The sequence below is a fragment of the Streptomyces sp. SAS_272 genome (assembly GCF_052543235.1).
On record NZ_JBMNDR010000008.1, the window covers coordinates 53,899 to 110,202 of the forward strand.

Here is a 56,304-nt window from a genome sequence, read left to right on the forward strand (position 1 = left end):
CCGACGGCGCCGATGTACGCCGATGTACGCCGATGAACGCCGACGAATGGGGACCCATGAGCAAGCGTGCAGTTCTGGAGGTGATCGCCCTCGACGTCGAGGACGCGGTCGCCGCCCAGGCCGGAGGCGCGGACCGCCTCGAGCTGGTCACCGAGATGGCCGCCGACGGGCTCACCCCGCCGGTCGCGGTGTTCGCCGCCGTCCGAGCCGCCGTGGACCTCTCCCTGCGCGTCATGCTGCGGCTGTCCGACGGCTTCGCGGCCGGGGACGTCGACCGCCTCGTGCGCGCCGCAGCCGACCTGCGGGCGGCCGGCGCGCAGGAGTTCGTGCTCGGCTTCCTCGACGCGGAGGGCGCGGTGGACCTTCCCGCGGTCGAGCGGATCGTCGCCGAGCTGGACGGCTGCCGCTGGACCTTCCACCGCGCCCTCGACCACGCCGCCGACCGCGACGCCCTGCGCAAACAGCTGGACGGCCTGCCCGGACTGGACGCCTACCTCACCGCCGGCTCCCCGGCCGGGGTCGACGCGGGCCTGCCCACCCTGCTCGCCGAAGCCGCCCGGCACGGCGAACAGGGCTATGAACAGCGCCTCCTCGTCGGCGGCGGCCTGCGCCTCGACCACCTTCCACGGCTGCGGACCGCCGGGATCGACGCGTTCCACATCGGCGGCGCGGCCCGCCCGCACGGCTGGTCCGGCCCGGTGTCGGCACACGCCGTCCGCGAGTGGCGCAGTGCCGTGGACGGCGGGCGCCCCGAGCCGGCGGCCCACCCCGAGCCGGCGGCTCGCGCAGGGCAGGGCCAGGGCGGGTAGGGCGGGGCAGACCGGGCCGGGCGACCCGCACGCAGCCCTGGCCCTGGTGCCGGGGCTGCGCGCGGTGCGCTCCCCGACGCGGCGTCCGCGACGTCGCCGCGCCTTGCGAGGCCCGGGCGGGACGGGGCTCCGGTCAGGCGAGTTGTCGGGGCAGCGGGGCGGTGTGGGTGACGAGGAGGCCGGAGACCGCTCGGGTCAGGGTCACGTACAGCCGGCGCAGGCCCGTCCGTTCGTCGGGCTCCCCGTCGACCACGGCCTGCGGTTCGTCCAGGACGACGTAGTCGTACTCCAGACCCTTGGCCAGCGACGCCGGGACCAGGGTGAGGCGGGTCTCGGCCGTCGTCTCCTCACCCGGGGACAGCCACCCGACGCCCGCCGCAGCCAGCGCCTCGGCCAGCGCCGGGACCCGGGCGTCGGCCGCGATCAGGCCCGTCGAGCCCTCGTTGCGCAGCATCTCCTCGCAGGCCGCGACGACATCCGCGGTGTCCGCGACCTCCCGGAGGTCGAAGAAGCCGGGGTTCTCACGGACCGACGCGACGGGGGCGAGGCCCGGCGCGATGTGCGGCAGCAGCCGGGAGGCGTAGACGATCACGTCCGTCGGCACGCGGAATCCGGCCGTCAGCTCCTCGACCACCGCGTCCGCCTTGCCGAGGTGCCCGAGAGCCTCCTCCCAGCTCCGGGTCGCCCACGGGGTGGTGCCCTGCGCCAGATCGCCCAGCACGGTCGCCGACCCCGTCGAGCAACGGCGGCCGACCGCCCGGTACTGCATCGGCGACAGGTCCTGCGCCTCGTCGAGGACCACATGGCCCAGCGAGTGCGTGCGCTCCACCAGGTCCCTCGCCTCGTCGATCAGCACCGCGTCCGCCGCCGACCACCTGGCCGCCTTCACCGACCGCGCCGGCTTCGCCGCCAGGATCGTCTTCTGCTCCTGCTCGCTCAGCACGCCGTCCGCGTGCTCGGCGAGGAACTCCGCGTCCGTCAGCAGCCGCAGCACCAGCTTCGCCGGGTCGACGGCCGGCCAGACCTCCTTCACGGCCGCCTTCACCGCGCTGTTGCGGGCCACGGCGTCCTGCACCCGGTCGTCCGGGGCCTCGCCCGAGCGCTCCATCTGCACCAGCACCGCGTGCGCGATGCGCTGTGGCAGGGCCTCGCGGGCGGCCCCGTACCGGATGTCCCGGCCGAGCAGCTCCCGCACCATCTCCTCCAGTTCGTACGCCGGAACCCGCCAGCGCCGCGACCCGCGCACCACGACGACCGGTTCGGCCGGCATCCGCACCTGCGCGTAGACGGCCCGCCGCAGCACCTGAGCCATCCTCGCGTCGCCCTTGACGAGCGCCGCCGCCGCGTCGTCCGCGCCCCGCACCTCCACATGGGCCACCAGGTCGTCCACCGTGCCCTGGCGGACCGTCAGCTCGCCCAGCGCCGGCAGCACCTGCTCGATGTAGTGGAGGAAGGACTTGTTCGGCCCGATGACCAGCGTGCCGGTGCGCGCGAGCCGCTCACGGTGGGCGTACAGCAGATACGCCACCCGGTGCAGACCGACCGCCGTCTTCCCGGTCCCCGGCCCTCCCTGCACGCACACCGTGCCGCCCAGCCCGCTGCGCACGATCTCGTCCTGCTCGGGCTGGATGGTGGCGACGATGTCCCGCATCGGGCCCACACGCGGCCGCTCGATCTCCTGCTGGAGCAGCTTGCTGGTGGCGGCGGCCTCGGTGGGGTCGGACAGGTGCTCGTCCTCGTACGCCGTGATGTCCCCGCGGGTGTAGCCGAAGCGGCGGCGCAGCCCGACGTCCAGCGGATCCTTCTTCGACGCCCGGTAGAACGGCTGCGAGACCGGCGCACGCCAGTCGATGACCATCGGGTCGCCGTCGCCGTCGTGCACATGGCGACGCCCGATGTAGAACTTCTCCCCCTCCGCGCCCTCCGCCCGGTCCGCGCCGGGAGCGTGCAGATAGTCGAGACGGCCGAAGAACAGCGGGGTGTCGCTCAGATCGGCCAGCGCCTTGATCCGTTCCCCGATCTGCCGCTCCAGGATCTGCGCGTTGACCCAATTCGCGGTGACGTCGCTGATGTCGAGGGACTCGACGTCCTCCCGCATCGCGCGCAGGGCCGCCCGGGAGGAGGCGAGATGGCCGCGTTCGCGGGCGAGGGGATCGTCGACGGACGTGCGGGACGAGGGCGGCGTGGACAAGGGGGTGCCTCCGGGCCGGCTGGGGGTGGGCTACGGCGATTGCCGTCCGGTTTCCGTCCGGACGGCGGCGCTCCGAGGGGAGGCGGGCAAGAGCGGAGATTCTAGGTGAGCCGCCGAACGCGCGCCAACGCATTTACCCGGCACCCCTGAGGGACGCGCCTCCGTCCCGTAGGGGACACCCCCGCTCACAGGTGTACCCAGGGAGTACGCCGAATGGGGACCTGGGACCGATGCCCCCCTTATGCCCCCGCGCGCACCATGGAGACATGAGTGCAGCGACCATCACCCCGGCCCCCGGTCGCCCGTCCGGCGCGACCCCCCTGTCCGACCACCACCGCCACCGCCTCGGCGACGCCCTGCGCGCGGTGAAGGTGTTCGTCGGCGCCGCCTTCGACGTGATCGTCCTCGGCGAGTACCGCGAGGAGGCCGGCGTCCGCCGCAGGTGAGACGCCGTGTCCCGGACCCGGCCCGACCACCCGCGGGCGCACCGCATCGGTACCCGAGCCGATGCCCGATGCCCGCCGCTCAATGCCCGCCGCTCAATGCCCGCCGTCGGCCGCCGTGCTGTCCCTGGTGCTCACACTGCCCCGGCCCCAGGGCGGACACGACCTTCCGGTCGCGTGCGGCGCCGGGACCCTCAGGCCTCCTCCGCCAGCAGCTCGTCCGCGTCCATGATCCGGTAGGCGTAGCCCTGCTCCGCCAGGAACCGCTGGCGGTGCGCCGCGAAGTCCTGGTCGATGGTGTCCCGCGCCACCACCGAGTAGAAGTGGGCCTGATGCCCGTCCGCCTTGGGACGCAGCACCCGGCCGAGACGCTGCGCCTCCTCCTGCCGGGACCCGAAGGTGCCCGACACCTGGATGGCCACCGTCGCCTCCGGCAGGTCGATCGAGAAGTTCGCGACCTTCGACACCACCAGCACGCTGATCTCGCCCTCCCGGAAGGCGTCGAAGAGCTTCTCGCGCTGCGCGTTCGACGTCTCGCCCTTGATGACCGGCGCGTTCAGATGCTCGCCGAGTTCGTCGAGCTGGTCGATGTACTGCCCGATGACGAGGATCTGCTGCCCGGCGAACCGCCGCACCAGCGCCTCCGTCACCTTCCGCTTCGTCGCCGTCGTCGCGCAGAAGCGGTACTTCTCCTCCGCCTCGGCCGTCGCGTACGCGAGGCGCTCCGAGTCCGTGAGATTGACCCGGACCTCCACACAGTCGGCGGGCGCGATGTAGCCCTGCGCCTCGATCTCCTTCCACGGCGCGTCGAACCGCTTCGGCCCGATGAGCGAGAACACGTCCGACTCACGGCCGTCCTCGCGGACCAGCGTCGCCGTCAGACCGAGCCGCCGCCGCGCCTGCAGGTCGGCGGTGAACTTGAAGACGGGTGCCGGCAGCAGATGCACCTCGTCGTAGACGATCAGGCCCCAGTCCCGGGAGTCGAACAGCTCCAGATGCGGGTAGACGCCCTTCCGCCGGGTCGTCAGCACCTGGTAGGTGGCGATGGTGACCGGGCGGATCTCCTTCCGCGTCCCGCTGTACTCGCCGATCTCTTCCTCGGTCAGCGAGGTCCGCTTCACCAGCTCGTGCTTCCACTGCCGGGCCGACACCGTGTTCGTGACGAGGATCAGCGTCGTGGACTTCGCCTGCGCCATCGACCCGGCCCCGACCAGGGTCTTGCCCGCACCGCAGGGCAGGACCACGACCCCGCTGCCGCCGTGCCAGAAGTTCTCCACCGCCTGCTTCTGGTACGGGCGCAGCGCCCACCCGTCCTCGGCGAGCTCGATGGGATGCGCCTCGCCGTCGACGTACCCCGCGAGGTCCTCGGCCGGCCAGCCCAGCTTCAGCAGCGTCTGCTTGATCTGTCCCCGCTCGGAGGGGTGCACGACGACCGTGTCCGGATCGAGCCGGGCCCCGACCAGCGGCGCGACGCGCTTCGAGCGCAGGATCTCCTCCAGCACCGGCCGGTCAGTGGTGGTCAGCACCAGCCCGTGCGCCGGATGCTTGCTCAGCGTCAGCCGCCCGTACCGGTCCATCGTCTCCGCGACGTCGACGAGCAGCGCGTGCGGCACGGGGTAGCGGCTGTACTGCACGAGCGCGTCCACGACCTGCTCGGCGTCGTGCCCGGCCGCCCGCGCGTTCCACAGGCCCAGCGGGGTCACCCGGTAGGTGTGGATGTGCTCCGGCGCCCGCTCCAGCTCGGCGAAGGGCGCGATCGCGCGACGGCAGTCGTCCGCCTGCTCGTGGTCGACCTCCAGGAGCAGAGTCTTGTCCGACTGGACGATCAGCGGTCCGTTCACGTACGCCATCCCTTCCGCACCGGCCAAACCTCCAGTGTGCCGTACGACGTGCCGCGACGGAGTGCCGCGGAGGCGGCAGCTGTGCCCGCGGACGTCCGGCCGGTCCCGGGGCGCGGGCAACCCTGCGCGCCCTCCGTGGGTCTGACCGGGCGAGCAGGCGCGGCGGGCGCGACGCGGTGAGGAGAATCACGGTATGTCGGTCCTGTCGTTCCGCAGAGGAGCGGTCGGCGTCGGAGCCGCGGCGGTGCTGGCCGCCACCGGCACCTGGGTGATGTGGCCGGCCGGGGTCGACGAGGCGCTGTGGGCGGAGGTGCGGCCGGTGATCGAGGCCCGCGTGGCGGCGGACTCGCGGGGGAACGGATACGGCGAGACCGTGCCCGCGTGGAGGGCACGCTGGTTCTGCCGGGCGGAGGCCCTCGAACTGGAGGAACACGCGGGCGAGATACGGGCCGGCGTCAACACGCTGTGCATCGAGTACGGAGTCCACGACCGGAGCCTCGTGGAGTGCGGCGCCGGGCAGTACCCGCAGGTCGTACGGCTCCAGCGGGACGCCGCGGCCGACGGCGGCTACCGGGTCGTCTCCCGGGAGGAGCCGCCGGACGGAGAGGGTTACGGCCGGTGGACGAAGGCCCATTTCGGCGTCCTCGCCCGGTCCTCCCTCCACGAGCCGATGCCGTCCGCCGCGTTGGAGTCCGCGGCCCGCGCCCACTTCGGCCTGCCGCCGGACGCCTCCGTCGGAGACTGCTGAGCGCGACGCCCGCGGGAGACTGCCGAGCGCGACGGCCGTCGGAGTGCTGAGCCGCGACGCCCGCCGGGACTGCTGCGCCGCGACAGGCCGCCGGGACCGCTGCGCCGCGACGGATGCGTCCGGCGGCGGTTGCGCTGCGACGGTCGTCGCTCGCCGGATGGGAGGCCGTCCGCGACGGACTGCGAGCCGCCGTCGAAACCGCGGATCAGTCGTCCGCCAGCTCCGCCACCCCGGTGATCCGGTGCAGCGGGTACGTGCGGACCTCGTCCGCCGTGTGGTCGTACCCCGTCACGAAGCCGCCCTCCACCCGCACCGGGGCGATGACTCGCTGACTGGCCGAACCCTCCGCGTTGACGTAACCGATCCACAGTGCCCCGCCCGTGAGAACGGCAGCCTGCATGGTGGCCAGCGTCTCGGCGGAACTGGTGCGGGGCAGCTCGCCCGGCGCGAGCGGGGCGGCGTCCTCCGTCGCCTTGCGCGGTGCGGTCGCGGCCGCGTCACCCGCCCGGACGGCCCGGATCGCCGCCGTGAGCAGCGTGCCGTCGGGAACCGGCGGCCCCTCCGGCACCGGCTCGGGTGCCGTCCGGGGCGGCGTGCGGTGGGCGAGCGCGCGGGTGATCAGGACGTCCCCCTCGGCGGACTCGGCTGCGGGCGCGAAGCCCAGCGCGCGCAGCCCGTCCAGAAGGGTCGCCGGGTCGGCCTGCGCCGCCAGCACCGTCGGAGCCAGGCGGCGCAGCCGCAGTCCGGCGGCACGCTTGTCGGCGAGGATCTCGTTCAGGATCGTCTCGTCGTCGCAGCGGACGTACGCCGAGGCCGCGCCCACCCGTAGATGGCCGTGCCGGCGCGCCACGTCGTCGATCAGATAGGTCAGCGGCTGCGGCACCGGCGTACGGGAGTGCTCGGCGAGGAACGCGTGCAGGTCGGAGGCGCTGCGCCCGGCGTCCAGGGCGCGCCGGACGGACCCGGGGGTGAACCGGTAGACGGTCGCGCCGCCCTTGGACTCGACGTCCGCGAGGACGCTCAGCACGTCGGCCAGCGGCCTTCGCAGCGGGCCCGGGGCGACCGCCGTCAGGTCCGCCTGGAGCAGGACGTGGTCCAGCGGCTCCGGCAGCAGCGGGGCGAGCAGCCGGGCGGCGGCCGCCGCGGCCACGGCCTGCTCGGGCGGCGAGAGCGGGGCCGCGACGGCGGTGGCGGTCCGGTGATGGGCGGGCAGTTTGTCGCCGGGGCCGGCCGGAGCGGCGGCCCCGCCGGCCCGCGCGGCGCGGACGGCGGGCGGCGTGCCGCCGAGCAGGGCGCGCCCGTGCGCCGACAGCGCACCCCGGCCGGTCACCCCCAGCAGCTCGGCCTCGGCCAGAGCCCAGCGGGCGAGCCGGGAGCGGAGGTCCTCGTCACCCTGCGCGGCAGGCTGCGCGGCCCCTGAGTACCCCGTCGTCCCCGGCGCCGTCTGCGCGCCGTGCGAACCCGGCGTCCCCGCTGCGCCGCCCTGTGCGCCGCGCAGCGGGCGCTCCCAGCGCAGCCGGGCCAGCACCGCCTCCGCGTTCGGCGCGCCGCCCTCGGGCAGCCCGGCCAGCAGCGTCAGCACCCGATGACGTACCTCGGGCGCGGCGGACCGGTCGAGACCCGGGCCCAGCGCCGACAGCGCCCGCTCCTTCATGTCCCGGCCGCCGACGACCCCCGAGGTCCGGGTCGCCGCCAGCCAGGCCTCGGCGAGCCGCGACCATCGCTCGGCCGGCGGCCGCTCCACCCACTCGTCGTACTCCGGGGTCGCCGCATACCGCTCGTCGGCCTCGCCGTCCGAGGCGAGCAGCCCCGCCGCGTACGCCAGCTCGACCCAGAACGCGGCCACCGGCTCGGCCACGTCCAGCGCGACGGCCGTCCGCTTGAGGTCGCGGACGCTGATCCCGCCGGCCCGCAGCACCGTGGGCCCGCCCTCGTCCCAGTCCTTCAGCAGCTCCTCGACCGTCGCCAGCGCCGTGTACGCCTGACCGGCCGCCGTCGCGTCCACCACCTGCGGCGCGTGCACCACGAGCGGCTCCACGGCCGGCGGCGCCGGTTCGGGCGCCCGGTGCGCGCGGCCCTTGCGCAGATGCAGGGCGACCTCACGCGGCAGGACGACGGTCCCGGGCGCCGTCGGCAGCAGCAGTGCGCGGTCGAGCAGCCAGCGCAGCCGCGCCGCCGGCTCGGCCGTGACCTGACCGTACGGCGGCCCCCACACCAGCCGCTCCAGCACCTCGAGGGACTCGGCGGGCGCCCCGGCCAGCAGTGCGGCCATCTTCCGGCGATGGGTGAACAGAGCGGTGAGCGCGCCCACGGCGGAGACCGAGTCGTGCGTCGACGGCAGTCCGACCGTCGCCACGAACTCCTGGATCCGGCCCGGCGACATGCCCGCCGTCGCCTCCCGCACACTCGGCCCGAGCCCCGTAGGCGACGGGTGCTGCGGGGACGGCGCCAGCAGCTCACGGGCGGTGCGCACCAACCGCAGACGGTCGTCCGCGCCCCACACCAGTGCCTGCTCGCGCAAGGCGGCCAACGCCGCCGGGAGGGCCGCGACCACGGCCGGATCGCCGGCGTCCCCCGCCATCAGACCGAACAGCTCCTCGCGGGTCGCCGGATCGCCGGCCACGGCCAGCGCCTCCGCCGTCTGCAGCACGAACCGGTCGAGCCGCTCCAGCGCGCGGACGACGGAGGCACGGGTGCCGGCGCGGGTGGCGAGCTGCGTGAGGTCGGTGGGGACCGGAGTGATGAGGTCGGGGCGGGCGCGCAGCAGCGCGGCCAGGGAAGCGTCGTCCCGGGCGCGGAGCGCTTCCGCGAGGGACCGGGGGGCCGACTGGTCCTCGGTGCTCATTCTGCCCACGGTAGCGGTTGACGCTCTCGGGAGCCGCCGTCCCCGGGTCCGCGGGCCCCGATGCACTAGCGTCTTCGGCGTGGGGATCGAGAGCGACCAAGTCGTCTACGAGTATCTGAGCCGCGTCGGCGACGTCGCACAGCAGCGCCAGTTGTCGTCGGCCACCCGGATGCGGCTCGTCTCCGAGCTGCGCAACGAGATCGAACGGCGCCGTGCGAAGGCGCCCGTCGACTCGCCCGCCGCCGTCCGTCGCATCATCGACCGTCTCGGCAGCCCCGACGATCTCGTGGCCGCCGCGGCCGAGGGCGGCGGCGTGCCGCAGACGCCGACGCCCTCCGTGCCCGTCCAGCGGGACGGCGACGCGCAGCGGGACCGAGCGAGGCAAGAGAGACAGGCGAGGCAGCAGAAACAACAGAGACGGCCGAGGCAGGAGAAACAGCCGGAACCCATGGGGCAGCCGGAGCAGTCGGAGCAGGCCGGCCGGCCTGAGCGGCCGAAGGGGATCCGGCGGATCGTGCCACGCCCGCGCACCGGCGCTCCGTCGCCCGCCGACGTCCCCTCCGACGCGGCGTCCCCGCCGCACCGCGCGCCCGCGCACGAACTGGGCGACGGCGGCTCAGCCCCCGACTGGTGGCTGAACGAGCCGACCCCGTTCGGTCCCGGCGAGGACATTCCCGGGTTCGTCGGCGGAGTCGAGATCCCCGACCTGCTCAAGCCGCCGCCGCGCCGAAAGCCCGAGGACGACGCCGACGACGAGTCCGATGCCGTCGAGGAAGACGCCGCGCTCGACGGCGACACCCCCGCCGCCCCCGCCCGCCGCCGTCGGCTGCGCCTCCCCCGGGCCGCCGGCGCACCGGCCCGCCGCTGGAGCAACCCGCTGCTCCTGATCGCCGCCGGCTGCCTGGTCGCGGGCGCGGCGCTCGGGAACTGGTTCGTGCTGATCCTGGGGTGGCTCATCGCGTACGCCTCACGCCGGCTGACCGAGCGGGAGACGAAGGCGGCGGTCTTCTGGCTGCCCGGCCTCGCGCTCACCGCCGGACTCGTCTGGCTGTGGGGCCGCTCCGAGGGACGCTGGGGCGCACCCGTCGCCGAGGGGCACATGAGCGACGCGATCGCCGACACCTGGCCCTGGGTCATCCGGGGGGCCGCCGTCGCCTCCGCCCTCTTCCTGGCCTGGCGCTCACAGCGGCAGCGGTGACGAGCGCGCGGAGAGACCCGGCACCGCCCCGGTCAGCGGAAGTCGTGCGGGGCCGGGCAGGTCGAGGCCGCTCGGGCCCACCGGCACAATGGCCCCCATGACCGTCTCTCCCGCCCTCACCGTCGGCTTCGACCTCGACATGACCCTGATCGACTCCCGGCCCGGCATCCGGGCCTGCTGGGCGGAGCTGTCGACGAGAACGGGCACGTACGTCGACGCCGACCTGGTGGTGACGCGACTGGGGCCGCCGCTGGAGGAGGAGATCGGGAACTGGTTCCCCGCGGGGGAGATACCCGCCGTGGCCGCTCTCTACCGTGAGCTCTACCCGGCGTTCGCGGTCGGCGGCAGCCTCGAGATGCCCGGCGCCCGCGAGGCCGTCGCGGCGGTCCAGGCGGTAGGCGGGCGGGCGATCGTCGTCACCGCGAAGTGGGAGCCGAACGCCAGGCTGCACATGGACCACCTGGACCTGCGGCCCGACGCGGTGATCGGCAACCTGTGGGCCGAGCAGAAGGCCCGGGCTCTGCGCGAGCACGGGGCGAGCGTCTATGTCGGCGACCACATCGGGGACGTCCTCGGCGCGCGCGCCGCAGGGGCCCTGTCCGTGACCGTGCCGACCGGCCCGATCAGCGCGCAGGAGCTGCGGACGGCCGGCGCGGACGTCGTGCTCGCCGACCTCACCGAGTTCCCCGCCTGGCTGGCAGGCCACCTCGGCGAGGCGGACTCCTAACCGGCAGCGCTGCGCGCCTGACGCCGGCCCGCGGCGACGGACCGCAGAACTCCCGCGCCCGCGATCAGGAATCCGACGCCCATGAGCATGCTCAGCCCGAACATGTACGTCGGAAAGGGCGTCGAGCCGAGAAACAGCGGGGCGACCGTGACAAGGGTGGCCACGGCGCCGACGAAGAAGACGATGGCCCCGGCACGGATCAGTCGGTCACCGGGAGCGGCGGAATTGGTCTGGGTTTTGTCACGCACCCGACCAGGGTAGTTCCCCGCCCGAAGGAACGACCGGGGGGCGCGTCCGGCGCCGGCGCACGGCTCGGCGGCCGTGACGGGGGCCCCGCTCGGCGGTCTGGCCCAGCCGTCGGGCGGCGCAGAGGGGCTCAGGCGGTTTCGGACCGGAGAAACGCGTCGGCATTACGCGCGCACCGGCCGGCGAAAAGGCCGAAAGGGCATTGACGGTGTGTCAGCAGCTCCCGGCGCTCGCCGCAGGCGGATACGCGTAGACCCGTCGGAGACGGGTCGGTCGACCACGTGATCGAACCGGCCTCCGCTGTCAACGGCGGTGAGCACGACCGTCTCTGAGCGAGGGCTGAACCTCTGCAACCACTTTTGGTCTCTGCCGGCACAGGTGGCGGCTCAGTCTCGTTTACGGGCGTGATTAAGCCCGTGTTGCGCTGGGGAGAGCCCCGGTAGGCTGTCTCGACGGCAGTTCAAAGGGGTCCGGTGTCAGTCCGGCAGCTATCGAGGGAGCGTGTGCTTTGCCGACTGGCAAGGTCAAATGGTTCAACAGTGAGAAGGGCTTCGGCTTTCTCTCCCGCGACGACGGCGGTGACGTCTTCGTGCATTCCTCGGTCCTCCCCACCGGTGTCGAGGCACTGAAGCCGGGCCAGCGCGTGGAGTTCGGCGTCGTCGCAGGCCAGCGTGGCGACCAGGCGCTCTCCGTCGTCATCCTCGACCCGACTCCCTCGGTCGCCGCGGCGCAGCGCAAGAAGCCCGACGAACTGGCCTCCATCGTCCAGGACCTGACCACCCTTCTCGAGAACATCACGCCGATGCTCGAAAAGGGCCGATACCCGGAGAAGACCTCCGGCAAGAAGATCGCCGGTCTGCTGCGCGCCGTCGCCGACCAGCTGGACGTCTGAGCCGGCAACCGCCGGTCCCTCAGGGGAAGTCGAGCGCATTCGGGCCGAGGGGCGGAAGCAGTCCCTCGGCCGCCGCGCGGGTCAGCAGTCCGCGTACCGCCGCGTAACCGTCCTCGCCCAGCCCGGCCGTGAACTCGTTGACGTACAGACCGATGTGCTGGTCGGCGACGGACGGATCCATCTCCTGGGCGTGTTCCATGACGTACGGCCGGGAGACCTCCGGGTCGTCCCAGGCGGCGCGCACGGACGCGCGGATCGAGCCGGCGAGCCGGTCGAGGGTCTCCGCGCCCAGGGACCGCTTGGCGATGATCGCGCCGAGCGGGATCGGCAGACCGGTCGTGGCCTCCCAGTGCTCGCCCATGTCCGCGAGCTTGTGCAGCCCGTAGTCCCGGTACGTGAAGCGGGCCTCGTGGATCACCAGGCCCGCGTCGACCTTCCCGTCCCGCACGGCCGGCATGATCTCGTGGAACGGCATGACGAGGATCTCGCCGACGCCCCCCGGGACCTGCTCCGCCGCCCACAGACGGAACAGCAGGTACGCCGTCGACCGCTCGCTCGGCACGGCGACCGTGCGGCCGCTGAGTCCGGCGCCGCCGGAAGGCCGCACGGCGTCCCCCGCTCCCGCCCCGGTCCCCGCCCCAAGGTCCTCGCGGGTCAGCACCAGCGGCCCGCAGCCCCGGCCCAGCGCGCCCCCGCACGGCAGCAGCGCATAGGTGTCGAGGACGTACGGCAGCACCGCGTACGACACCTTCAGCACGTCCGACTCGCCGCGCTCGGCCATGCCGTTGGTGACGTCGATGTCCGCGAACGTCACGTCGAGCGCGGGCGCGTCCGGGACACGTCCGTGGGCCAGGGCGTCGAAGACGAAGGTGTCGTTCGGGCAGGGGGAGTACACGATCCGCAGGGGCCGCTCACTGGTCGTCATGCCGGTTCCAACTCTCGAGGACGGGTGCCAGCTTCCCGAACGCCGTCGTCAGCGCGGTCAGCGCGTCGCCGATGCGCCAGGCGGCCCGGTCACGGGGGCCGACGGGGTTGGACACCGCGCGGATCTCCACGACGGCGACGCCGTGCGCGTCGGCCGCCTCGGCGACCCCGAAGCCCTCCATGGCCTCGGCCAGGGCACGGGGGTGGCGCGCGCGCAGGGCCGCGGCCCGGGACGCGGTGCCGGTGACCGTGGAGACGGTCAGGATCGTGCCGACGCCGGCTCCTGTGGCGTCCGCGGCCGCCCGGACGAGGGACGGGGGCGGGACGTGGGTGACCCTGCCGAAGCCCAGCTCGGTGACCGGCAGGAAGCCGTCCGCGGTCTCCGCGCCCAGGTCGGCGGCGGTGATCCGGTCCGCGACGACGAGGGAGGCGACGGGCGCTCCGGGCACGAAGCCGCCCGCGATGCCGGCCGAGACGACCAGGTCGTACGGGGCTTCCTCGTACCGTGCGGCGGTCAGCGCGGCGGAGACGGACGCGGCGGCGAGCGCGGGGCCCACCCCGGCCGCGAGCAGGTCACAGGTCCCGCCCGGGCCCTGCAGGCGGTGCAGGGTGACGCCGGGCAGGTGCAGCTCACGGCCGGGCTCGGGGCATGCCCGGGCCACCGCGTCCCGCTCGGCGGGTACCGCGGTGGCCACGAGGACGCGTACGGGGGACGTGACTAGTCGTCCTTCTTGAGCTTGAAGGACCACAGGCCGGTCGCCGCCTGGCTCTGCTTCTTGCCGTCGCCCGCCTTGATGGTGACGAGCGTGGAGTCGCCCTGGGCGCCGTACTGGGCGTTGAAGAACACGCTGCCCGGGATCGTGCGGTAGGTCTTGTCGCTGTCCTCGGTGAGCGGCTGACCGTTCATCAGGATCGTCCAGCGCTTGTCGGCCACGTCGGGGTCGACGCCGAAGCGGACGGTCTCGTCAGGGTCGACGCTGATGGACTTGATGTCCTTGTCCGCGAGGCACTTCGCCAGATCGGGGGCCTTGAGGGCCTTGCCCTCTCCGCCGCAGGTGGCCTCGGCGCTGACCGAGTCACGGCCGACGGTGATCGTGGACAGCGGCGTCGGCTTGTCGCAGGCCGACAGGACGAGGAGTCCGGCACAAACGGCGCCGGCGGCGGCGACGACGCGGCGGCGTCGCACAGCGCCAGGTACATCAGCGGCTCCGCCGCGGGTCATCGTGGTCATGGCGGAAGGCTATCGGGCGCGCCCGGGCGTCCCCTTACGTGGGGTGCGGCGTGGCTGTGTGTCACGCCGCGCGGTTACGCCACGCGTGGCTTCGCGCCGCCGCCGTGCCGCGCCGAGGACAGCAGGCCGCGGACGGTGGTCACCCAGCCCAGAGCCACGACCACGGCGGCCACCGACAGGCCCAGCGCGCCGTTCAGCGGCATGACGATGCCGACCGCGCCGCCGAACACCCAGCACACCTGGAGGATCGTCTCGGAGCGGGCGAACGCCGAGGTGCGGACCAGTTCCGGGACGTCCCGCTGGATCAGCGCGTCCAGGGACAGCTTGGCGAGGGCCTGGGAGAAGCCGGCGACCGCCGCCAGGCAGGCCACCAGGAACGCGCCGAAGAACGCGGCCGCCGTGATCGTCGCGCCGAGGACGACGGCGACGACGGCGACGATGATCACCTCCGGTGCTCTGGACCGCAGCCACGCCCCCACGGCCGTGCCGAGCGCGTTGCCCAGGCCGGCGGAGACGGCCACCATGCCCAGCGACACGGCCGCGCTCTGCCCGGTGAGCGGGTGCTCGCGCAGCAGGAACGCCAGGAAGAAGGTCAGGAAGCCGGACAGCCAGCGCAGGGCCGCGTTGGCGCCGAGGGCGTGGGTGACGGCGATGCCGACGGTCCGCAGGCCGGGCCGCTTCAGTTGCTGCCGGTGCGGGCCGTGCAGGTGCTGCTCGTCGGCGGCGAGCAGGGCCACGTCCTCGCCCTTGGCCGAGTCGACCTTGCGGGGGAGCGAGAAGGACAGGAAGGTCCCCGCGACGAAGATCACGAAGGCGCCGTAGAGCGGGTAGCGGGGACCGAGCGCCTGCAGCCCCGCTCCGACGGGCGCGGCGACGCCGGTGGCGAGGAGGCCGCCGAGGGTTACCCGCGAGTTGGCTTTGACGAGGGAGAACCCAGGGGGCAGCAGTCGGGGCACGACGGCGCTGCGGACGACCCCGTACGCCTTGGAGGAGACCAGCACGCCGAGCGCGGCCGGATACAGCTCGATGCTGCCGGTGGCGACGGCGCCGGACAGGACGAGCGCGAGGAGCGCCCGGGCGAGCATCGCGCCGGCCATGGCGGCGCGCCGCCCGTGCGGGAGCCGGTCGAGCAGCGGGCCGATCACGGGGGCGAGGACGGTGAAGGGGGCCATGGTGATGGCGAGGTAGAGGGCGACGCGGCCGCGCGCCTCGTCGGTGGGCACGGAGAAGAAGACGGTGGAGGCGAGCGCGACGGTGATCATGACGTCGCCGGCGCCGTTCACCCCGTGCAGTTCGATCAGCTTGCCCAGGCCGGACTCGCCGGCGCCGTGCGCGTGGGTCGCCTTCCTGATCCCGCGGGCGGTGCCGGTGAACGGGAAGTGCAGGGCACGGCCGATCGCGCGGACGGACCCGCTCATCCGGCCCGAACCGCTCACTCTGCTCCTCGCCTTGGTCCCCTTCGTCGCACCGATCCCGGTGGCGCCCTGGGGTGTTCTCGCGGCTGCCACCCCGTCATAGTGCCCCGAGAAAGCCGCGCATAGTGCGGTTACCGCGCGTATGGCCGTGTGACGGTCGGCGCGCCCGGCCCTCCGGGAGGCGGCCCGGTCCCGTCGGCCCGCCCCGGAAATGATCTCCGGCGATGCTCGCGGAGGGCTTCCGGAGGGCTTCCGGGGGGCTCCGGGAGGGCTTCGGGGAACGCTCCGGGAGGGATCCGGGGGCTTCCGGTGGGTGGGAAACGTCCCGTCGGTGTAGGCCGAGCGTCCGCGAGAAGGTAGCGTGCGTAGCGCGCCGTGGCGATTGTTCTCGGCCGCGCGCCTCCCGGCCATCCCGCAGAATGGATGACAGCAGGCGCGCCCGAGCGCGATCGGGCGCGGACGTCGACGCGGCGCTCCCCCAGTGCCTCAGGCCTGGGAGGTACCCCCAGCCGCTCCGTCCGCACCCGCCGCCTCGAGGGGCGCACCGAGAGACGGCGTAGGAGAGAAGCGATACCTGTGAGCGCAGCGACCACGCGAAGCCGCACCCCCGACCGCCTGTGCGCCGAGGCCGTCGACCTCGCCCGCGCCGCAGCCGAGGAGGCAGCCGCCCCCGGCGTGGTCGGTGAGCATGCGGGCGTCGTCTCGGAGGGCGACCGTGTGGTCACCCACTATTTCGCATGCAAGGAGCTGGGCTACCGGGGCTGGCGCTGGGCGGCGACGGTGGCGCGGGCGTCCCGCGCCAAGATCGTCACTCTGGACGAGGTGGTGCTCCTCCCCGGCCCCGACGCGGTCCTGGCGCCCGAGTGGGTCCCGTGGAGCGAGCGGCTGCGCCCCGGCGACATGGGGCCCGGCGACCTGCTGCCCACGGACGCGGAGGATCTGCGCCTGGAGCCGGGCTACAGCGGGGAGGACGAGCCGCTGCCGAACTCGCCCGTCTCCGAGGAGATGGCGCAGCTGGCCGAGGCGGAGGACGCGGACGTGACGCCGGCCGCGCCGGCGAAGCTGCCGACGATCCCGGTCCGGGGCACGATCGCCGCCGTGGCCGAGGAGCTGGGGCTGCGCCGGGCCAGGGTGCTGTCCCGCTACGGTCTGCACACCGCCGCCGACCGCTGGGAGGAGGGCTTCGGCCCGAAGACGCCCATGGCCCAGGCGGCCCCCGCGTCCTGTGTGAGCTGCGGTTTCCTCGCCCGCATCGGCGGCTCGCTGGGGCAGGCCTTCGGTGTCTGCGCCAACGAGTTCTCCCCGGCCGACGGCCGGGTGGTCTCGCTGGCGTACGGCTGCGGCGGCCACTCGGAGGCGGCGGTGATGCCCACGCCGCCCCGGCCCGCCCCGCCGGTGGTCGACGAGACCCGGGTCGATCCGTTCCCGCTGCGTCCGGCCGCCGACTCGGGCTCGGTCCCGACCACGGCCGACGAGGACGCGGCGGAGCTCGGCCACTCGTAGCGCCTCGTCCTTCCCCGGCGGCCGGGCCGGGCCGGAGCGGGGGACGCGGTCGCTTCCGCGGGCGGTACCTTCGTCCTCACGCCGAGGAGAAGAGTGAACGTGAGCAAGTTCGTGCGGCCGGCGCCCGAGGGCGCGGATCCGTTCGGCACGGCACGCCTGCGCCGTGGAGTGCTGGACGCCTGGGCCACCAGTCCCGCCCGCTTCCGGGAGGACGCCAACGCCGAGGAGGATCTCGTCCTCGGCGGGTACCGGGACCGGCTCGTCGTCGAGCTGGCGCAGAACGCCGCCGACGCCGCGGCCCGGGGCGGGGTGCCGGGGCGGCTGCGCCTCACCCTGCGGGACGGCGTTCTCGTCGCGGCCAACACCGGCGCGCCTCTCGACGCCGCCGGTGTGGAGTCCCTCGCCACGCTGCGGGCCTCCGCCAAGCGGGAGGAGCGGCAGGCGGCCGTGGCCGTCGGGCGGTTCGGCGTCGGCTTCGCCGCCGTCCTCGCGGTCACCGACGAGCCGGCCGTGGTCGGCCGGCACGGCGGTGTCCGCTGGGACCTGGCGGAGGCCCGGTCGCTCGCCTCCGAGACCGCCCGGCACAGTCCCGGCCTCGGTGACGAGGTGCGGCGGCGCGACGGACACGTGCCCCTGCTGCGGCTGCCCTTCGCGGCCCAGGGCACGGCCCCCGACCCGTACGACACTGCCGTCATCCTTCCGCTGCGCGACGCCGCGGCGGCCGACCTCGCCGAGCGTCTGCTCACCGTGGTCGACGACGCCCTCCTGCTGGCCCTGCCGGGGCTGGAGGAGGTCGTCGTCGAGATCGGGGACGGCGCCGCGCGCACCCTGAGCCGTTCCACCGACGGCGACCTCACCGTCGTCACCGACACCGAGCGGGGCGTCACCCGGTGGCGGACCGCCGCCGCGCACGGCCCTCTCGGTCCCGAACTGCTCGCCGACCGGCCGGTGGAGGAGCGACTGCGGCCCCACTGGTCGGTCACCTGGGCGGTGCCCGTCGACGACGAGGGCGCGCCCGTCGCGCCCCGCACCACGCCGGTCGTCCACGCGCCCACTCCCAGCGACGAGCCGCTGGGGCTGCCCGCCCTGCTCATCGCGTCCTTCCCGCTCGACACCACGCGCCGTCACGCGGCCCCCGGTCCGCTGACCGACCATCTGGTGCGGCGGGCGGCCGAGGCGTACGCCGAACTCCTCGCCGGCTGGCGGCCGGTGGGGCCGGGGATCATCGGCCTCGTGCCCGGTCCGCTGGGCAAGGGGGCGCTGGACGGGGCGTTGCGCCAGGCCGTCCTGGATCTGCTGCCGCGCACCGCGTTCCTGCCGCCTGCCGTCGCGCCCGTGCCCGAGGAGGGCACGGACGAGGGCGAGGACGCGGTCGGGCTGCCCGAGGCCCTGCGCCCCCGGGACGCCGAGGTCGTCGAGGGCGCCGGCGCCGACACCGTGCGGGTGCTTGCGGAGGTCCTGCCGACGCTGCTGCCCGCCGGTCTCGAGCGGCGTGTCGAGCTGCGCACGCTCGGCGTCGCGCGGATCCCGCTCGCGGACGTCATCGACCGGCTGGCCGGCCTGGACAGGGAGCCGGGCTGGTGGCGCCGGCTCTACGACAGCCTGGCCGGGGTCGACCCCGACCGGCTCACCGGGCTGCCCGTGCCGCTGGCCGGAGGCGCCTCGGAGGCCTTCGGCGGCGGGGGACGACGCACCGCCATCGGCCCGCGCCAGGTGCTGCTGCCCACCCCGGACTCGGCCGGCCTCGACGCGGACGTCCTCGGCCGGCTCGGTCTCAAGGTCGCCCACGAGGACGCCGTGCACCCGCTGCTGGAGAAGCTGGGCGCGCTGCCCGCCACCCCGCGGGCCGTCCTGACCACCCCGCAGGTGCGGGCCGCCGTCGCAGCGTCCCTGGACGACGACGGCGGCGCCTGGGACGACCAGGGCGCCCCGGACGCGGAGGAGCTCGCCGACGCCGTCCTCGCGCTCGTCCGCGACGCGGGTCTGGAGCCCGGCGACGAGCCGTGGCTCGGCGCGCTCGCCCTGCCCGACGACGAGGGCGAACTGGCGCCCGCCGGTGAGCTCGTGCTGCCCGGCAGCGCGTTCGCCTCCGTCATCCGGGAAGGCGAAGTCGCCTTCGTCGACGCGGAGTTGGCAGAGAAATGGGGCGAGCAGCCGCTCGCGGCCTGTGGCGTCCTCGCCGACTTCGCGCTCGTCCGCGCCACCGACGTCGTCCTGGACCCGGACGAACTGGAGCCCCGGGACGGGGACTTCGCCGAGCCGGACGACGCGGGGCTGCTGGACGCCGTCGACGTGTGGTGCGAGGACGTCCTCGACCGCTTCCCCGACAGCCCGGTGCCGCCGGTCGCCACCGAACTGGTCGCCGTGCGTGATCTCGACCTGGTCGACGAGGACCGCTGGCCGCAGGCCCTCGCCCTGCTCGCGCAGCCGCCGCTGCGGGACGCCCTCGTCCAGCCGCTCCGCGTCCTGCTGCCCGACGGCACCCACGAGACGGTACGGCCGTACACGGCCTGGTGGCTGCGCGGGAACCCGGTTCTCGACGGCCGCCGACCGGCCGGACTCCTGGCCTTCGGCGGCGACCCGCTGCTGCGCGGCCTGTACGACGAGGCCGACGCCACGGGCTTCGACGACGAGCAGGTGCTGCGGGCGCTGGGGGTGCGCACCTCGGTGGCCGCCCTCCTCGACGAGCCCGGCGGCGCCGCCGAGCTCCTGGACCGTCTCTCCGATCCCGAGCGTTCCGTCACCTCCGCGCAACTGCACGGTCTGTACGGGGCGTTGGCGGAGCTGGATCCGGAGCAGGTCACGCTGCCGGACGAGCTGAGGGCCGTCGTGGACGGCCGGGTCGAGGTGGTGGACGCGGCCGACGCCGTGGTCGTCGACTCACCCGATCTGCTCCCCTTCACGGGAGGCGTCCCGTTGCTGCCCGTGCGGCCGTCGCTGGCGGCCGAACTGGCCGAGCTGTTCCAGGTGCGGCGGCTGAGCGAGTCCGTCACGGGCGAGGTCGACTCCGAGGGCGTCGAGCACGACGTGCCGGAGCCGGTGCGCGTGCTCCTCGGCCCCCGCACGCCCGCCGCCTACGTCGAGCACGAGGAACTGGTCGTCGACGGCGTCGAGATCGACTGGCGGCTGACGGACGGCGGCGTCCTGCACGCCGCCACCCTGGAGGGCGTCGCCGCCGGCCTCGCCTGGGCGGCCGGCCAGTGGCCGCGCCGGTTCGAGGTCGCGGCCCTGCTGGAGGACCCGACCCGCACTCAGGAACTGGCCCGCGACCGCTGGTTCGACTGACGCCCGCACGGACACGACGAGCGCTCCCGCGGACACCTGCGGGGGCGCTCGCATTTTCTTCGCGATTTCTCCATCGAACGTGCAACCGTCGGACGGGGGTGCGAGTCTTCTCGGGGGAGCGATGTTTCTCGACTGGGGGAAAACACATGCGCGTTCGTGCCACCGCGGCGGTCTCCTCCGGCGCGAGCCGGGACGAGCGGCGGCTGTACAACCATTCCCCGGTTTCAGGCATCTGATCAAGCGAGCCGAGTAGGCTCGCCGACCGATTCGGGCTCACCGGAGGCACCTGTCCGCAGAGCCCCTCGATCCCCTTGGGACATACATGCGCATACGTGCCACCGTGGTCGCCGTCACCGGCGCCGTGGCCCTCTCCGCCTTCGTCGTGCCGGCCGCACAGGCCGCCGGCAGCGGCGCGCACCATTCGTTCGACACGCTGAAGGCCCTGCGCGCGGCCGCCTCCGGCAGGACCGCGTTCACCGGCGCGTCGCCCGCCGACTCGGGTACCCCGTACGCCCTGGACGCCAAGTTCACCGGCGTCAGCGTCAACAACGGCAAGCCGATCGTGGCGGGAACGACCGGCAGGGTCAGCGTGCCCGTCACGTTCAAGGTGACGCACGGCGCGGGCGTCGACGTCACCGCGGGCGACACCGAGCTGGACGTGTTCATCTACCGCGGCCCGTACGACGAGCCGGCCAACCTCCTCCTCGGTGACGACCGCCCGACCTGCTCCAACACCTCGGCCACGGTCGCCACGTGCAAGAGCACGATCGACATCCTCCCGGGCGAGGAGCTGGAGAACGCCGACGCCACCGGCTGGAAAGCGGTCGGCTTCATCGTCGACTGGAACGACGTCGACCCCTTCGCGGACGACATCGACTTCAGCAAGGTCGGCTACACCGAGAGCACGGGCCTGACCACCGCCAAGCTCCAGCGCCTCTCCAAGCTGACCGTCAACGCCGCGCCGGAGCCGGTGAAGAAGGGCAAGACCCTCACCGTCACCGGCAAGCTGTCCCGCGCCAACTGGGACACCGGCGCCTACGCGGGCTACTCCACCCAGCCCGTGAAGCTGCAGTTCCGCAAGAAGAACAGCAGCACCTACACCACCGTGAAGACCGTCAAGACCAGCACCACCGGCAGCCTGAAGACCACGGTCAAGGCGTCTGTGGACGGCTACTTCCGCTACGTCTTCGCGGGCACCTCGACGACCCCGGCGGCCACCGCCGCGGGTGACTTCGTCGACGTGAAGTGACACCGGGCGTGTGACGGCGGCCGGTTCCGGTTCCCCGGGGCCGGCCGCCCCTCCGCGCTCCCGTCCCTCACGCTCCCGCTTCACCTTCGCACAGCTCACTCCGCCATCTGGAGAAACACCCATGCGCGTACGCGCCCTCGTGGTCGCCGCTTCCGGCGCCCTCGCCCTGTCCGCCCTCGCCGTCCCGGCCGCGCAGGCCGCTCCGGCCGGCCCCGCCGTCACCTTCTCCCAGGTGAAGGTCAACGGCGGCAAGAACATCGTCGTCGGCCCGACCACGAAGGTCACGGTCGCGGCCAGCTACACCGTCACCAAGCCGGCCGGCCTGAACGCGAACTCCTTCGTCACCTTCCCGGTCCTCTACCGGGGCGGCACGCTCACCGCGTCCACCCCCGACAAGGACGTCTGGGGCGGCGACGAGCCCGGCACCTGCACGGCGTCCTCCGCCACCGTCCTGAAGTGCACGGCCAAGATCCAGTTCCGCCCCCTGGGGAACACCGACTTCGGCGACCTGAGCAACGCCCTCGCGGGCGCGTGGAAGATCGGCGCCGCCGCCGTCAACGACAGCGGCCTCACCACGGGCAGCAACCTCGGCAGCGCGAAGCTGCAGCGCGCGGCCACCCTCACCACCGACGCCGCGCCGGAGCCGGTGAAGAAGGGCAAGACCCTCACCGTCACCGGCAAGCTGGCCCGCGCGAACTGGGACACCGGCAAGTGGGCCGGCTACTCCGCCCAGGCCGTGAAGCTGCAGTTCCGCAAGAAGGGCAGCAGCACCTACACCACGCTGAAGACCGTCAAGACGAGCTCCACCGGCACCCTCAAGACCACGGTCAAGGCGTCCGCGGACGGCTACTACCGCTACGTCTTCGCGGGCACCACCACGACCCCGGCGGTCGCCGCCGCGGGCGACTTCGTCGACGTGAAGTGACCCCGCGTACGTGAAGTGACCGCACGCATGTGACGACGGCCGGACCGGGAATGCCCGGTCCGGCCGTTTCGTGTCTCCCCCTCGGTGCGCCGCCGCCGGCCGGCCGAGAACTACTGCCGTACGACGCTGGGCCTGCTGTCGGTCGCCGTGGCGCCGGTCTGGAAGCCGACGGTGTACAGCAGGGCGAAGCAGCTGAGCGCGGCGATCACCGCCGGCACCTTACGGCGTCCCGAGAGCAGCCAGACGACCAGAGTCACCAGCGCGATCGTTCCCCAGAACAACATGGCGGTACATCCACCTCCAGTGGGCCGTGGTCAGAACCCGTAGCTGTACTTGTAGCTTCCGTTCCCGTGCTCATACAAATGCACCCACGGGAACTTCTGGAAACTGCCGATCTCGACGTGCGTGGGATCGAATTTGAAGGTGCCCTTGCGCCAGGTCTGCAGACCGCCGCTCGCATTGCCGGACCACTTGTAGCGCGAGGGGCCCTTGGTCCCCGTGAGGTCCTGGCCCTCCCACGACCAGCCGAGCGCCTGAGCCCAGTTGTAGATCTTGTGGTTGACGAAGGGCTCTCGGTCGAAAGAGTAGATTCCCTTGGTCGTCTTGTTGTAGCAGTACTGCTCGCCGACCTGGTAATACCAGAGCGTCGCACCGGTGACGTTCTTCGCCTTGACGGTGATCGTGGGGCCGTTGCCCGAATAGCAGAACTTCTGTGCCGCGACCATCGGCTCCTTCTCGAGAGCCTCAGCCGGATCCTGAGCGGCGAGACTCTGCACGAGTTCCGCCCACGTGGGCTTGTTGAGGTCCGTGGCGGCCGCGTCCAGTTCCTTTCCCCCCTCGACGTCACCGCCCTCCACGATCACCGTCTCGACCGCGTAGTTCACCCAGTCGCCGGACCTCAGCAGAGACGAGATCTGACTGTCCGGCACCTTGTCGGACTGGGCCGCAGTCTGGAATGTCATCGACTCCTTGGTGACGGCGGAGGCGAGCGGAAACGGCGTGTGGGAGGAGAGCGCGGCCTGATAGGCCGCGGTGCTGCCGATGTCGTCCGCCGCGGAGGCCGTGCCGGTCATGCAGGCTGCCATCGTGATCGCGACGGATATTCCGGCGGCTATGCGTGCTCTCTTACGCATGGTGAAGTTCCCCCTCGTTACATGCACTTGCGCAAGGTGTTGATCACCTTGTTGGTCGTGGAGAACCTATGGCGACCACGAGTGGCAAGTGAAGGAAGTTGAGGAACATATGAGCTTGATCAAAGTAAAGAATGGGGCAAGTGACCGAGAGCCGGATGGAGTTGACGGAAGTCACCGTTCACCGGACTCCGGACGGCCTGCGGCGAGCCGTGCTTTTCCTCACGCCGGGGAACGGCGGTCGACCCGCTTCCAGCACACCTCGAGGGCCGCCGACGCGGCCGCCGCCACGCCCACCGCGATCCACGGCATCGTCGGCCCGACCAGCTTCAGCGCGAAGAAGTCCTGCAGCCAGGGGACGACCAGCACGAGCAGGAACGCCGCGCCCATCGAGGCCACCAGCAGCACCCGCCACCAGGTGTACGGCCGGGCGATGATCGCCAGCACCCACATCGAGACCAGGAACAGGGTGAGGGTCGCCGCGCTCGTCTCGGCCTCCAAGGAGCCCGCGCCCGTGTAGTGGTGACGGGCGATCAGGTACGTCACGAACGTGGCCGCCCCGGCGATCACACCGCCCGGGACCGAGTACCGCATCACCCGCCGGACGAAGTGCGGGCGGGCCCGCTCACGGTTGGGGGCGAGCGCGAGGAAGAAGGCCGGAATGCCGATGGTGAGGGTGGACAACAGGGTCAGGTGCCGTGGCAGGAACGGGTACTCGACCTGCCAGCACACCACCAGCAGGGCCAGCAGCACCGAGTAGACCGTCTTCACCAGGAACAGCGTCGCCACCCGGGTGATGTTGCCGATGACCCGGCGGCCCTCCGCCACCACCGAAGGCAGGGTCGCGAAGCTGTTGTCCAGCAGCACGATCTGCGCGACCGCGCGGGTGGCCTCGGAGCCCGACCCCATCGCCACGCCGATGTCCGCGTCCTTCAGCGCGAGGACGTCGTTGACGCCGTCCCCGGTCATCGCGACGGTGTGCCCGCGGGACTGCAGCGCGCCGACCATGTCCCGTTTCTGCTGCGGGGTGACCCGGCCGAACACCGTGCCCTCCTCCAGGGCCCGCGCCATGCCGGGCGGATCGGACGGCAGCCGCCGGGCGTCCACCGCGACGCCGTCCAGCCCGAGCTTCGACGCCACCGCTCCCACCGACACCGCGTTGTCACCGGAGACGATCTTGGCGCGGACGTCCTGCTCGGCGAAGTAGCGCAGCGTGTCGGCGGCGTCCGGCCGCAGCCGCTGTTCGAGCACCACCAGGGCGGCGGCCCGGGCCCCGCGTGCGGGCTCGGGATCGTCGAGGTCGCGGGCGGCACGGGCCAGCAGCAGCACGCGCAGCCCCTGCTCGTTCAGCCGCTCGGTCTCGGCGAGGGCCGGATCGCTGTCGGTCAGCAGCACGTCGGGCGCCCCCAGCAGCCAGGTGCTGCTCTCCCCGTCGCCCTCGTTGAAGCTGGCGCCGCTGTACTTGCGGGCGGAGGAAAAGGGCAGGGACTCGGTGCAGCGCCACTCCTCGGCGTCCGGGTAGGCGTCGATGATCGCCTTCAGGGAGGCGTTCGGCCGCGGGTCGGACTCCCCGAGGGCCCCGAGGACCCGCCGTACGTACGCCTCGTCACCGCCGTCGAGGGTGCGCAGTTCGGTGACGTCCATGCCGCCCTCGGTGAGAGTCCCGGTCTTGTCCAGGCAGACGGTGTCGACGCGGGCGAGGCCCTCGATCGCGGGGAGCTCCTGCACCAGGCACTGCTTGCGGCCGAGCCTGATGACGCCGATCGCGAAGGCGACCGAGGTGAGCAGCACGAGGCCTTCCGGGACCATCGGGACAATGCCGCCGACGGTGCGGGCGACGGACTCCTTGAGGTCGTGGTTCTTGACGACCAGCTGGGTGACGACCAGGCCGATCGCGGCCGGCACCATCATCCAGGTCACGTACTTGAGGATCGTGGAGATGCCGGTGCGCAGTTCGGAGTGGACGAGCGTGAAACGTGACGCCTCCTCGGCGAGCTGGGCGGCGTAGGCCTCCCGGCCGACCTTGGTGGCCCGGAAGGCGCCGACGCCGGCCACCACGAAGCTGCCCGACATGACCGCGTCGCCGGGCCGCTTGACGACGGGGTCGGCCTCGCCGGTGAGCAGCGACTCGTCGATCTCCAGGCCGTCCGCCTCGACGCACACCCCGTCCACGGCCGCCTTGTCGCCGGGGCCGATCTCGATGACGTCGTCCAGGACGAGGTCGGAGGTGGAGACCTCGACGGCCGTGCCGCCACGTCGGACGGTGGGACGCGCCTCGCCGACGACGGCGAGGGAGTCCAGGGTCTGCTTGGCCCGCCACTCCTGGATGATGCCGATGCCGGTGTTGGCGAGGATCACGAACCCGAACAGGCCGTCCTGGATGGGCGCGACGGCGAGCATGACCAGCCACAGGACGCCGATGATCGCGTTGAACCGGGTGAAGACGTTCGCCCGGACGATCTCGCCGGCGGAGCGGCTGCTGCGGACCGGCACGTCGTTGACCTGACCGCGGGCGACGCGGTCCGCGACCTCCGCTGCGGTCAGGCCGGTAGCCGTCGGCGCTGAGGCGGGGGCGTCGGTGTGGGCCATGGAACCGACGGTACGTGCGGATTTGGGGCTTCACCCCCCGAGGACGCCGAAGATCCGACCTGGGGAGGACAGGAGTAGTGCCGTGGTTGCAGCGCCACCCCGACGCGTCCCCGACCGGAGAGCGAGCCCGCCCCGGGCAGACCTGCGAGCCCGCCCCGGGCAAGCCTGCGAGCCCGCCCCGGGCAGATGTGCGAGCCCGCCCTGGGCGGAAGCGCGAGCCGGCGGGGCGGAAGTGGCGGCCTGCCCCGGCCGAAGGGTGCGCCCGCGGGCCGAGGCTCCGCGCGCCCCCGGCGTCACACGGCGGAGGCGTCCGCCTGCTTCGCCGCCGCGGCCCGTTTGATCGCCGCGTCCCGCCTGCGCACGTACCAGATGCCGATGAGCCCCAGGCCGGCGCCGGCCAGGCAGGTCCACACCCACCACAGGCGGTCGTGGTCCTCGAACCAGCCGTAGAAGGGGAGCTGGACGAGGAAGAGGACGAACCAGAGGATCGTGCCGCCGGTGATGGTGGCGACCACGGGGCCCTCCAGGGGCTCCGGCGCCTCGTGCTTGGGGGTCCACTTCGCCATGGGGACAGCTTACGAGGCCATCACATCTACGCGCGGAGATGGCCGACCCGGACCTCATATGTTCATACTGAAACCGTTTACCCCTGACCACTTCTCTTCGTAGGAAACACCGAAACGATGCCCACGCCGGCCCCCGCCAAGGTCCCCGCCCCTGAACAGCCGGGAGCCAGGTCCGCCCACGGCGCTCTCGACCGCCACTTCCGGATCTCCGAGCGGGGCAGCACCCTGTCCCGGGAGATCCGGGGCGGCTTCGCCACCTTCTTCGCGATGGCGTACATCATCGTGCTGAACCCGATCATCCTCAGCAGCGCCAAGGACATGTACGGGCACCAGCTCGACAACGGTCAGCTGGTCACCGCCACCTGTGTGACGGCCGCCTTCACCACGCTCCTCATGGGTGTGATCGGCAACGTGCCCATCGCGCTGGCCGCGGGCCTCGGCGTGAACTCCGTGGTCGCGCTCCAGCTCGCGCCCCGGATGTCCTGGCCGGACGCCATGGGCATGGTCGTGCTCGCCGGGTTCGTGGTCATGCTCCTGGTCGCCACCGGGCTGCGCGAGCGCGTCATGAACGCGGTGCCTTTCGGCCTGCGCAAGGCCATCAGCATCGGCATCGGCCTGTTCATCATGCTGATCGGGCTCGTCGACTCCGGCTTCGTCAGCCGCATCCCGGACGCCGCCCACACCACCGTCCCGCTCCAGCTCGGCGCCGACGGTCACCTGAACGGCTGGCCGGTCCTCGTCTTCATCCTGGGCGCGCTGCTCACACTGGCCCTGATCACCCGCAAGGTGCCCGGCGCGATCCTCATCTCGATCGTCGCGATGACCGTCCTCGCGCTGGTCCTCAACGCGGTGGCGACCATCCCCTCCTGGGGCCTCACCACCCCCGAGTGGCCCGGCAACCCCGTCGCCACCCCCGACTTCGGGCTGATCGGCGAGGTCAGCCTGTTCGGCGGCTTCGACAAGGTCGGCGTTCTGACCGGCGTCCTCTTCGTCTTCACGGTCCTGCTGTCGTGCTTCTTCGACGCGATGGGCACGATCATGGGCGTCAGCGACGAGGCCAAGCTGACCAACGCCCAGGGCGAGATGCCCGGCATCAACAAGGTCCTCTTCGTCGACGGCCTCGCGGTCGCCGCCGGCGGCGCCAGCTCCTCCTCCGCCACCACCGCGTTCGTCGAGTCCACGGCCGGCGTCGGCGAAGGCGCCCGCACCGGCTTCGCGAACCTGGTCACCGGCTCCCTCTTCGCGGTGGCGCTGTTCCTGACCCCCGTCGCCACGATGGTGCCGTCCCAGGCCGCCACGCCGGCGCTGCTCGCGGTGGGCTACCTGATCCTGGCCGGGTCGGTCAAGGAGATCGACTGGGCCGACCACACCATCGCCGTCCCGGCCTTCATCACCATGGTGATGATGCCGTTCACCTACTCGATCACCAACGGCATCGGCATGGGCTTCATCGCCTTCGTCGTGCTGCGGCTGGCGGCCGGGCGCGGCCGGGAGGTCCCGGCGCCCATGTACGTGGTGTCCGCCGTGTTCGTCTTCTACTACCTGATGCCGGCACTCGGCCTCACCTGAGCCGCGGGAGCGGTGGCCGGCCTCACCTGAGCCGCGGGAGCGGCGGGACGGCGGGGTCGGCGGCCGGGCTCAGGCGCGCCCGTAGAACTCTTCCGTCTCGTCGACCGCGGTCTGGAACCGCTCGTCGAAGTCATCGCGAACGAGCGTCCGGACGACATAGTCCTGGACGCTCATTCCCCTTTTCGCGGCATGCTGCCGGAGCCGCTCGAGCAGCTCCCCGTCTATCCGCAGGCTGAGCACACTGGTCCCCATGAGACGAGGGTCGCGGGCATGTACCGCACCTCGGCCTCTTTCCGCTGCCTACTCACTCCTTCGAGTGACGCCGGGGTTTCCGTGGCCAGGGTCACGGGAATCCCTCTGCGCGCCAGCTTGTTTAGCCAGGGTAATGAGTTACGCTAAAGAGATGCCTGACCTCACCCATGGCGACGACGCTGCCGCCGTGAACTCCCTCCGATCGGCCGTGATGCGGCTGTCCCGTCGACTCAAGCACCAGCGGGTCGACGAGTCGCTGAGCCCCACCGAGATGTCGGTGCTCGGCACCCTCTCCCTCTGCGGCAGCGCCACCCCCGGCGAACTCGCCCGCAAGGAGCACGTGCAGCCGCCCTCGATGACCCGCATCGTGGCGCTGCTGGAGGCCAAGGGCCTGGTCCGGCTGGAGCCGCACCCCGAGGACCGCCGCCAGAAGGTCGTCACCAAGACCGAGCAGGCCGAGGCCATGCTCGCGGAGAGCCGCGCCAAGCGGAACGCCTTCCTGGCCACCCTGGTCGACGGCCTCGACGAGGACGAGTGGGCGAAACTGCGCGCCGCCGCCCCCGTGCTGGAGAAGCTCGCACACCTGTAACCCCATGCCGAGGAGGCGACCCTTTTGAGTTCGGGACCCGGAGCAGACTCCGCCCCCGCACCGACCACCCACGAGACCCTTGCCGGGAAACCCGCCAAGTCATCCGCGTCGCCGTCGTCGTCCACGTCGCCCACGTCGTCCATGTTCAGCTCGCTGAAGGTCAGGAACTACCGCCTGTTCTTCCTGGGCCAGGTCGTCTCCAACATCGGCACCTGGATGCAGCGCATCGCCCAGGACTGGCTGGTGCTCAGCCTCACCGGCTCCGCCACCGCCGTCGGCGTCACGACGGCCCTGCAGTTCCTGCCGATGCTGCTCTTCGGACTCTACGGCGGCGTCCTCGTCGACCGGCTGCCCAAGCGCCGCACGCTGCTGTTCACCCAGTCCGCGATGGCCCTCACGGGAATCGCGCTCGCCGTTCTCAGCCTCTCCGGCCACGTCCAGGTCTGGCACGTCTACGTCGCCGCGTTCGCCGTCGGTCTCGCGACGGTCCTGGACAACCCCGCACGGCAGACCTTCGTCTCCGAGATGGTCGGCCCCGACCAGCTCCAGAACGCGGTCAGCCTCAACTCCGCCAACTTCCAGTCGGCCCGGCTGATCGGCCCCGCCGTGGCCGGCGTGATGATCACCGGCGTCGGCACCGGGTGGGCGTTCCTCTTCAACGGCCTGTCCTTCGTCGCGCCCCTCGCAGGTCTGCTGCTGATGCGCTCGCGCGACCTGCACGCCGTCGAACGCGCCCCGCGCGGCAAGGGTCAGCTGCGGGAGGGCCTCCAGTACGTCGCCGGCCGCCCCGACCTCATCTGGACGATCGTCCTGGTCGGGTTCGTCAGCACCTTCGGGTTCAACTTCCCCGTCTACCTCTCGGCCTTCGCCGACGACGTGTTCCACGCGGGCGCGGGCTCCTACAGCCTCTTCAACACGCTGATGGCGGTCGGTTCCCTCGCGGGCGCCCTGCTCGCGGCCCGGCGCGGCACGGCCCGGATGCGGGTGCTGGTCGCCGGGGCGGTCGCCTTCGGCGCCATGGAGATCGTGGCCGCCACGGCCCCCTCCCTGTGGCTGTTCGCCCTGCTCATGGCCCCGATCGGGATGTTCGGGATGACGGTCAACGTCACCGCGAACAGCAGCGTCCAGCTGGGCACCGACCCGGCCATGCGGGGCCGGGTGATGGCCCTCTACATGATGGTGTTCATGGGCGGCGCCCCGATCGGCGCGCCGATCGCCGGCTGGATCACCGACGCGTACGGCGTCCGGGCGGGCATGGCGGCGGGCGGCGCCGTCTCGGCCGCCGCGGCCGTCACCGTCGGCCTGGTCCTGGCCCGGATGGGCGACCTGCGCCTGTCGGTCCGCTGGCGCCACGGCCACCCGAGCGTGCGCTTCGTCCCGCGCGCGGAGCGGGAACTCGCCACGGTCGCCTGACGCGCGCCCCGTCAGCCGGAGGACGCGGGCGGCCCGTCAGCCGGAGGACGCGGGCGGCCCGTCAGCCTGTGGGCGCGGGCGGCCCGTCGTCCGATGGGCGCGGCTGCCCGTCCTCCGGTGAGGGCTGCGGCCCGTCGTCCATCGGCCGCTGGGCCCGTAGCCCACCGGCCGCCGGGCCCGTCACCCGGCGGGCGTGGCGGGCGGTCCCACTCTGCGGGCCAGCACCTGCCCGGGCCACTGATGCTCCCCGACCGTGTAGGCCTGCGTCGGGGTGAAGCCGTTGGCCTCGTAGTAGGCGACGAGCCTGCGGTCGTCGCCCGCGTAGCAGTCCACCCGCAGCAGTCCGACGCCCGCCCGCCGGGTCGCCTCGGCGGCGTGCTCGAGCAGCGCGCCGCCCACGCCGTGGCCCTTGAAGCGCCGGTCCGAGGTCAGCCAGTGGATGTACCGCTCGAGCTCCCCGGGCGGCGGGAGATGTGCGAGGTACGCGCCGGGCGCGTCGGTGAGCGTGAGGGCGGCGGCCGGCTCGCCGTCGGCCTCGGCGACGAACGCCCAGCCCTCCTCCAGGTAGCGGACGACTGACTCGACCGTCTTCGGGTTCTCCGACAGGGGCTTCGTCCCCCACTGGCCGGTCCGCCCCTGCGCGACGAGCCATGCCACGCTGCTGTCGAGCATGGCGAGCATCGCGGGAGCGTCGTCGGGTCCGCCTTCTCTGATGGTGATCCGCATGCCGTCCATATTGCCGGGCGCGTCGTCGGGTCCGCCGGGAAAATCGGGGGCATGAGACTCTTCGCCGCCGTGCTGCCCCCGGACGACATCGCCGACGAACTCGCCGCCGAGGTCGCCCGGTTGCGCACGCTGCCCGGTGCGGACGGGCTGCGCTGGACGGACCGGGCCGGCTGGCACTTCACCCTCGCCTTCTACGGAGAGGTCGACGACGCCCTCGTCCCGGAGCTGTCGGCACGGCTGCGGCGGGCCGCGCACCGCGGCGCGCCCTTCCCGCTGGCCGTGCGCGGCGGCGGCATGTTCGGGCACGGGCGGGCGCTGTGGGCGGGCGCGGCCGGGGACGTGCCCGCGCTGAGGCTGCTGGCCGACCGGGCGGAGGCCGCGGGGCGGAAGGCGGGCGTGGACATGGGCGGGCACCGCCGGTACACGGCGCACCTGACCCTGGCCCGTAGCCGGGACGCCGCGGACGTCGGGGCGTACGTCGAGGCGCTGGACGCTTTCGCGGGCCGGACCTGGACGGTGGGGGAGCTGGTGCTGGTGCGCAGCAACCTGCCGAGGTCCGGCGTCCCCGGGGAGCAGCCCCGCTACGAACCGGCCGGGCGGTGGCCGCTCGGCGGGGCCGGTTAGGCTCGACGCGTGGACCCGAAGACCCGGAACCGGATCATGGCCGGTGTGCTCGTGCTGTTGTTCGTGGTGGTGGCGGTGGCGGCGGCCGTCGGAAAGTGACCTGAGCGATCTCGGGCCGGCCGCCCGACGGCCGCCGCCACCGTGCCGTGCCCGGCGTGGGCACGGGGTCGCCCGCTACCAGGCGAAGGCCTCCGGCGAGGGTCCCGGGCCGGGGAAGATCTCGTCCAGGCCGGACAGCAGGTCCTCGCCCAGCTCCAGTTCGACGGCGCGCAGCGCCGAGTCGAGCTGCTCCGTGGTGCGCGGGCCGACGATCGGGCCCGTCACGCCGGGCCGGGTGAGCAGCCAGGCCAGCGCGGCCTCGCCGGGCTCGACGCCGTGCTTCTCGAGCAGGTCCTCGTAGGCCTGGATCTGCGCGCGTGTCCCGGCGTCCGCGAGGGCGTCGGCGGCCCGCCCGGAGGCGCGGCGACCGCCCTCGGCCTGCTTCCTGACGACCCCGCCCAGCAGTCCGCCGTGCAGCGGGGACCAGGGGATGATCCCGAGGCCGTACTCCTGCGCGGCCGGGATCACCTCCATCTCGGCGCGCCGCTCGGCCAGGTTGTACAGGCACTGCTCGCTGACGAGCCCGATCGTGCCGCCGCGCCGGTCGGCGGTCTCGTTGGCCTGGGCGATCTTGTAGCCGGGGAAGTTGGACGATCCGGCGTAGAGGATCTTGCCCTGCTGCACCAGCACGTCGATCGCCTGCCAGATCTCCTCGAAGGAGGTGAGGCGGTCGATGTGGTGGAACTGGTAGAGGTCGATGTGGTCGGTCTGCAACCGCTTGAGGCTGGCGTCGACGGCCCGCCGGATGTTCAGCGCGGAGAGCCTGTCGTGGTTGGGCCAGGCGTCGCCGTCGGCGGCCATGTTCGCGTACACCTTGGTGGCGAGGACGACCTTGTCGCGCCGGTCGCCGCCCTTCGCGAACCAGTTGCCGATGATCGATTCCGTACGGCCCTTGTTCTCGCCCCAGCCGTACACATTGGCCGTGTCGAAGAAGTTGATGCCCGCCCCGAGTGCCGCGTCCATGATGGCGTGACTGTCGGCTTCGTCGGTCTGCGGGCCGAAGTTCATGGTGCCGAGGACGAGGCGGCTGACCTTGAGTCCGGTACGTCCGAGCTGCGTGTACTTCATGGAACTCAAGCCAACGTCTTGGAGTGCGCTCGATGCAAGGGGGACCGGCCGGGGGAACGGGTCGGGTCGCGGGGGAATTCTGGGAGCCGTCCCCCTCGAGACGACCTGATCCTGTCGTCGAGGACGGTCATCGTGCGCTCCTCGCCGGCCGCGCTCACTCGAGTGCCGCCGCGCAGTACGGCGACACGCACGGTGACCGGGTCGCTGCGCGGAGCCCCTGTGCCAGAAGCGGGCGGGGCGGCCCCTCAGCCCGCGTACTCCCCGCCCAGCTCCCACCCCTGGTGCATCGCCTCCGCGAAGGCCTCCGCCAGACGGTGTTCGCCGCTCGCGTTCGGGTGGGTGCCGTCGTAGGTGTCGGTGTCGATGTCCCAGGCCGGCGGGATCGAGGCGAGCAGGATCGGGGAGTTCTGCTCGTCCAGGTCGGCGGCGGTCTTCGCCAGGAGTTCGTTGAACAGGTTGACCTGGGCGGCGAAGGGCTCGTCGTTCGCGGCGCGGACGTTGGGGATGACCGGCAGCCACACCATGGCGATCCCGGGGTTCGCGGCCCGGGCCTCGGCGGCGAAGACGCGCGCGTTCGCCGCGGTCTGCTCGGCGTTCGTGTAGAAGCCCAGGTCGATCAGGCCGAGCGAGACCAGCAGGACGTCGGCCCGCGTGGTGCGCACCGCCTCGCGGATCAGCGGGGCCATCTGCTGCCAGCCCTCGCCCCAGCCCGCCAGATGCCCGCGGGGGAAGTCGGGGTCGGCGTACGCGTACGACGTGGGCGCGTCCGCCGCCTTGTCGTAGAGCGTCTCGCGCGGGCCGACGAGGGTGAACGGCCCGCCGTACGCAGCGCACAGGTGCCGCCACATGCGGTAGCGCCAGGTGTGGTCGCCCGTGCTGCCGATCGTCATCGAGTCGCCTACGGGCATGAACCTGAGCATCCGCTCATGATGCTGGATCACGGCGGTGGGCGGGAGCGTGAAGCTCGGCCCCGGGGTGTGAGGCCTGCCACGGAGCCTCGAACGGCGGTGCGGGATGGCACGCTTGTGGGCATGCGCCGATCTTTCGCCGTCCGGGCCGGAGCCCTGCTCACCGGAGTTCTTCTCTCGGGTGCCTTCACCGTGCTCGCCGCGTCCACCGCGCCCGCCGCGTTCGCGGCCGACGGCGACAAGGGCTTCACCGTCGAGGACCCGCGCATCACCGAGTCCAGCGGGCTCGCCGCCTCACGTCAGCACCCCGGGATCTACTGGACCCACAACGACAGCGACGACGGCCCCTACCTCTACGCCGTCGACAGCGCGACCGGTAAGACCGTCGCCAGGATCACCCTGACCGGCGTCGGCACGCCCCGTGACGTCGAGGCGATCTCCATCGGCCCGGGCAACGAGATCTGGGTCGGCGACATCGGCGACAACCTCGGCGGCACCTGGAAGTACGTGTGGATCTACCGGCTGCCCGAGCCGAAGAAGCTCGTCGACCGGACCGTCAAGGCCACGCAGTACGTCGTGAAGTACTCGGACGGCCCCCGCGACGCCGAGTCGCTGCTCGTGCACCCCAGGACCGGGCGGGTCTACATCATCGACAAGAAGGAGGACGGCGGGCACCTCTACGAGGGACCGGCGAAGCTCTCCACCTCCGGGGCGAACATCTTCAGGCCCATCGCCCCCGTCGACCTGTGGGCCACCGACGCCGCCTTCTCCCCGGACGGCGGCCGGCTCGCCGTCCGCGGCTACTTCGGCGGTATCTCCTACGCGTGGAACGGCGGGAAGATCAAGCGCGAGGGGCGGCTCGACGTGCCCCTGCAACGGCAGGGGGAGTCCGTGAGCTACTCCGCGGACGGGTCCGAGCTGATGTACGGGAGCGAGGGCGCCGGGAGTTCGGTGGTGGCGGAGGAAGCGCCCGCGGGGGCCTCGTCGAGCTCCAAGTCGCCTTCCGGGGGCGGGGGTTCGAGCGCCTCCGGCGGTGGCGACGGCTCCTCGGCCACGGGTGGCGTCAAGGTCGGCGCGCTCGCCGTCGCGGCGCTCTGCGCCGTCGTCTTCGGCTTCCGGCGGCTGCGGCGCCGGCGCTGAGGGCGCGCCGGCCCCGGGGGTGCGGGGAGGACGGGGGAGAGCGGCGGGCCGTTCTGCGCGAACGGGGCTGCCGTACTTCTTGACGTGGTCATGGTGTGTCAGTTTCCTGGGTGGTGCGCGGTGGATGGGAGCGCTCCCATTCCGTTCCGGGCCCGCGCCTCCCGAGAGGACGCAGCGAGATGTTCCGCAGCAGCTTGCGAAGAGTTCTGTGCGGCGTTGCCGCCGCACTCCTGATACCACTGGGCGCCGGTTCCGCAGGGGCGGCGATCGATTCCGGTGCGAGCGGCGTTCGTGCGGCCGACGCCGGGGCCGGCTACTGGCACACCAGCGGCCGCCAGATCCTCGACGCCGCCGGGCAGCCGGTCCGGATCGCCGGGATCAACTGGTTCGGCTTCGAGACCGGCAACTACGTCGTGCACGGTCTCTGGTCCCGTGACTACAAGAGCATGATCGACCAGATGAAGTCGCTGGGCTACAACACGATCCGCATCCCGTACAGCGACGACATCTTCAAGAGCTCCACCGTCCCCAACAGCATCGACTTCAGCAGCGGCAAGAACGCCGGCCTCCAGGGCCTCAACTCGCTCCAGGTCCTGGACAAGCTCGTCTCGTACGCCGGACAGGACGGTCTGAAGGTCATCCTCGACCGGCACCGGCCGGACTCCGGGGGACAGTCGGCCCTCTGGTACACGGCGGCCGTTCCCGAGTCGACCTGGATCGCCAACCTCAAGTCCCTTGCGACCCGTTACAAGGGCCAGGACGCGGTCGTCGGCATCGACCTGCACAACGAGCCGCACGATCCTGCCTGTTGGGGCTGCGGGGACACGGCTACCGACTGGCGGCTGGCGGCGCAGCGGGCCGGGAACGCGGTCCTGTCGGTCAACCCCGACCTGCTGATCTTCGTCGAGGGCGTGCAGACCTTCAACGGCGTGTCCGGCTGGTGGGGCGGCAACCTGATGGGCGTCGGCCAGTACCCGGTGCAGCTCGACGTGGCGAACCGGGTCGTGTACTCGGCCCACGACTACGCGACGAGCGTCGCCCAGCAGAGCTGGTTCAGCGATCCGGCGTTCCCGGCGAACATGCCCGGGATCTGGGACAAGTACTGGGGCTACATCTTCAAGCAGAACATCGCGCCGGTGTGGGTGGGCGAGTTCGGCACCACGCTCCAGTCCACGGTGGACCAGAAGTGGCTCGCGGCGCTGGTGACTTACCTGCGTCCGACCTCGACGTACGGCGCCGACTCCTTCCACTGGACCTTCTGGTCGTGGAACCCCAACTCCGGTGACACGGGCGGCATCCTGAAGGACGACTGGCAGACCGTGGACACCGTGAAGGACGGATACCTGACGAGCGTCAAGGCGCCCGGCTTCCCCGGCACGGGCGGCGGTGGTGGCGGCGGCGGCGGAGGCACGGCCGCGTGCAGCGCCGCCTACACCGTCAGCAGCGACTGGGGCGGTGGCTTCAACGCCGAGGTCAAGGTCACCAACACCGGGACCACGGCTCTGTCGTCCTGGAAGGTCACCTGGACCTGGAGCGGCTCGCAGCGGGTGACGAGCATGTGGAACGCCTCGTACACGCAGAGCGGTGCGACGGTGACCGCGTCCAACGCCGCGCACAACGGCACGGTGGCGGCGGGCGGTTCGACGAGCTTCGGCTTCGGCGGAGCGCCGGGGGGCGGAGGTGCGCCGACAGTGACCTGCACGGCGGCGTGAGACGGGTGTGACCTGCGCGGCGGCCTGAGAGCGGAGCGCCCGGTGAGATGTCGGCCGGGCGCTCCCGGCCGTCGTCGCGGCGCCCTCGGCCGTCGTCGCGGATGCCCCGACCGATTCCCGGCGCCGGCGCACGACGGGCTGTGTGCCGGCGTTGCCCCGGCTCCCGGCGGCCTGTGAGACGACTGTGAAGCAAACGAGTTCAAAATTGTCGGGCGAAAAGCTTCTTGCGGCCGGGCTTCTTCGGAAAGATCCACCCGGGACCGTGAACCTTCCGGTCCCGTCGAACTCCCGATGGCGTGAAGGAACTTCATGAGAAGAAGCACAGCCGTACTGTGCGGCGCGACCGTCGTGCTGGCCGGGACCCTCACGGCCGTCCCGGCCGAGGCCACGACGTCGCAGTCCGTCGCCCAGGCTGCCGCCCAGGCGACGAGGGTGACCTGGAAGAAGTGCGCCACGGACGACGCCCCGACGCTCCAGTGCGCGTCGGTGAAGGTGCCGCTCGACTACGCCAAGCCGCAGGGCCGGAAGATAACCCTGGCCCTGTCCCGCGTCCCGCACACCGCGCACAAGTACCAGGGCCCGCTGCTGGTCAACCCCGGCGGCCCCGGAGGCAGCGGTCTGTCGCTCGCCCCGTTCGTCGCTTCCTCGCTGCCGAAGGCGGTCGCGTCCCAGTACGACGTCATCGGCTTCGACCCGCGGGGCGTGGGCGAGAGCCAGCCCGCCCTGGACTGCAAGCCGGGCTACTTCAACCCGGTCCGCCCCGACTCCGTGCCGCGCACCGCCGCGATCGAGAAGGCCAACCTCTCGCGCGCGAGGGCCTTCGCCAAGGCCTGCGGGACGAAGTACGCGTCCGTCCTGCCGTACATCAACACGGTCAACGCCGTGAAGGACATGGACGCGATCCGCAAGGCGCTCGGCGCCCAGAAGATCAACTACTTCGGCTACTCGTACGGGACGTACCTGGGCCAGGTGTACGCCAAGCTCTACCCGACCCGGGTGCGCCGCCTGGTGCTGGACTCGATCGTCGACCCCGGCGGGGTCTGGTACGACGCCAACATCTCGCAGGACTACGCCTTCGACGCCCGCCAGAAGGCGCTGATGGCGTGGATCGCCAAGTACAACGGCACGTACAAGCTCGGCACGGACCCGGCCAAGATCGAGGCCAAGTGGTACGCGATGCGCGCGGCGCTCGCCAAGCACCCGGCCGGCGGCAAGGTGGGCGCCTCCGAGCTGGAGGACACCTTCATCCCCGGCGGGTACTACAACGGCTACTGGCCCACCCTCGCCACGGCGTTCGCCGCCTACGTGAACGGCCACAACGCCACCCCGCTCGTCTCGGCGTACGACAGCATCGCGGCGATCGACGCCTCCGGCGACAACGGCTACAGCGTCTACACCGCCGTGCAGTGCCGTGACGTCTCCTGGCCGCGCGACTGGAACCAGTGGCGCAAGGACAACTGGGCCGTGTACAAGAAGGCCCCGTTCATGGCCTGGAACAACGCCTGGTACAACGCGCCCTGCGCCTACTGGCCCACGAAGTCGATGAAGCCGGTGAGCGTCGCCAACAGCAAGCTCCCGCCGGTGCTGCTGTTCCAGGCGACGAACGACGCGGCCACCCCCTACCAGGGCGGCGTCGCGGTCCACCGTCTGCTCAAGCACTCCAGCCTGGTGGTGGAGCAGGGCGGCGGCAACCACGGCATCACGCTGAGCGGCAACGCCTGCCTCGACAAGTACCTGGCCAAGTACCTCACCGACGGCACCGTGCCGCGCGGCACCGGGGTGGCCGACGCGGTCTGCAAGAAGACCGCCGACCCGCAGCCGGCGGCCGCGGCGCGGTCCGCCCTGGCAGCGGGGCAGCCGGCTGCCGTGAACCCCGCAGACACCCTGCACGGCCTGCTCGGCGTCCGCGGCTGATCGACCTGCCGCGGAACTGAACGCGAAGGGCGCCCGGTGCGGTCACCGGGCGCCCTTCCTTCGTGTGCGGAGCGGTTACAGCTTCTCGATCACGTAGTCGACGCACGTGGTCAGGGCCTCGACGTCCGACGGGTCGATCGCCGGGAACATCGCGACGCGCAGCTGGTTGCGGCCGAGCTTGCGGTAGGGCTCGGTGTCGACGATGCCGTTGGCGCGCAGCACCTTCGCGATCGCGGCGGCGTCGATCTCGTCCGCGAAGTCGATCGTGCCGATGACCTGGGAGCGCTTGGCCGGGTCGGTGACGAACGGGGCGGCGTGCTTCGACTCCTCGGCCCAGCCGTAGAGGCGGCTCGAGGAGTCCTTGGTGCGGGCCGTGGACCAGGCGAGGCCGCCCTGGCCGTTGATCCACTCCAGCTGCTGGTCGAGCAGGAAGAGGGTCGCCAGCGCAGGGGTGTTGTACGTCTGGTTCTTGCGGGAGTTGTCGATCGCCGTCGGCAGGCTGAAGAACTCCGGGATGTGGCGGCCGGACGCGTGGATCCGCTCGGCGCGCTCGATCGCGGCCGGGGAGAACACGCCGATCCACAGGCCGCCGTCGGAGGCGAAGGACTTCTGCGGGGCGAAGTAGTAGACGTCCGTCTCGGCGATGTCGACCGGCAGGCCGCCCGCGCCGGAGGTGGCGTCCACCAGGACCAGCGAGCCCTCGTCGGCGCCCTGGACACGCCGGAGCGGGGCGGCGACACCGGTGGACGTCTCGTTGTGCGTGAACGCGTACACGTCGACGCCCGCCTCGGCGGTCGGCTCGGGGTGCGTGCCCGGGTCCGAGGAGATCACGGTGGGTTCGGCCAGCCAGGGGGCGAGCTTCGCGGCCTTCGCGAACTTCGAGCTGAACTCGCCGAACGTGAGGTGCTGCGACCTGTTCTCGATCAGGCCGTGGGTCGCGACGTCCCAGAACGCGGTCGAGCCGCCGTTGCCCAGGATCACCTCGTACCCGTCCGGGAGCTGGAACAGCTCGGAGATGCCCGCGCGCACCCGGCCGACCAGGTTCTTCACCGGGGCCTGGCGGTGGGAGGTGCCGAGGAGGGACGTGCCGGTGGCGGCCAGGGCGTCCAGCGCCTCCACCCGCACCTTGGAGGGGCCCGCGCCGAATCGACCGTCGGCGGGCTTGATGTCAGCAGGAATCTGGATCTCAGCCACGGAAGGGAGGTTAGCCGGTGCGGGAAACCTGGGTGAAACCTCGTCCGTCGGGTGAGACGCGTTTTCGGCGCGCCGTTTTGGTTTGCTGGACGCATGACGGATCTCCAGGACCTCGAGGGTGAGCTGCGGCGGGTCGTCCGGGGGGACGTGGACTTCGGGGTGACGGCCCGGGCGCTGGTCACCATGGACGCGTCCAACTACCGGCGTGTCCCGCTGGGCGTCGTCGCGCCGCGTGACGCCGACGACGTGGCGGCCGTCCTGGAGGTGTGCCGGTCGCACGAGGTGCCGGTCGTCGCACGCGGCGGGGGCACGTCCATCGCGGGGCAGGCGACGGGGACGGGGGTGGTGCTGGACTTCACCCGGCACATGAACCGGCTGGTGTCGCTGGACGCGGGGGCGCGCACGGCCGTCGTGCAGCCGGGGCTGGTGCTCGACCGGCTGCAGGAGGCCGCGGCTCCGCACGGGCTGCGCTTCGGCCCCGACCCGTCCACGCACAGCCGGTGCACGCTCGGCGGGATGATCGGCAACAACGCGTGCGGCTCCCATTCGGTGGCCTGGGGGACCACGGCGGACAGCGTGCGCGAGCTGTCGGTGCTCACCGCGCGCGGTGAGCGGCTGACGCTCGGACGGGGGTGGGCCGGGGCGCCGGACGGGCTGCGGGCGCTGGTGGAGGGGGACCTGGCGCGGCTGCGGACCGGCTTCCCGGACCTGCCCCGCCGTATCTCCGGGTACGCCCTGGACGCGCTGCTGCCGGAGAACGGCGCGGACGTCGCCCGTTCGTTCTGCGGATCCGAAGGCACCCTGGGGGTGCTGACGGAGGCGGTCGTCGCTCTCGTCGAGGCGCCACGCGCGCGTGCGCTCGCGGTGCTCGGGTACGCCGACGAGGGCGCCGCCGCCGAGGCCGCGGCCGGGCTGCTGCCGTTCGGGCCGCTGACGGTGGAGGGCATGGCGGCCGACCTGGTGCCGCGGGCGACGTCGGTCGCCCTGCCGCGCGGCGGAGCCTGGCTGTTCGTGGAGACCGGCGGCGGGTCGGCGGACGAGGCACGCGCGCGTGCGCGGACGATCGTGCGCGCGGCGGACGCCCTGGACGCGCGGGTGGTGACGGACCCGGCCGGGCAGCGGGTGCTGTGGCGGGTGCGGGAGGACGCCGCCGGCACGGCGACCCGGATGCCCGGCGGCGGCGAGGCCTGGCCCGGCTGGGAGGACTGTGCCGTGCCGCCCGCCCGGCTCGGCGGCTATCTGCGCGACTTCCGCGGGCTGCTCGCGCGCCACGGCCTGCGCGGCACGCCGTACGGGCACTTCGGGGACGGCTGCATCCACGTCCGTATCGACTTCGACCTGTTGTCGGAGGCCGGCGTCGCCCGATTCCGGCGTTTCTCGGAGGAGCTGGCGGAGCTGGTCGTGTCGCACGGCGGCTCGCTCTCCGGCGAGCACGGGGACGGGCAGGCGCGGGCCGAACTGCTGCCCCGGATGTACGGGGCGGAGCTGGTCGCGCTGTTCGAGCGGGCCAAGGGCGTGTGGGACCCGGACGACCTGCTCAACCCGGGGGTGCTGGTGCGCCCCGCGCCCCTCGACGCCGGACTGCGCTTCTCCGTCCTGCCGCGCGAGCCGGTGGACGTGGAGTTCGGGTACCCGTCCGACGGCGGCGACTTCGCGGCGGCGGTGCGCCGGTGCGTGGGGGTCGCGAAGTGCCGCACGACGGCGGGGGCGACGGGACCTGCGGGGGCTCCGGGCGCGGCGGGGGAGGCAGGGGTGATGTGCCCGTCGTTCCGGGCCACGGGCCGCGAGGAGCACTCCACGCGCGGCCGGGCCAGGCTGCTGCACGAGATGCTGGCCGGCGAGCTGGTGACGGACGGCTGGCGCTCCACCGAGGTCCGGGACGCGCTGGACCTGTGTCTGTCCTGCAAGGGCTGCCGTTCCGACTGCCCCGTCGAGGTCGACATGGCCACCTACAAGGCGGAGTTCCTGCACCACCACTACGCGGGCCGCCGGCGCCCGGCCGCGCACTACAGCATGGGGCGGCTGCCGGTGTGGCTGCGGTGGGCGGCGCGGCTGCGGGCGGCGGCGGCCGTGAACGCGCTGGCCTCCGTGGGGCCGCTCGCCCGGCTCGCGAAGCGGGCGGGCGGCATCGCGCCGGAGCGTACGCTCCCGCGGCTGGCGCGCGAGACGTTCAGCGCGTGGTGGCGGGGGAGGGGGACCGCAGGCGGGCCCGCGACCCGGCAACCGGGCGACACCCGGCAACCGGGCGACACCCGGCAACCGGGCGACCTGGTCGTCCTGTGGCCCGACACCTTCACCGAGCACCTCTCGCCGTCCGTGGGCCGGGCGGCCGTCCGGGTGCTGGAGGCGGCCGGGCTGCGGGTGGCGCTGCCGCCCACGCTGCGGATGAGGGGGCGGCCGGTGGGCGACGGCCGGTCCCGGAGCGCGGCCGCGCTGGTGACGGCCCGCCGGGGCCGGGTGTGCTGCGGGCTGACCTACGTCTCGACCGGTCAGCTCGACCACGCGCGCGTGGTGCTGCGCCGCACGCTCGACCTGATGGAACCGGTGCTGGAGACGGCCGCCCCGGTCGTCGTCCTGGAGCCGAGCTGTGCGGCCGCCCTGCGCACCGACCTGCCCGAGCTGCTGCACGACGACCCGCGCGCGGCGCGCCTGGCCGCCCGAGTCCTCACGTTCGCCCAGGCCCTTGAACGGCACGCCCCCGACTGGACCCCGCCCCGCCTGGACCGTCCGGCGGTCGGCCAGACCCACTGCCACCAGCACGCCGTGCTGGGCGACGCGGCCGAACGGCGGCTGCGCGCGGCCGCCGGCCTCACCGGCGACCTGAGCGGCGGCTGCTGCGGCCTGGCGGGCGACTTCGGCTTCACGGCGGGCCACTTCGAGGTGTCGGCGGCCTGCGCGGAGGAACGGCTCCTGCCGTCCGTGCGGACCGCACCCGAGGGGGCGCTGGTCCTGGCCGACGGCTACTCCTGCCGCACCCAGCTGGACCAGTTGGCGGGGGTGCGGGGGAGGCACCTGGCGGAAGCACTGGCGGAGGCCCTGCCGCAGGCGCCGGAGGGGGATCCGGACGACGAGGGAGCACCCACGCGCGCGTAGCGCACGGGGACACGCGGACGCGGGCGGCGTCAGGGCCGCAGGAGTGCGGTGACCGGCTCCTAGGGTGGCCGCAGCGGTCGTACGGCCGGCTGAACGGTCCCTCGAAGGAGCTCCGCGTATGAGTCTGTGTGTCCGGTCCATCAGCCGTGACGAGCACCTGGCGTTCGTCGAGGGACGTCCCTCCGTCAGTCACCTGCAGATCCCCTCGTGGGGCGATGTGAAGCCGGACTGGCGGGCCGGGAGTCTGGGGTGGATCGACGGGGCGGGCGTGCTCGTGGGGGCCGGACTGGTGCTGCTGCGGCCGCTGCCGCGGCTGCGCAGGTATCTGGCGTACCTGCCCGAGGGGCCGGTCGTCGACTGGCACGCGCCCGATCTCGCCGAGCGCTGGCTGACGCCGATGCTCGCGCACCTGAAGGAGCGGGGGGCCTTCTCGGTGAAGATGGGTCCGCCCGTCGTCGTACGGCGCTGGAGCGCCGACGCCGTCAAGGCGGCCGTCGCCGACCCCGACCTCCACCGGCTGGGGGACGTCGAGCCGACCTCGTACGAGCAGGGCGCCCGGGACGTCGCCGATCGGCTGTACCGGGCCGGCTGGCGGCAGGCCGAGCGGGGCGGGGAGGACGGTTTCGCGGCCGGCCAGCCGCGCCATGTCTTCCAGGTGCCGTTCGCGGGGCGGTCGCTGGACGACGTCCGCAGCGGTCTGAACCAGCAGTGGCGGCGCAACATCAAGAAGGCGGAGAACGCGGGCGTGAAGGTGGTCCGCGGCGGGGCGGAGGACCTGCCGGTGTTCTACGGGCTGTACACCGAGACCGCCGAGCGCGACCGCTTCGTCCCGCGCCCGCTGTCCTACTTCCAGCGGATGTGGAGCGCGCTGAACGCCGAGCGGCCGGACCGCATGCGGCTGTACCTCGCGCACCACGACGGAGAGGTCCTCGCCGCGGCCACCATGCTGACCGTGGGCGAGCACGTCTGGTACTCCTACGGCGCCTCCACCGGCCGCAGACGCGAGGTCCAGCCCAACAACGCCATGCAGTGGCGCATGATGACGGACGCGTACGAGCAGGGTGCGGCCGTCTACGACCTGCGGGGGATCACCGACACGCTGGACGAGTCCGACCACCTGCTCGGCCTGCTCCGCTTCAAGGCGGGCACGGGCGGACAGGCGGTCGAGTACCTGGGCGAGTGGGACTTCCCCCTCGACAAGCTGCTGCACAGAGCGCTGCACCTGTACCTGGGCCGCCGATAGGGCCCCCGGGCCCCGTCCTCCGCTCCCCGACTCCGGCCCCGTCCTCCGCTTCTTGACTCCGGCCCCGTCCTCCGCTTCCCGACTCCGGCCCCGTCCTCCGCTTCTCGACTCCGGCCCCGTCCTCGGCTTCCCGACTCCGGCCCCGTCCTCCGCTTCTTGACTCCGGCCCTCGGCTCCGCTCCCCGATTCCGGCCCTCGACGTCTCGCAGCCTGAGACAGAGGCATAAAGGGTTCACACACCTGTCGTGGTCCACTAATCTGGACTTGGTAGTTCATCAAGATGAACGCGCCGAGTCGAACCTGCCGAGCCGAACACCTGGACCGCCCGTGAGCACCCCCGACGCAGCCGCCGCCACCGCCCCTGCCGCCTCGCCGCGGTCCTCCGGCGCTCCCGCGGCCGGTCCGGGCCGGTTCGGGTCCCTCGGCCCCGTCGGTCTGGTGCTCGCCGGCGGGATCTCGGTGCAGTTCGGCGGCGCGCTCGCGGTGACCCTGATGCCGAGGGCGGGCGCCCTAGGCGTGGTGGCCCTGCGGCTGCTGGTGGCCGCCGTGGTGCTGCTGGTCGTCTGCCGGCCGCGGCTGCGCGGCCACTCGCGCGCCGACTGGGGCACGGTCGTCGTCTTCGGTGTCACGATGGCCGCGATGAACGGCCTGTTCTACCAGGCGCTGGACCGCATCCCGCTGGGCCCGGCGGTGACGCTGGAGGTCCTCGGCCCGCTGGCCCTCTCGGTCGTCGCCTCGCGCCGCGCGCTGAACCTCGTGTGGGCCGCGCTGGCGCTCGCGGGCGTGTTCCTGCTCAGCGGCGGTGGGGGCGGCGCAGGCTTCGGCGCGCTCGACCCGGCGGGCGTCGCGTTCGCGCTGGGCGCCGGCGCGATGTGGGCGGCGTACATCGTCTTCAGCGCCCGCACCGGCCGGCGGTTCCCGCAGGCGGACGGGCTCGCCCTGGCGATGGCGGTGGGCGCGCTCCTCTTCCTCCCGCTGGGTCTCGTGGAGTCGGGCGCGAAGCTCGCCGACCCGGTGACGCTGGGCCTGGGCGCGGCGGTTGCCCTGCTCTCCTCGGTCCTGCCCTACACCCTCGAACTGCTCGCCCTGCGCAGTCTGTCCGCGTCCACCTTCGCGATCCTGATGAGCCTGGAGCCGGCCATCGCCGCCACCGCGGGCTTCCTCATCCTCGACCAGGCCCTGACCACGGTCCAGGCGGCCGCGATCGCCCTGGTCGTGGCGGCGAGCATGGGCGCGGTGCGGACCCAGGTCGGGCGGGGCAAGGCGGCCGTCCCGGAGGCGTGAGGGCGACTTCGCGGGCGCGGGGGCCGGCCTTTTCGATCCGGGGACCCGCCGTAGCCCTCGTCGCGGTACCCGCCGGGATTCCAAGGCGGAATCCCGGCGGAATCCCGGCGGAATCCCGGCGGAAATTCATGCAAGCATGCTTGATTGTTTTTGGTGCCGCTGCCATGCTCCACCCCATGGCCGACCCCACTCCCGTGCTCGACGACCTCCGTGCCGAAAGCGACGAACTCGACCGCCTGGTGGCCGGGTTGGGAGCTGCGCAGTGGGCGCTGCCGACGCCCGCGCCCGGCTGGACCGTCGCGCACCAGATCGCGCATCTCGCCTGGACCGACCGTTCCTCCGTGCTGGCCGTGACCGACCGGGACGCCTTCGCCCGTGAGGTCGAGAAGGCGCTGGCCGCACCCGGCGACTTCGTGGACAACGGCGCCGATGAGGGGGCCGCGCAGCCGCCCGGGCAGCTCCTCGCGGGCTGGCGGACCGGGCGTGACGCCCTGCAGGAGGCCTTGCGCGCCGCCCCGGCGGGTGCGCGCTTCCCCTGGTACGGCCCGCCGATGGCCGCCGCCTCGATGGCCACCGCGCGGCTCATGGAGACCTGGGCCCACGGCCTGGACGTGGCGGACGCGCTGGGGGCGGAGCCCGTGCCGACCGACCGGCTCCGGCACATCGTGCGCCTCGGCGTCCGCACCCGTGACTTCGCGTTCGGCGTGCACGGCCTGCCCACGCCCTTCGAGGAGTTCCGCGTGGAACTGCGGAGCCCCTCGGGGCAGTCGTGGACGTACGGTCCCGAGGACGCCGCCGACCGGGTCACCGGCTCCGCCTACGACTTCTGCCTCCTGGTGACCCAGCGCGCCCACCGCTCCGACCTCGGTCTGCACGCCGAGGGCCCCGACGCCGACCGCTGGCTGGACGTCGCCCAGGCCTTCGCGGGCCCGCCCGGCAGCGGCCGTCCGCCGAAGGGGACGGCGTCGTGAGCGTGCTGCGCGTGGGCAATGCCTCCGGCTTCTACGGCGACCGCTTCGACGCCCTCCGCGAGATGCTCACCGGCGGCGAGCTGGACGTCGTCACCGGCGACTACCTCGCCGAGCTGACCATGCTGATCCTGGGCCGCGACCGGCTGAAGGATCCCGCCGCCGGATACGCCCGCACCTTTCTGCGGCAGCTCGAGGAGTGCCTCGGCCTCGCCCACGAGCGCGGGGTCCGGATCGTCGCCAACGCCGGCGGCCTCGATCCGGCCGGACTCGCCGACGCCGTGCGGGCGTCGGCCGACCGGCTCGGCATCCCGGCGCGCGTCGCGCACGTCGAGGGCGACGACGTCGGCCCCCGGTGGCCCGGCAGCCTCACCGCCCACGCCTACCTGGGCGGCTTCGGCATCGCCGCCTGTCTGCGCGAGGGCGCGGACGTCGTGGTCACCGGCCGGGTCACCGACGCGGCCCTGGTCACCGGTCCCGCCGCCGCCCGTTTCGGCTGGGGGCCGCGGGAGTACGACCGGCTCGCGGGCGCGGTCGTCGCCGGTCACGTCCTGGAGTGCGGGACGCAGGCGACGGGCGGCAACTACGCGTTCTTCGCCGACGGCGACGCCGGCCGTGACCTGCGGCGGCCCGGCTTCCCGCTCGCCGAGATCCACGAGGACGGCAGCTGCGTCATCACCAAGCACCCCGGCACGGGCGGCTTCGTCGACGTCGGCACGGTGACCGCCCAACTGCTGTACGAGACAGGCGGCGCCCGCTACGCCGGCCCCGACGTCACCGCCCGGCTGGACACCGTGCGGCTCACCCAGGACGGCCCGGACCGGGTGCGGATCGACGGCGTGCGCGGCGAGGCCCCGCCACCGGCCCTCAAGGTCGGCCGCACCCGCCTCGGCGGCTTCCGCAACGAGGTCGTCTTCGTGCTCACCGGCCTCGACATCGAGGCCAAGGCTGCGCTGGTGCGCGAGCAGATGACCGACGCACTCGCCACGTCGCCCCCGGCGGACGTCCGTTGGGAACTCGTCCGCACCGACCGCCCCGACGCCGACACCGAGGAGACCGCCAGCGCGCTGCTGCGACTCGTCGTGCGGGATCCCGAACAGGCCGTCGTCGGGCGGGCGTTGAGCGGGGCGGCCGTCGAGCTGGCGCTGGCCAGCTACCCCGGCTTCCATCTCCTCGCACCCCCCGGCAAGGGCTCGCCGTACGGCGTGTTCGAGGCCTCGTCCGTCCCGCAGGGGGACGTCGAGCACGTCGCCGTCCTGCACGACGGCCGCCGCCTGACCGTGCCCGCGCCGCCGGCCGACGGGTACCGCCCGCTCGAGACGACGCCGGAACCCGACCTGCCCGCACCGCTGCCGCCCGGCCCCGTGCGGCGCGCGCCCCTCGGGCTGGTGGCCGGAGCCCGCAGCGGCGACAAGGGCGGCGACGCCAACGTCGGCGTCTGGGCGCGGACGGACGACGCCTGGCGCTGGCTCGCCCACGAGCTGACCACCGACCGGCTGCGCGAACTCCTCCCCGAGTGCCGCACCCTGACCGTCACCCGGCACGCCCTGCCCCGGCTGCGCGCCCTGAACTTCGTCGTCGAGGGCGTCCTCGGCGCCGGCGTGGCCGACCGGCACCGCTTCGACCCACAGGCCAAGGCGCTCGGCGAATGGCTGCGCTCCCGCTGTCTGGACATCCCGGAGGCCCTCCTTTGACGGTCATCACGTCCGCCCTGGACATCCACGGCCCCGACTACCGCGCCCACCGCGAGGCCATGCTCGGAAAGCTGGCCGGCCTCGACGCCGAGCACGCGAAGGCGTCGGCCGGAGGCGGCGAGAAGTACGTCGCCCGGCACCGCGCGCGCGGCAAGCTCCTCGCCCGCGAGCGCATCGAACTGCTCCTCGACCCCGACACGCCGTTCCTGGAACTGTCGCCGCTGGCCGCCTGGGGCAGCGACCACGCCGTCGGCGCGTCCCTCGTGACCGGCATCGGCGTCGTCGAGGGCGTGGAGTGCCTGATCACCGCCAACGACCCGACGGTGCGGGGCGGCGCCACCAACCCCTGGTCGCTGAAGAAGGCCCTGCGGGCCAACGACATCGCGCTCGCCAACCGGCTGCCCTGCATCAGCCTGGTCGAGTCCGGCGGCGCCGACCTGCCCTCCCAGAAGGAGATCTTCATCCCGGGCGGGGCCGTCTTCCGCGACCTGACCCGGCTCTCCGCCGCCGGCATCCCGACCGTCGCCGTGGTCTTCGGCAACTCGACCGCGGGCGGCGCGTACGTCCCCGGCATGTCCGACCACGTGATCATGGTCAAGGAGCGGGCGAAGGTGTTCCTCGGCGGGCCGCCGCTGGTCAAGATGGCCACCGGGGAGGAGAGCGACGACGAGTCCCTGGGCGGCGCGGAGATGCACGCGCGCGTGTCGGGCCTCGCCGACCACTTCGCCGTCGACGAGCGGGACGCGCTGCGCCAGGCGCGGCGCGTGGTGGCCCGCCTCAACCACCGCAAGGCGTACCCGGACCCTGGCCCCGCTGCCCCTCCCGAGTACGACGAGGAAGAGCTCTTGGGCATCGTGCCCGGGGACCTGCGGACCCCCTTCGACCCGCGCGAGGTGATCGCCCGGATCGTCGACGCCTCCGACTTCGACGAGTTCAAACCGCTGTACGGGACGAGCCTCGTCACCGGCTGGGCGAGCCTGCACGGCTACCCCGTGGGCATCCTGGCGAACGCCCAGGGCGTCCTGTTCAGCGCCGAGTCGCAGAAGGCCGCCCAGTTCATCCAGCTCGCCAACCAGCGCGACATCCCGCTGCTCTTCCTGCACAACACCACCGGCTACATGGTCGGCAAGGAGTACGAGCAGGGCGGCATCATCAAGCACGGCGCGATGATGATCAACGCGGTGTCCAACTCGAAGGTCCCGCACCTGTCGGTGCTCATGGGCGCGTCCTACGGCGCCGGCCACTACGGCATGTGCGGACGCGCCTACGACCCCCGGTTCCTGTTCGCCTGGCCGAGCGCCAAGTCGGCCGTGATGGGCCCGCAGCAGCTCGCCGGCGTCCTGTCGATCGTCGCCCGCCAGTCGGCGGCCGCGAAGGGCCACCCCTACGACGAGGACGCCGACTCCGCCCTGCGCGCCATGGTGGAACAGCAGATCGAGTCCGAGTCCCTGCCCATGTTCCTGTCGGGGCGGCTGTACGACGACGGCGTCATCGACCCGCGCGACACCCGCACCGTCCTCGGACTGTGCCTGTCGGCCGTGCACACGGCCCCGTACGAGGGCGCCCGCGGCGGCTTCGGCGTCTTCCGGATGTGAGGCTCATGATTACTTCCGTTCTGGTGGCCAATCGCGGCGAGATCGCCTGCCGCGTCTTCCGCACCTGCCGGGAGGCGGGCGTGCGCACCGTCGCCGTGCACTCGGACGCCGACGCCGGCGCGCTCCACACGCGCGTGGCCGACGCGGCCGTACGGCTGCCCGGCAGCTCGCCCGCTGACACCTACCTGCGCGCCGACCTCGTGGTGAAGGCCGCCGTCGCCGCGGGCGCGGACGCCGTGCATCCCGGCTACGGCTTCCTGTCCGAGAACGCCGACTTCGCGCGCGCCGTCCTGGACGCGGGCCTCGTCTGGATCGGGCCGCCCCCCGAGGCGATCGAGGCCATGGCGTCCAAGACGCGCGCCAAACAGCTCATGGGGCTCGCCCCGCTCGCCGCGGACGAGGTGACGGCGGCCGACCTGCCCGTGCTGGTGAAGGCGGCGGCGGGCGGCGGCGGGCGCGGCATGCGCGTCGTGCGCCGCCTGACGGAGCTGGGCCCCGCGCTGGAAGGCGCGCGCGCCGAGGCCGCGAGCGCCTTCGGCGACGGCGAGGTGTTCGTCGAGCCGTACGTGGAGAACGGCCGTCATGTCGAGGTGCAGATCCTCGCGGACGCGCACGGCACGGTGTGGGCGCTGGGCACCCGCGACTGCTCGCTCCAGCGGCGCCACCAGAAGGTGATCGAGGAGGCGCCGGCGCCGGGTCTGGCCGAGCCCCTGGCGGAGGAACTGCGCGCGCTGGCCGTGCGCGCCGCACGGGCCGTCTCCTACGTCGGCGCCGGCACGGTCGAGTTCCTCATCGCGGACGGCCGGCCGCACTTCCTGGAGATGAACACCCGCCTCCAGGTCGAGCACCCCGTCACGGAGGCCGTCTTCGGGCTCGACCTGGTGGCCGAGCAGATCCGGGTCGCGGAGGGCGCAGCCCTCGCCCCGGAACCGCCGCCCGTCCGCGGTCACGCCGTCGAGGCCCGCCTCTACGCCGAGGATCCGGCGGCCGACTGGACCCCGCAGACCGGCGTCCTGCACCGTCTGTCCGTCCCCGAGGGCGTCCGCCTGGACACCGGCTTCGGCGACGGCGACGACATCGGCGTCCACTACGACCCCATGCTCGCCAAGGTGGTCGCCCATGCGCCCACGCGCGCGGAGGCGGTCCGCAGGCTCGCGGGCGCCCTGGAACGCATGGTCGTGCACGGGCCGGTCACCAACCGCGACCTGCTGGTCCGCTCCCTGCGGCACCCGGAGTTCACGTCCGCGCGCATGGACACCGGCTTCTACGACCGGCACCTCGGCGACCTCACCGTCCCGGCGCCCGACCCGTACGCCCCGCTGGCCGCCGCCCTCGCCGACGCGCGCACCCGCTCACCGTTCGGCGGCTGGCGCAACGTGCCGTCCCAGCCGCAGACGAAGCGGTACGCGGTGGGCGGCGAGGAGATCGAGGTGGCGTACACACACGGCCGGTCCGGGCTCACGGCCGAGGGCGTCCAGGTCGTCCACGCGACCCCGTCCCTGGTCGTCCTGGAGTCCGACGGCGTGCGCCACCGCTACGAGATCGCCCGCTACGGCGACCAGGTCCACGTCAACGGCGAGACCCTCACGGCCCTCCCGCGCTTCCCGGCCCCGCAGGCCCAGTACGCCCCCGGCTCCCTCCTGGCCCCGATGCCGGGCACGGTCGTCAAGCTCGCGCCCGGTCTCATCACCGGATCGAGTGTCGAAGCGGGTGAACCGCTGGTGTGGCTCGAAGCGATGAAGATGCAACACGTCATCTCCGCCCCGGCGAAGGGAACGGTGACGGAGGTCCGGGTGACGGAAGGACAGCAGGTCCAGGTCGGCACGCTGCTGGCCGTAGTGCAGGACGCCTAGGGGCGCGGGGAACTGCGCGACCGGCCACGACGAACCCGCAGCCAGACGAACCCCGAGCCAAAGGAGCCACAGTGACGACCATGATCGAATCCGACGAGCACAAGGCACTCCGCGCGGCGGTGACCTCCTTCGCCAAGGCCCACACCGACACCGCAGACCTCTGGCAGGCCGCCGCCGAGCTCGGCTACATCGGCGTCAACCTCCCGGAGGCCTACGGAGGCGGAGGCGGCGGCATCACCGAACTCTCCCTCGTCCTGGAAGAGATGGGCGCCGCGGGCAACCCGCTCCTGATGATGATCGTCTCCCCGGCGATCTGCGGCACGGTCATCGCCCGCTTCGGCACCGAGGCCCAGAAGCAGGCGTGGCTCCCGGCGCTGGCCGACGGCAGCCGCCTCATGGCGTTCGGCATCACCGAGCCCGACGCCGGCTCCAACAGCCACCGCATCACCACCACCGCCCGCCGCGACAGCGCGAGCGGCGACTGGCTGCTGACCGGCCGCAAGGTGTTCGTCTCCGGCGTGGACATCGCCGACGCGACCCTGATCGTCGGCCGCACCGAAGACGCGCGCACGGGCCGCCTCAAGCCCTGCCTGTTCATCGTCCCGCGCGACGCGCCCGGATTCTCCCGCCGTCGGATCGACATGGAACTGAGCAGCGCGGAGAAGCAGTTCGAACTCGTCCTGGACGACGTGCGGCTCCCGGCCGACGCCCTGGTGGGCGACGAGGACGCCGGGCTGCTGCAGCTCTTCGCCGGTCTGAACCCGGAGCGCATCATGACGGCCGCCTTCGCGATCGGCATGGGCCGTCACGCCCTGACCCGAGCGATCGCGTACGCCCGCGAACGCACCGTCTGGGACACCCCCATCGGCGCCCACCAGGCCATCGCGCACCCCCTCGCGCAGGCCCACATCGACCTCGAACTGGCCCGCCTGATGATGCAGAAGGCGGCCGGCCTGTACGACGCGGGCGACGACGCGGGTGCGGGCGAGGCCGCCAACATGGCCAAATACGCGGCGGGGGAGGCGTGTGTGAAGGCGGTCGACCAGGCCGTGCACACCCTCGGCGGCAACGGCCTCACGCGGGAGTTCGGCCTCGCCCGGTTGATAACGGCCTCCCGCGTGGCTCGTATCGCCCCGGTGAGCCGGGAGATGATTCTCAACTACGTCTCCCACCAGACCCTGGGCCTGCCCAAGTCGTACTGAACCGTCTCACCGGCCGCACCGGCCCGAAGCGCCCGAACCGGCACACCCACGTGCCCGGCGCCCGAGGAGGAACCATGTTCCGCAGCGCGTACGCAGACGTCCCGCCCATAGAACTCCCCATCCACGACGTCGTGCTGGGCCGCGCCGCCGAGTTCGGCGAGCTGCCCGCCCTCGTCGACGGCACGGACGGCACCACCCTCACGTACGACCAGCTGGACCGGTTCCACCGGCGGGTCGCCGCGGCCCTCGCCGAGGCCGGGGTCGCCAAGGGCGACGTGCTCGCCCTGCACAGCCCCAACACCGTCGCGTTCCCGATCGCCTTCTACGCGGCCACCCGCGCGGGCGCCACCGTCACCACGGTGCATCCGCTCGCCACCGCCGAGGAGTTCGCCAAACAGCTCGGCGACTCGGCCGCCCGCTGGATCGTCACCGTCTCGCCGCTGCTGCAGACGGCCCGGCGGGCCGCCGAACTCGCGGGCGGCGTAGAGGAGATCTTCGTCTGCGACACCGCCCCCGGGCACCGTTCGCTGGTCGACATGCTCGGCTCGGCGGCCCCCGAACCGCAGATCGCCATCGATCCGGTGGCCGACGTCGCGGCCCTGCCGTACTCCTCAGGCACCACCGGCGTCCCCAAGGGCGTCATGCTCACCCACCGGCAGATCGCCACCAACCTGGCCCAGCTCGAACCGGCGATCTCCGCGGGTCCCGGCGACCGCATCCTCGCCGTGCTGCCCTTCTTCCACATCTACGGGCTCACCGCCCTGATGAACGCCCCGCTGCGGCAGGGCGCCACGGTCGTCGTCCTGCCCCGCTTCGACCTCGAGACGTTCCTCGCCGCCATCCAGAAGCACCGCATCACCGGCCTGTACGTGGCCCCGCCGATCGTTCTCGCCCTCGCCAAGCACCCGGCGGTCGCCGCCTACGACCTGACGTCGCTGAAATACGTGATCAGCGCGGCCGCACCGCTGGACGCCGGCCTCGCCGCGGCCTGCGCCGAGCGCCTGAACCTCCCGCCCCTGGGCCAGGCCTACGGCATGACGGAACTGTCGCCGGGCACCCACGTCGTCCCCCTGTCCGCCATGCGCGAGGCGCCCGGCGGCACCGTCGGCCGGCTCATCGCCGGCACCGAGATGCGGATCGTCTCCCTCGACGATCCCGACAAGGACCTCGGCGTCGGCGAGGCCGGCGAGATCCTCATCCGGGGACCCCAGGTCATGAAGGGCTATCTGGGCCGCCCCGACGCCACCGCCGACATGATCGACGACGCCGGCTGGCTGCACACCGGCGACGTCGGGCGGGTCGACGAGGACGGCTGGCTGTTCGTCGTCGACCGCGTGAAGGAACTCATCAAGTACAAGGGCTTCCAGGTGGCCCCCGCCGAACTCGAGGCGCTGCTCCTCACCCACCCGCAGATCGCGGACGCGGCCGTGATCGGCGTCTACGACGACGACGGCAACGAGGTCCCGCACGCCTTCGTGGTCCGTCGGCCCACCGCCCCCGAACTCGCCGCGGGCGAGGTCGCGATGTACGTCGCCGAACGGGTCGCCCCCTACAAGCGCGTCCGCCGCGTCACCTTCGTCGACGCCGTGCCCAGAGCCGCCTCGGGCAAGATCCTCCGCCGCCGGCTGCGGGAGCGCGCATGACGACGGCCGCGGCGCCCCTGATCGGACGCACCCGCGCGCGGGGCGTCGAGACGCTCAGCCTCGACGCGCCCGCCACCCGCAACGCCCTCTCCTCGGCGCTCGTCGGCGCCCTCGCCGACGCCCTCGCGGACTGCGCCGAGGACCCCGGCGTCCGCGCGGTCGTCCTCACCCACACCGGCGGCGCCTTCTGCGCCGGCGCCGACCTGCGCGACCCTCCCGACCCGGACGCGTTCGTCGGCCTGCTGCGCCGGATCGTCGCCCTGCCGAAGCCGGTCGTCGCCCGCGTCGCCGGGCACGTCCGGGCCGGCGGGCTCGGCCTGCTCGCCGCCTGCGACGTCACGGCCGCCACCACCGCGTCGACCTTCGCGTTCACGGAGGTCCGGATCGGGGTGGCGCCTGCGGTGATCTCCCTGCCGCTGCTCCCGCGCACCGACCCGCGGGCCCTCGCCCGCTATTACCTCACCGGTGAGCGCTTCGACGCCCCCGAGGCCGCCCGGATCGGCCTGCTGACCGCGGCCGGCGACGACGTCGACGCCGTCCTCGACCCCGTCCTGGAGGGGCTCCGCAGATCCGCCCCGCAGGGGCTGGCCGAGACGAAACGGCTGCTCACGGCTAGGGTGCTGGAGGCATTCGACCGGGATGCCGCCGATCTCACCGCACTCTCGGCACGGCTGTTCTCCACCGCCGAGGCCCGCGAAGGGATGACGGCCTTCCTCGAACGACGGGATCCGGCATGGGCGCTGTGAGCGCGGTGGACCGCGACCGTGTCCCCAAGCAGGACCGCAGCCGGGCCACCCGGCAGCGGCTTCTCGAGGCCGCCGTCGCCTGCCTCGGCGAGCACGGCTGGGCGGGCTCCACGGTCTCCGTCGTCGCCGAACGCGCGGGCGTCTCCCGCGGAGCCGCCCAGCACCACTTTCCCACCCGCGAGGATCTGTTCACCGCGGCCGTCGAGTACGTCGCCGAGGAACGCTCGACCGCGTTGCGCGCCCTGTTCCCGCAGGGCGCGGCCGGCGACCGGCGGGCGGTCGTCTCCGCCCTCGTCGACCTCTACACCGGCCCCCTCTTCCGCGCCGCCCTGCACCTGTGGGTGGCCGCCTCCAACGAGGAGCAGCTGCGCCCGCGGGTCACCGAACTGGAGGCCCGGGTGGGCCGCGAGTCCCACCGCATCGCCGTGGAGCTCCTCGACGCCGACGAGTCCGTGCCCGGGGTCCGCGAGAAGGTCCAGGGACTCCTCGACATGGCCCGCGGCCTCGGCCTCGCCAACCTCCTCACCGACGACGGGCCGCGCCGCGCGCGGGTGGTGGCGCAGTGGGCGGCACTGCTGGACGAGGCGCTCGGCTGAGGGCGGTGCCGGTCGGGGCGCGTCGCCACGGGGCTGAGCCGAGCCACCTTCAGGGGCCGAGCCGCTCTCCACGCTCCAGGGGCCGTCGGGCTCTGCCACGGTCCAGGTGTCATCGGGCTCCGCCATGCTCCAGGGGCCGAGCCACGCTCCAGGGGCCGTCGGGCTCTGCCACGGTCCAGGTGTCGTCGGGCTCCGCCATGCTCCAGGGGCGGAGCCGCTCTCCATGCTCCAGGGGCGGTGTCGTTCGGCCGGGTCAGGGGCTGAGCTGCTCTACGCTGCAGGTGTCGTCGGGCTCCGCCATGCTCCGGGGGCCGAGCCGCTCTCCACGCTCCAGGGGCCGTCGGGCTCTGCCACGGTCCAGGTGTCGTCGGGCTCCGCCATGCTCCAGGGGCGGAGCCGCTCTCCATGCTCCAGGGGCGGTG

The 56,304-nt window shown here is 73.0% G+C and carries 45 protein-coding genes; 28 read left to right on the forward strand and 17 right to left on the reverse strand.

Features of this window, described 5'->3' with window-relative positions:
- Positions 1-56: 56 nt before the first annotated feature.
- A complete protein-coding gene (locus ACN6LD_RS08105) occupies positions 57-809 on the forward strand; it encodes a copper homeostasis protein CutC (RefSeq protein WP_445042788.1) in 753 nt (250 codons plus the stop codon).
- Positions 810-942: 133 nt separating this feature from the next.
- Here ACN6LD_RS08105 and ACN6LD_RS08110 read toward each other — a convergent pair whose 3' ends face one another.
- Entirely contained in the window at positions 943-2,907 is a 1,965-nt protein-coding gene (locus tag ACN6LD_RS08110; RefSeq protein WP_319196887.1) for a HelD family protein, read from the reverse strand.
- A gap of 359 nt (positions 2,908-3,266) precedes the next feature.
- On the opposite strand from ACN6LD_RS08110, the gene ACN6LD_RS08115 reads away from it, so the two are divergent.
- Positions 3,267-3,446, forward strand: a complete 180-nt coding sequence (locus ACN6LD_RS08115) for a hypothetical protein (RefSeq protein ID WP_199863795.1) — start codon at positions 3,267-3,269, stop codon at positions 3,444-3,446.
- A gap of 191 nt (positions 3,447-3,637) precedes the next feature.
- On the opposite strand, the gene ACN6LD_RS08120 is transcribed toward ACN6LD_RS08115, so the two are convergent.
- Complete coding sequence (locus ACN6LD_RS08120) at positions 3,638-5,284, reverse strand: DNA repair helicase XPB (protein ID WP_445042789.1); 1,647 nt, start codon at positions 5,282-5,284, stop codon at positions 3,638-3,640.
- A gap of 193 nt (positions 5,285-5,477) precedes the next feature.
- Here ACN6LD_RS08120 and ACN6LD_RS08125 point away from each other — a divergent pair, with 193 nt between their 5' ends.
- On the forward strand, positions 5,478-6,032 hold the full coding sequence (locus ACN6LD_RS08125; protein WP_319196884.1) for a hypothetical protein: 555 nt from the start codon (positions 5,478-5,480) through the stop codon (positions 6,030-6,032).
- Between the two features lie 205 nt (positions 6,033-6,237).
- On the opposite strand, the gene ACN6LD_RS08130 is transcribed toward ACN6LD_RS08125, so the two are convergent.
- On the reverse strand, positions 6,238-8,877 hold the full coding sequence (locus ACN6LD_RS08130; protein WP_445042790.1) for a helicase-associated domain-containing protein: 2,640 nt from the start codon (positions 8,875-8,877) through the stop codon (positions 6,238-6,240).
- A 79-nt stretch (positions 8,878-8,956) separates the two neighbouring features.
- Here ACN6LD_RS08130 and ACN6LD_RS08135 point away from each other — a divergent pair, with 79 nt between their 5' ends.
- Together ACN6LD_RS08135 and ACN6LD_RS08140 are read left to right on the forward strand one after the other, a co-directional pair.
- The gene (locus ACN6LD_RS08135) at positions 8,957-10,075 is read left to right on the forward strand and encodes a hypothetical protein (RefSeq protein ID WP_445042791.1); all 1,119 of its coding nucleotides are present in this window, start codon (positions 8,957-8,959) and stop codon (positions 10,073-10,075) included.
- A gap of 88 nt (positions 10,076-10,163) precedes the next feature.
- Entirely contained in the window at positions 10,164-10,802 is a 639-nt protein-coding gene (locus ACN6LD_RS08140; RefSeq protein ID WP_445042792.1) for an HAD family hydrolase, read from the forward strand.
- Here the strand turns inward: ACN6LD_RS08140 and ACN6LD_RS08145 are convergent.
- Positions 10,799-11,050 (reverse strand): hypothetical protein, encoded by a 252-nt coding sequence (locus ACN6LD_RS08145; RefSeq protein ID WP_319197488.1) that lies wholly within the window; start codon positions 11,048-11,050, stop codon positions 10,799-10,801. The genes ACN6LD_RS08140 and ACN6LD_RS08145 overlap by 4 nt on opposite strands.
- Before the next feature lie 506 nt (positions 11,051-11,556).
- On the opposite strand from ACN6LD_RS08145, the gene ACN6LD_RS08150 reads away from it, so the two are divergent.
- Positions 11,557-11,940, forward strand: a complete 384-nt coding sequence (locus ACN6LD_RS08150; RefSeq protein ID WP_319197487.1) for a cold-shock protein — start codon at positions 11,557-11,559, stop codon at positions 11,938-11,940.
- A gap of 19 nt (positions 11,941-11,959) precedes the next feature.
- On the opposite strand, the gene ACN6LD_RS08155 is transcribed toward ACN6LD_RS08150, so the two are convergent.
- From ACN6LD_RS08155 to ACN6LD_RS08170, 4 genes are all read right to left on the reverse strand, one after another.
- Positions 11,960-12,865 (reverse strand): 1,4-dihydroxy-6-naphthoate synthase, encoded by a 906-nt coding sequence (locus ACN6LD_RS08155; protein WP_445042793.1) that lies wholly within the window; start codon positions 12,863-12,865, stop codon positions 11,960-11,962.
- Positions 12,852-13,559, reverse strand: a complete 708-nt coding sequence (locus tag ACN6LD_RS08160) for a futalosine hydrolase (RefSeq protein ID WP_445042794.1) — start codon at positions 13,557-13,559, stop codon at positions 12,852-12,854. The genes ACN6LD_RS08155 and ACN6LD_RS08160 overlap by 14 nt, the downstream gene beginning before the upstream one ends.
- A gap of 23 nt (positions 13,560-13,582) precedes the next feature.
- Positions 13,583-14,095: a DUF2771 domain-containing protein gene (locus ACN6LD_RS08165; RefSeq protein ID WP_319197483.1), complete on the reverse strand. Its 513-nt coding sequence runs from the start codon at positions 14,093-14,095 to the stop codon at positions 13,583-13,585.
- 74 nt (positions 14,096-14,169) lie between these two features.
- A complete protein-coding gene (locus ACN6LD_RS08170; protein WP_319197481.1) occupies positions 14,170-15,603 on the reverse strand; it encodes an MFS transporter in 1,434 nt (477 codons plus the stop codon).
- Between the two features lie 483 nt (positions 15,604-16,086).
- Here ACN6LD_RS08170 and ACN6LD_RS08175 point away from each other — a divergent pair, with 483 nt between their 5' ends.
- The 4 genes from ACN6LD_RS08175 (at position 16,087) to ACN6LD_RS08190 (ending at position 22,472) form a co-directional block, all read left to right on the forward strand.
- Positions 16,087-17,013, forward strand: coding sequence for a DUF3027 domain-containing protein (locus tag ACN6LD_RS08175; protein ID WP_445042795.1), 927 nt, complete (start codon positions 16,087-16,089; stop codon positions 17,011-17,013).
- A 99-nt stretch (positions 17,014-17,112) separates the two neighbouring features.
- Positions 17,113-20,298 (forward strand): sacsin N-terminal ATP-binding-like domain-containing protein, encoded by a 3,186-nt coding sequence (locus tag ACN6LD_RS08180; RefSeq protein WP_445042796.1) that lies wholly within the window; start codon positions 17,113-17,115, stop codon positions 20,296-20,298.
- Between the two features lie 322 nt (positions 20,299-20,620).
- The gene (locus ACN6LD_RS08185) at positions 20,621-21,547 is read left to right on the forward strand and encodes a hypothetical protein (RefSeq protein ID WP_445042797.1); all 927 of its coding nucleotides are present in this window, start codon (positions 20,621-20,623) and stop codon (positions 21,545-21,547) included.
- A 121-nt stretch (positions 21,548-21,668) separates the two neighbouring features.
- Positions 21,669-22,472, forward strand: a complete 804-nt coding sequence (locus tag ACN6LD_RS08190) for a hypothetical protein (protein ID WP_319193044.1) — start codon at positions 21,669-21,671, stop codon at positions 22,470-22,472.
- 110 nt (positions 22,473-22,582) lie between these two features.
- Here the strand turns inward: ACN6LD_RS08190 and ACN6LD_RS08195 are convergent, their stop codons facing one another.
- The 4 genes from ACN6LD_RS08195 to ACN6LD_RS08210 form a co-directional block, all read right to left on the reverse strand.
- Positions 22,583-22,756: a hypothetical protein gene (locus ACN6LD_RS08195; protein WP_319193042.1), complete on the reverse strand. Its 174-nt coding sequence runs from the start codon at positions 22,754-22,756 to the stop codon at positions 22,583-22,585.
- A 30-nt stretch (positions 22,757-22,786) separates the two neighbouring features.
- Positions 22,787-23,605, reverse strand: coding sequence for a hypothetical protein (locus tag ACN6LD_RS08200; protein ID WP_319193040.1), 819 nt, complete (start codon positions 23,603-23,605; stop codon positions 22,787-22,789).
- 219 nt (positions 23,606-23,824) lie between these two features.
- On the reverse strand, positions 23,825-26,191 hold the full coding sequence (locus ACN6LD_RS08205) for an HAD-IC family P-type ATPase (protein ID WP_445042798.1): 2,367 nt from the start codon (positions 26,189-26,191) through the stop codon (positions 23,825-23,827).
- Between the two features lie 293 nt (positions 26,192-26,484).
- Positions 26,485-26,757, reverse strand: a complete 273-nt coding sequence (locus tag ACN6LD_RS08210) for a DUF2530 domain-containing protein (RefSeq protein WP_319193036.1) — start codon at positions 26,755-26,757, stop codon at positions 26,485-26,487.
- 117 nt (positions 26,758-26,874) lie between these two features.
- Here ACN6LD_RS08210 and ACN6LD_RS08215 point away from each other — a divergent pair, with 117 nt between their 5' ends.
- On the forward strand, positions 26,875-28,326 hold the full coding sequence (locus ACN6LD_RS08215) for an NCS2 family permease (RefSeq protein WP_319193035.1): 1,452 nt from the start codon (positions 26,875-26,877) through the stop codon (positions 28,324-28,326).
- Positions 28,327-28,395: 69 nt separating this feature from the next.
- Here the strand turns inward: ACN6LD_RS08215 and ACN6LD_RS08220 are convergent, their stop codons facing one another.
- Positions 28,396-28,578: a ribbon-helix-helix protein, CopG family gene (locus ACN6LD_RS08220; protein WP_319193033.1), complete on the reverse strand. Its 183-nt coding sequence runs from the start codon at positions 28,576-28,578 to the stop codon at positions 28,396-28,398.
- A 151-nt stretch (positions 28,579-28,729) separates the two neighbouring features.
- Between ACN6LD_RS08220 and ACN6LD_RS08225 the strand changes: the two genes are divergently transcribed.
- Complete coding sequence (locus tag ACN6LD_RS08225; protein WP_057579065.1) at positions 28,730-29,167, forward strand: MarR family winged helix-turn-helix transcriptional regulator; 438 nt, start codon at positions 28,730-28,732, stop codon at positions 29,165-29,167.
- A gap of 141 nt (positions 29,168-29,308) precedes the next feature.
- Positions 29,309-30,580, forward strand: coding sequence for an MFS transporter (locus ACN6LD_RS08230; RefSeq protein ID WP_319193030.1), 1,272 nt, complete (start codon positions 29,309-29,311; stop codon positions 30,578-30,580).
- Positions 30,581-30,760: 180 nt separating this feature from the next.
- Here the strand turns inward: ACN6LD_RS08230 and ACN6LD_RS08235 are convergent, their stop codons facing one another.
- Entirely contained in the window at positions 30,761-31,306 is a 546-nt protein-coding gene (locus ACN6LD_RS08235; protein WP_445042799.1) for a GNAT family N-acetyltransferase, read from the reverse strand.
- Between the two features lie 51 nt (positions 31,307-31,357).
- On the opposite strand from ACN6LD_RS08235, the gene thpR reads away from it, so the two are divergent.
- Entirely contained in the window at positions 31,358-31,930 is a 573-nt protein-coding gene (gene thpR, locus ACN6LD_RS08240) for an RNA 2',3'-cyclic phosphodiesterase (protein ID WP_319193027.1), read from the forward strand.
- Between the two features lie 174 nt (positions 31,931-32,104).
- Here the strand turns inward: thpR and ACN6LD_RS08245 are convergent, their stop codons facing one another.
- A complete protein-coding gene (locus tag ACN6LD_RS08245) occupies positions 32,105-33,097 on the reverse strand; it encodes an aldo/keto reductase (RefSeq protein WP_445042800.1) in 993 nt (330 codons plus the stop codon).
- Between the two features lie 245 nt (positions 33,098-33,342).
- Complete coding sequence (locus ACN6LD_RS08250; protein ID WP_319193022.1) at positions 33,343-34,017, reverse strand: SGNH/GDSL hydrolase family protein; 675 nt, start codon at positions 34,015-34,017, stop codon at positions 33,343-33,345.
- Between the two features lie 111 nt (positions 34,018-34,128).
- On the opposite strand from ACN6LD_RS08250, the gene ACN6LD_RS08255 reads away from it, so the two are divergent.
- The 3 genes from ACN6LD_RS08255 to ACN6LD_RS08265 all read left to right on the forward strand — a co-directional run bounded on the left by ACN6LD_RS08255 (position 34,129) and on the right by ACN6LD_RS08265 (position 38,771).
- Positions 34,129-35,145: a TolB-like translocation protein gene (locus tag ACN6LD_RS08255; RefSeq protein WP_319193020.1), complete on the forward strand. Its 1,017-nt coding sequence runs from the start codon at positions 34,129-34,131 to the stop codon at positions 35,143-35,145.
- A 179-nt stretch (positions 35,146-35,324) separates the two neighbouring features.
- Complete coding sequence (locus tag ACN6LD_RS08260; RefSeq protein ID WP_445042801.1) at positions 35,325-36,857, forward strand: cellulase family glycosylhydrolase; 1,533 nt, start codon at positions 35,325-35,327, stop codon at positions 36,855-36,857.
- 309 nt (positions 36,858-37,166) lie between these two features.
- Positions 37,167-38,771: an alpha/beta hydrolase gene (locus tag ACN6LD_RS08265; RefSeq protein WP_445042802.1), complete on the forward strand. Its 1,605-nt coding sequence runs from the start codon at positions 37,167-37,169 to the stop codon at positions 38,769-38,771.
- A gap of 75 nt (positions 38,772-38,846) precedes the next feature.
- On the opposite strand, the gene serC is transcribed toward ACN6LD_RS08265, so the two are convergent.
- Complete coding sequence (gene serC, locus ACN6LD_RS08270) at positions 38,847-39,965, reverse strand: phosphoserine transaminase (protein WP_445042803.1); 1,119 nt, start codon at positions 39,963-39,965, stop codon at positions 38,847-38,849.
- Positions 39,966-40,058: 93 nt separating this feature from the next.
- Here serC and ACN6LD_RS08275 point away from each other — a divergent pair, with 93 nt between their 5' ends.
- From ACN6LD_RS08275 to ACN6LD_RS08325, 11 genes are all read left to right on the forward strand, one after another.
- Positions 40,059-43,058 carry an FAD-binding and (Fe-S)-binding domain-containing protein gene (locus tag ACN6LD_RS08275; protein ID WP_445042804.1) on the forward strand — a complete coding sequence of 1,000 codons (3,000 nt, stop codon included), beginning with the start codon at positions 40,059-40,061 and terminating at the stop codon, positions 43,056-43,058.
- 118 nt (positions 43,059-43,176) lie between these two features.
- Positions 43,177-44,301: a lipid II:glycine glycyltransferase FemX gene (locus tag ACN6LD_RS08280; protein ID WP_445042805.1), complete on the forward strand. Its 1,125-nt coding sequence runs from the start codon at positions 43,177-43,179 to the stop codon at positions 44,299-44,301.
- Positions 44,302-44,628: 327 nt separating this feature from the next.
- Positions 44,629-45,585, forward strand: coding sequence for an EamA family transporter (locus ACN6LD_RS08285; RefSeq protein WP_445042806.1), 957 nt, complete (start codon positions 44,629-44,631; stop codon positions 45,583-45,585).
- Between the two features lie 176 nt (positions 45,586-45,761).
- Positions 45,762-46,556 carry a TIGR03084 family metal-binding protein gene (locus tag ACN6LD_RS08290; protein ID WP_445042807.1) on the forward strand — a complete coding sequence of 265 codons (795 nt, stop codon included), beginning with the start codon at positions 45,762-45,764 and terminating at the stop codon, positions 46,554-46,556.
- Positions 46,553-48,247, forward strand: coding sequence for an acyclic terpene utilization AtuA family protein (locus tag ACN6LD_RS08295; RefSeq protein WP_319194092.1), 1,695 nt, complete (start codon positions 46,553-46,555; stop codon positions 48,245-48,247). Before ACN6LD_RS08290 ends, ACN6LD_RS08295 begins: the two co-directional genes overlap by 4 nt.
- Positions 48,244-49,842 carry an acyl-CoA carboxylase subunit beta gene (locus ACN6LD_RS08300; protein ID WP_319194093.1) on the forward strand — a complete coding sequence of 533 codons (1,599 nt, stop codon included), beginning with the start codon at positions 48,244-48,246 and terminating at the stop codon, positions 49,840-49,842. The genes ACN6LD_RS08295 and ACN6LD_RS08300 overlap by 4 nt, the downstream gene beginning before the upstream one ends.
- Positions 49,843-49,847: 5 nt before the next feature.
- Positions 49,848-51,695, forward strand: coding sequence for an acetyl/propionyl/methylcrotonyl-CoA carboxylase subunit alpha (locus ACN6LD_RS08305; protein WP_445042808.1), 1,848 nt, complete (start codon positions 49,848-49,850; stop codon positions 51,693-51,695).
- A gap of 71 nt (positions 51,696-51,766) precedes the next feature.
- Complete coding sequence (locus tag ACN6LD_RS08310; RefSeq protein ID WP_319194097.1) at positions 51,767-52,897, forward strand: acyl-CoA dehydrogenase family protein; 1,131 nt, start codon at positions 51,767-51,769, stop codon at positions 52,895-52,897.
- 74 nt (positions 52,898-52,971) lie between these two features.
- Positions 52,972-54,540 carry a 4-coumarate--CoA ligase family protein gene (locus tag ACN6LD_RS08315; protein WP_319194099.1) on the forward strand — a complete coding sequence of 523 codons (1,569 nt, stop codon included), beginning with the start codon at positions 52,972-52,974 and terminating at the stop codon, positions 54,538-54,540.
- Complete coding sequence (locus ACN6LD_RS08320; protein ID WP_319194101.1) at positions 54,537-55,286, forward strand: enoyl-CoA hydratase family protein; 750 nt, start codon at positions 54,537-54,539, stop codon at positions 55,284-55,286. Before ACN6LD_RS08315 ends, ACN6LD_RS08320 begins: the two co-directional genes overlap by 4 nt.
- On the forward strand, positions 55,274-55,882 hold the full coding sequence (locus tag ACN6LD_RS08325; RefSeq protein ID WP_445042809.1) for a TetR/AcrR family transcriptional regulator: 609 nt from the start codon (positions 55,274-55,276) through the stop codon (positions 55,880-55,882). The genes ACN6LD_RS08320 and ACN6LD_RS08325 overlap by 13 nt, the downstream gene beginning before the upstream one ends.
- The last annotated feature ends 422 nt before the right edge of the window (positions 55,883-56,304 follow it).

Excerpts from the sequence above, each read along its gene's own strand:
- ACN6LD_RS08315 (WP_319194099.1), top strand. The coding sequence starts at position 52,972 with ATGTTCCGCAGCGCGTACGCAGACGTCCCGCCCATAGAACTCCCCATC.
- ACN6LD_RS08195 (WP_319193042.1), bottom strand. The coding sequence starts at position 22,756 with ATGTTGTTCTGGGGAACGATCGCGCTGGTGACTCTGGTCGTCTGGCTG.
- ACN6LD_RS08255 (WP_319193020.1), top strand. The coding sequence starts at position 34,129 with ATGCGCCGATCTTTCGCCGTCCGGGCCGGAGCCCTGCTCACCGGAGTT.
- ACN6LD_RS08325 (WP_445042809.1), top strand. The coding sequence starts at position 55,274 with ATGGGCGCTGTGAGCGCGGTGGACCGCGACCGTGTCCCCAAGCAGGAC.
- ACN6LD_RS08250 (WP_319193022.1), bottom strand. The coding sequence starts at position 34,017 with ATGCTCAGGTTCATGCCCGTAGGCGACTCGATGACGATCGGCAGCACG.
- ACN6LD_RS08140 (WP_445042792.1), top strand. The coding sequence starts at position 10,164 with ATGGCCCCCATGACCGTCTCTCCCGCCCTCACCGTCGGCTTCGACCTC.
- ACN6LD_RS08185 (WP_445042797.1), top strand. The coding sequence starts at position 20,621 with ATGCGCATACGTGCCACCGTGGTCGCCGTCACCGGCGCCGTGGCCCTC.
- ACN6LD_RS08125 (WP_319196884.1), top strand. The coding sequence starts at position 5,478 with ATGTCGGTCCTGTCGTTCCGCAGAGGAGCGGTCGGCGTCGGAGCCGCG.
- ACN6LD_RS08155 (WP_445042793.1), bottom strand. The coding sequence starts at position 12,865 with ATGACGACCAGTGAGCGGCCCCTGCGGATCGTGTACTCCCCCTGCCCG.
- ACN6LD_RS08130 (WP_445042790.1), bottom strand. The coding sequence starts at position 8,877 with ATGAGCACCGAGGACCAGTCGGCCCCCCGGTCCCTCGCGGAAGCGCTC.
- ACN6LD_RS08220 (WP_319193033.1), bottom strand. The coding sequence starts at position 28,578 with ATGGGGACCAGTGTGCTCAGCCTGCGGATAGACGGGGAGCTGCTCGAG.
- ACN6LD_RS08205 (WP_445042798.1), bottom strand. The coding sequence starts at position 26,191 with ATGGCCCACACCGACGCCCCCGCCTCAGCGCCGACGGCTACCGGCCTG.
- ACN6LD_RS08280 (WP_445042805.1), top strand. The coding sequence starts at position 43,177 with ATGAGTCTGTGTGTCCGGTCCATCAGCCGTGACGAGCACCTGGCGTTC.
- ACN6LD_RS08110 (WP_319196887.1), bottom strand. The coding sequence starts at position 2,907 with ATGCGGGAGGACGTCGAGTCCCTCGACATCAGCGACGTCACCGCGAAT.
- ACN6LD_RS08320 (WP_319194101.1), top strand. The coding sequence starts at position 54,537 with ATGACGACGGCCGCGGCGCCCCTGATCGGACGCACCCGCGCGCGGGGC.
- ACN6LD_RS08210 (WP_319193036.1), bottom strand. The coding sequence starts at position 26,757 with ATGGCGAAGTGGACCCCCAAGCACGAGGCGCCGGAGCCCCTGGAGGGC.
- ACN6LD_RS08275 (WP_445042804.1), top strand. The coding sequence starts at position 40,059 with ATGACGGATCTCCAGGACCTCGAGGGTGAGCTGCGGCGGGTCGTCCGG.
- ACN6LD_RS08265 (WP_445042802.1), top strand. The coding sequence starts at position 37,167 with ATGAGAAGAAGCACAGCCGTACTGTGCGGCGCGACCGTCGTGCTGGCC.
- thpR (WP_319193027.1), top strand. The coding sequence starts at position 31,358 with ATGAGACTCTTCGCCGCCGTGCTGCCCCCGGACGACATCGCCGACGAA.
- ACN6LD_RS08225 (WP_057579065.1), top strand. The coding sequence starts at position 28,730 with ATGCCTGACCTCACCCATGGCGACGACGCTGCCGCCGTGAACTCCCTC.
- ACN6LD_RS08230 (WP_319193030.1), top strand. The coding sequence starts at position 29,309 with ATGTTCAGCTCGCTGAAGGTCAGGAACTACCGCCTGTTCTTCCTGGGC.
- ACN6LD_RS08235 (WP_445042799.1), bottom strand. The coding sequence starts at position 31,306 with ATGCGGATCACCATCAGAGAAGGCGGACCCGACGACGCTCCCGCGATG.
- ACN6LD_RS08290 (WP_445042807.1), top strand. The coding sequence starts at position 45,762 with ATGGCCGACCCCACTCCCGTGCTCGACGACCTCCGTGCCGAAAGCGAC.
- ACN6LD_RS08200 (WP_319193040.1), bottom strand. The coding sequence starts at position 23,605 with ATGCGTAAGAGAGCACGCATAGCCGCCGGAATATCCGTCGCGATCACG.
- ACN6LD_RS08115 (WP_199863795.1), top strand. The coding sequence starts at position 3,267 with ATGAGTGCAGCGACCATCACCCCGGCCCCCGGTCGCCCGTCCGGCGCG.
- ACN6LD_RS08305 (WP_445042808.1), top strand. The coding sequence starts at position 49,848 with ATGATTACTTCCGTTCTGGTGGCCAATCGCGGCGAGATCGCCTGCCGC.
- ACN6LD_RS08245 (WP_445042800.1), bottom strand. The coding sequence starts at position 33,097 with ATGAAGTACACGCAGCTCGGACGTACCGGACTCAAGGTCAGCCGCCTC.
- ACN6LD_RS08190 (WP_319193044.1), top strand. The coding sequence starts at position 21,669 with ATGCGCGTACGCGCCCTCGTGGTCGCCGCTTCCGGCGCCCTCGCCCTG.
- ACN6LD_RS08215 (WP_319193035.1), top strand. The coding sequence starts at position 26,875 with ATGCCCACGCCGGCCCCCGCCAAGGTCCCCGCCCCTGAACAGCCGGGA.
- ACN6LD_RS08105 (WP_445042788.1), top strand. The coding sequence starts at position 57 with ATGAGCAAGCGTGCAGTTCTGGAGGTGATCGCCCTCGACGTCGAGGAC.
- ACN6LD_RS08165 (WP_319197483.1), bottom strand. The coding sequence starts at position 14,095 with ATGACCACGATGACCCGCGGCGGAGCCGCTGATGTACCTGGCGCTGTG.
- ACN6LD_RS08260 (WP_445042801.1), top strand. The coding sequence starts at position 35,325 with ATGTTCCGCAGCAGCTTGCGAAGAGTTCTGTGCGGCGTTGCCGCCGCA.